Annotated in this window: 41 protein-coding genes, 2 tRNA genes and 5 pseudogenes (1 of these 48 running past the window's edge); 31 read left to right on the forward strand and 17 right to left on the reverse strand. The window is 30.7% G+C overall.

The features are described 5' to 3' along the window. Nucleotides 1-2,015: BspA family leucine-rich repeat surface protein (locus tag AABJ49_RS09150; protein ID WP_338377981.1), on the forward strand; the 2,015-nt coding region annotated here is incomplete at its 5' end. A 70-nt stretch (nt 2,016-2,085) separates the two neighbouring features. Here the strand turns inward: AABJ49_RS09150 and AABJ49_RS09155 are convergent. The 4 genes from AABJ49_RS09155 to fahA form a co-directional block, all read right to left on the reverse strand. Beyond that, a complete protein-coding gene (locus tag AABJ49_RS09155; RefSeq protein ID WP_338377982.1) occupies nt 2,086-2,838 on the reverse strand; it encodes a hypothetical protein in 753 nt (250 codons plus the stop codon). A 26-nt stretch (nt 2,839-2,864) separates the two neighbouring features. Continuing rightward, complete coding sequence (locus AABJ49_RS09160; RefSeq protein WP_338377983.1) at nt 2,865-3,581, reverse strand: hypothetical protein; 717 nt, start codon at nt 3,579-3,581, stop codon at nt 2,865-2,867. A 59-nt stretch (nt 3,582-3,640) separates the two neighbouring features. Next, nucleotides 3,641-4,822 carry a hypothetical protein gene (locus tag AABJ49_RS09165; protein ID WP_338377984.1) on the reverse strand — a complete coding sequence of 394 codons (1,182 nt, stop codon included), beginning with the start codon at nt 4,820-4,822 and terminating at the stop codon, nt 3,641-3,643. A 107-nt stretch (nt 4,823-4,929) separates the two neighbouring features. Continuing rightward, on the reverse strand, nt 4,930-6,213 hold the full coding sequence (fahA, locus tag AABJ49_RS09170) for a fumarylacetoacetase (RefSeq protein ID WP_338377985.1): 1,284 nt from the start codon (nt 6,211-6,213) through the stop codon (nt 4,930-4,932). A gap of 112 nt (nt 6,214-6,325) precedes the next feature. On the opposite strand from fahA, the gene glyA reads away from it, so the two are divergent. The 12 genes and pseudogenes from glyA (at nt 6,326) to AABJ49_RS09230 (ending at nt 21,548) form a co-directional block, all read left to right on the forward strand. Next, nucleotides 6,326-7,600, forward strand: coding sequence for a serine hydroxymethyltransferase (glyA, locus tag AABJ49_RS09175; RefSeq protein ID WP_338377986.1), 1,275 nt, complete (start codon nt 6,326-6,328; stop codon nt 7,598-7,600). A 267-nt stretch (nt 7,601-7,867) separates the two neighbouring features. Beyond that, entirely contained in the window at nt 7,868-11,029 is a 3,162-nt protein-coding gene (gene ccsA, locus AABJ49_RS09180; protein ID WP_338377987.1) for a cytochrome c biogenesis protein CcsA, read from the forward strand. A gap of 63 nt (nt 11,030-11,092) precedes the next feature. Next, a complete protein-coding gene (locus AABJ49_RS09185; RefSeq protein ID WP_338377988.1) occupies nt 11,093-11,494 on the forward strand; it encodes a hypothetical protein in 402 nt (133 codons plus the stop codon). Between the two features lie 192 nt (nt 11,495-11,686). Beyond that, entirely contained in the window at nt 11,687-12,607 is a 921-nt protein-coding gene (locus AABJ49_RS09190; RefSeq protein WP_338377989.1) for a DUF3347 domain-containing protein, read from the forward strand. 6 nt (nt 12,608-12,613) lie between these two features. After that, the gene (locus AABJ49_RS09195) at nt 12,614-13,078 is read left to right on the forward strand and encodes a TlpA disulfide reductase family protein (protein ID WP_338377990.1); all 465 of its coding nucleotides are present in this window, start codon (nt 12,614-12,616) and stop codon (nt 13,076-13,078) included. Between the two features lie 3 nt (nt 13,079-13,081). Further along, nucleotides 13,082-13,576: a heavy metal-associated domain-containing protein gene (locus AABJ49_RS09200; protein ID WP_338377991.1), complete on the forward strand. Its 495-nt coding sequence runs from the start codon at nt 13,082-13,084 to the stop codon at nt 13,574-13,576. Beyond that, nucleotides 13,576-14,385, forward strand: coding sequence for a hypothetical protein (locus AABJ49_RS09205; RefSeq protein WP_338377992.1), 810 nt, complete (start codon nt 13,576-13,578; stop codon nt 14,383-14,385). Before AABJ49_RS09200 ends, AABJ49_RS09205 begins: the two co-directional genes overlap by 1 nt. Nucleotides 14,386-14,612: 227 nt before the next feature. Next, nucleotides 14,613-15,092, forward strand: a pseudogene (locus AABJ49_RS09210) (DUF305 domain-containing protein). Between the two features lies 1 nt (nt 15,093). Then, nucleotides 15,094-15,653, forward strand: a pseudogene (locus AABJ49_RS09215) (AraC family transcriptional regulator). Nucleotides 15,654-15,729: 76 nt separating this feature from the next. Continuing rightward, nucleotides 15,730-18,252 (forward strand): heavy metal translocating P-type ATPase, encoded by a 2,523-nt coding sequence (locus AABJ49_RS09220; RefSeq protein WP_338377993.1) that lies wholly within the window; start codon nt 15,730-15,732, stop codon nt 18,250-18,252. A gap of 5 nt (nt 18,253-18,257) precedes the next feature. Then, complete coding sequence (locus tag AABJ49_RS09225; protein WP_338377994.1) at nt 18,258-19,265, forward strand: DNA topoisomerase IB; 1,008 nt, start codon at nt 18,258-18,260, stop codon at nt 19,263-19,265. Between the two features lie 30 nt (nt 19,266-19,295). Next, on the forward strand, nt 19,296-21,548 hold the full coding sequence (locus AABJ49_RS09230; protein WP_338377995.1) for a multicopper oxidase domain-containing protein: 2,253 nt from the start codon (nt 19,296-19,298) through the stop codon (nt 21,546-21,548). Here AABJ49_RS09230 and AABJ49_RS09235 read toward each other — a convergent pair. Continuing rightward, nucleotides 21,545-21,895: a potassium channel family protein gene (locus tag AABJ49_RS09235; RefSeq protein WP_338377996.1), complete on the reverse strand. Its 351-nt coding sequence runs from the start codon at nt 21,893-21,895 to the stop codon at nt 21,545-21,547. The genes AABJ49_RS09230 and AABJ49_RS09235 overlap by 4 nt on opposite strands. A 156-nt stretch (nt 21,896-22,051) precedes the next feature. On the opposite strand from AABJ49_RS09235, the gene AABJ49_RS09240 reads away from it, so the two are divergent. Beyond that, nucleotides 22,052-23,284, forward strand: a complete 1,233-nt coding sequence (locus AABJ49_RS09240) for a sodium:proton antiporter (protein ID WP_338377997.1) — start codon at nt 22,052-22,054, stop codon at nt 23,282-23,284. A 69-nt stretch (nt 23,285-23,353) separates the two neighbouring features. Here the strand turns inward: AABJ49_RS09240 and AABJ49_RS09245 are convergent, their stop codons facing one another. The 9 genes from AABJ49_RS09245 to AABJ49_RS09285 all read right to left on the reverse strand — a co-directional run bounded on the left by AABJ49_RS09245 (nt 23,354) and on the right by AABJ49_RS09285 (nt 38,202). Next, nucleotides 23,354-25,144, reverse strand: a complete 1,791-nt coding sequence (locus AABJ49_RS09245) for an acyl-CoA dehydrogenase family protein (protein ID WP_338377998.1) — start codon at nt 25,142-25,144, stop codon at nt 23,354-23,356. A gap of 100 nt (nt 25,145-25,244) precedes the next feature. After that, on the reverse strand, nt 25,245-26,432 hold the full coding sequence (locus tag AABJ49_RS09250) for an acetyl-CoA C-acyltransferase (protein ID WP_338377999.1): 1,188 nt from the start codon (nt 26,430-26,432) through the stop codon (nt 25,245-25,247). Nucleotides 26,433-26,439: 7 nt separating this feature from the next. Further along, nucleotides 26,440-28,830, reverse strand: coding sequence for a 3-hydroxyacyl-CoA dehydrogenase NAD-binding domain-containing protein (locus tag AABJ49_RS09255; protein WP_338378000.1), 2,391 nt, complete (start codon nt 28,828-28,830; stop codon nt 26,440-26,442). 11 nt (nt 28,831-28,841) lie between these two features. Then, nucleotides 28,842-29,297, reverse strand: a complete 456-nt coding sequence (locus AABJ49_RS09260) for a MarR family transcriptional regulator (protein WP_338378001.1) — start codon at nt 29,295-29,297, stop codon at nt 28,842-28,844. 97 nt (nt 29,298-29,394) lie between these two features. Next, the gene (locus tag AABJ49_RS09265; RefSeq protein ID WP_338378002.1) at nt 29,395-30,168 is read right to left on the reverse strand and encodes a DUF4382 domain-containing protein; all 774 of its coding nucleotides are present in this window, start codon (nt 30,166-30,168) and stop codon (nt 29,395-29,397) included. Between the two features lie 95 nt (nt 30,169-30,263). Beyond that, nucleotides 30,264-32,039, reverse strand: coding sequence for an AMP-binding protein (locus tag AABJ49_RS09270; RefSeq protein WP_338378003.1), 1,776 nt, complete (start codon nt 32,037-32,039; stop codon nt 30,264-30,266). A 167-nt stretch (nt 32,040-32,206) separates the two neighbouring features. After that, nucleotides 32,207-35,845, reverse strand: coding sequence for a phosphoribosylformylglycinamidine synthase (purL, locus tag AABJ49_RS09275; protein ID WP_338378004.1), 3,639 nt, complete (start codon nt 35,843-35,845; stop codon nt 32,207-32,209). Between the two features lie 133 nt (nt 35,846-35,978). Continuing rightward, nucleotides 35,979-36,623, reverse strand: a complete 645-nt coding sequence (locus AABJ49_RS09280; protein ID WP_338378005.1) for a DUF1579 domain-containing protein — start codon at nt 36,621-36,623, stop codon at nt 35,979-35,981. A 22-nt stretch (nt 36,624-36,645) separates the two neighbouring features. Next, a complete protein-coding gene (locus AABJ49_RS09285; RefSeq protein WP_338378006.1) occupies nt 36,646-38,202 on the reverse strand; it encodes a hypothetical protein in 1,557 nt (518 codons plus the stop codon). Between the two features lie 214 nt (nt 38,203-38,416). Here AABJ49_RS09285 and AABJ49_RS09290 point away from each other — a divergent pair, with 214 nt between their 5' ends. The 4 genes from AABJ49_RS09290 (at nt 38,417) to AABJ49_RS09305 (ending at nt 40,670) form a co-directional block, all read left to right on the forward strand. Next, nucleotides 38,417-38,785 carry a PaaI family thioesterase gene (locus AABJ49_RS09290; RefSeq protein ID WP_338378007.1) on the forward strand — a complete coding sequence of 123 codons (369 nt, stop codon included), beginning with the start codon at nt 38,417-38,419 and terminating at the stop codon, nt 38,783-38,785. 1 nt (nt 38,786) lies between these two features. Further along, the gene (locus tag AABJ49_RS09295) at nt 38,787-39,815 is read left to right on the forward strand and encodes an isochorismate synthase (RefSeq protein WP_338378008.1); all 1,029 of its coding nucleotides are present in this window, start codon (nt 38,787-38,789) and stop codon (nt 39,813-39,815) included. Further along, complete coding sequence (gene bshB1 / locus AABJ49_RS09300) at nt 39,815-40,531, forward strand: bacillithiol biosynthesis deacetylase BshB1 (protein ID WP_338378009.1); 717 nt, start codon at nt 39,815-39,817, stop codon at nt 40,529-40,531. Before AABJ49_RS09295 ends, bshB1 begins: the two co-directional genes overlap by 1 nt. A gap of 63 nt (nt 40,532-40,594) precedes the next feature. Continuing rightward, a tRNA-His gene (locus AABJ49_RS09305) sits at nt 40,595-40,670 on the forward strand. Nucleotides 40,671-40,704: 34 nt separating this feature from the next. Here AABJ49_RS09305 and AABJ49_RS09310 read toward each other — a convergent pair. Beyond that, nucleotides 40,705-41,436: a sulfite exporter TauE/SafE family protein gene (locus tag AABJ49_RS09310; protein ID WP_338378010.1), complete on the reverse strand. Its 732-nt coding sequence runs from the start codon at nt 41,434-41,436 to the stop codon at nt 40,705-40,707. Nucleotides 41,437-41,480: 44 nt separating this feature from the next. Then, nucleotides 41,481-42,506 (reverse strand): M28 family metallopeptidase, encoded by a 1,026-nt coding sequence (locus AABJ49_RS09315; protein WP_338378011.1) that lies wholly within the window; start codon nt 42,504-42,506, stop codon nt 41,481-41,483. Nucleotides 42,507-42,659: 153 nt separating this feature from the next. On the opposite strand from AABJ49_RS09315, the gene AABJ49_RS09320 reads away from it, so the two are divergent. After that, nucleotides 42,660-43,241, forward strand: coding sequence for a tRNA-(ms[2]io[6]A)-hydroxylase (locus tag AABJ49_RS09320; RefSeq protein ID WP_338378012.1), 582 nt, complete (start codon nt 42,660-42,662; stop codon nt 43,239-43,241). A gap of 1 nt (nt 43,242) precedes the next feature. Here AABJ49_RS09320 and AABJ49_RS09325 read toward each other — a convergent pair whose 3' ends face one another. Beyond that, nucleotides 43,243-44,499 (reverse strand): glycosyltransferase, encoded by a 1,257-nt coding sequence (locus AABJ49_RS09325; RefSeq protein ID WP_338378013.1) that lies wholly within the window; start codon nt 44,497-44,499, stop codon nt 43,243-43,245. Between the two features lie 173 nt (nt 44,500-44,672). Between AABJ49_RS09325 and AABJ49_RS09330 the strand changes: the two genes are divergently transcribed. The 12 genes and pseudogenes from AABJ49_RS09330 to AABJ49_RS09385 form a co-directional block, all read left to right on the forward strand. Then, nucleotides 44,673-44,757 (forward strand) — tRNA-Ser (locus AABJ49_RS09330). 272 nt (nt 44,758-45,029) lie between these two features. After that, a complete protein-coding gene (locus AABJ49_RS09335) occupies nt 45,030-46,271 on the forward strand; it encodes a site-specific integrase (protein ID WP_338378014.1) in 1,242 nt (413 codons plus the stop codon). Nucleotides 46,272-46,324: 53 nt separating this feature from the next. After that, nucleotides 46,325-46,651 (forward strand): DUF6660 family protein, encoded by a 327-nt coding sequence (locus tag AABJ49_RS09340; protein WP_338378015.1) that lies wholly within the window; start codon nt 46,325-46,327, stop codon nt 46,649-46,651. Nucleotides 46,652-46,752: 101 nt separating this feature from the next. Continuing rightward, on the forward strand, nt 46,753-51,069 hold the full coding sequence (locus tag AABJ49_RS09345; RefSeq protein WP_338378016.1) for a CusA/CzcA family heavy metal efflux RND transporter: 4,317 nt from the start codon (nt 46,753-46,755) through the stop codon (nt 51,067-51,069). 11 nt (nt 51,070-51,080) lie between these two features. Continuing rightward, nucleotides 51,081-52,349 carry an efflux RND transporter periplasmic adaptor subunit gene (locus AABJ49_RS09350; protein ID WP_338378017.1) on the forward strand — a complete coding sequence of 423 codons (1,269 nt, stop codon included), beginning with the start codon at nt 51,081-51,083 and terminating at the stop codon, nt 52,347-52,349. Between the two features lie 12 nt (nt 52,350-52,361). Beyond that, nucleotides 52,362-52,700: pseudogene (locus AABJ49_RS09355) on the forward strand (MerC domain-containing protein); the annotation flags it as partial. A gap of 75 nt (nt 52,701-52,775) precedes the next feature. Beyond that, nucleotides 52,776-52,970 (forward strand): annotated as a pseudogene (locus AABJ49_RS09360) (GDCCVxC domain-containing (seleno)protein); the annotation flags it as partial. A 19-nt stretch (nt 52,971-52,989) separates the two neighbouring features. Next, entirely contained in the window at nt 52,990-53,355 is a 366-nt protein-coding gene (locus AABJ49_RS09365; protein WP_338378086.1) for a DUF3703 domain-containing protein, read from the forward strand. 6 nt (nt 53,356-53,361) lie between these two features. Continuing rightward, entirely contained in the window at nt 53,362-55,353 is a 1,992-nt protein-coding gene (locus AABJ49_RS09370; protein WP_338378018.1) for a heavy metal translocating P-type ATPase, read from the forward strand. Nucleotides 55,354-55,424: 71 nt separating this feature from the next. Further along, nucleotides 55,425-55,778 (forward strand): hypothetical protein, encoded by a 354-nt coding sequence (locus AABJ49_RS09375; RefSeq protein ID WP_338378019.1) that lies wholly within the window; start codon nt 55,425-55,427, stop codon nt 55,776-55,778. Nucleotides 55,779-55,961: 183 nt separating this feature from the next. Next, nucleotides 55,962-56,297: pseudogene (locus AABJ49_RS09380) on the forward strand (heavy-metal-associated domain-containing protein); the annotation flags it as partial. 132 nt (nt 56,298-56,429) lie between these two features. After that, nucleotides 56,430-57,671: the 5' end (the start) of an efflux RND transporter permease subunit gene (locus tag AABJ49_RS09385; RefSeq protein WP_338378020.1), read on the forward strand. 2,583 nt of this gene lie beyond the right edge of the window; 1,242 of the gene's 3,825 nt are visible here — the first part of the coding sequence; the start codon lies at nt 56,430-56,432; the stop codon falls past the right edge of the window.

The raw sequence follows: 57,671 nt of genomic DNA on the forward strand, positions 1-57,671 counted from the left end.
ATGTCACAAACATGGGAGGAATGTTTAGAGACGCATCTTCATTTAACCAAAATATAAGTGGATGGCTTACTGGCAATGTAACTAACATGGCCAATATGTTTTATGGAGCTACAGCTTTTAATCAAAATATTGGAAGTTGGAATGTTGGTAATGTTGATAATATGAATAATATGTTAAGAGACTTACCTCTATTTGATCAAAATATTAGTGGATGGAATATTAGTAATGTTACAACAATGAATAATTTTCTTAGAGACTCCAAATTATCAGTTGCAAATTATGATAGTTTATTAGCTAGTTGGAGTACTTTAACACTACAACCTAATATTAGTTTTCATGCAGGAAATAGTGAATATTGTTCAAGTGTTATTCAAAGACAAAGTATAATTACTAATTTTAATTGGACTTTTAATGATGTAATCAGTGCTACTTGTAATCTATGTACAAACTTTACAACTTGGAACGGTACAGCATGGTCTAACGGAACACCTAATATCAATACATCAGCAATTTTTACTGGAGATTATAATTCTTTTAGTGATATATCTTTTTGTTCTATAACAATAGAGAATAATGCAAATGTAATTATCACAGCTGGTAATACCTTTACAGTACAAAAAAGTATATCGGTTACTTCAGGCTTATTAACTGTAGAAAACTTTGCTGCGATAGTTCAAAATGATGCATTCCCTAATTCAGGAAACATTGTAGTAAAAAGAAATTCTACGCCAATGATTCGATTGGATTATACAGCCTGGTCTGCACCAGTAACAGGACAACAACTATTAGCTTTTTCTCCTAACACAATTAGTACTCGTTTTTATGAGTATTTATTCACAGGAACAACAACTGCTACTTCCTTTCAAACTGTTGATGCTACTACTAATTTTGTACCAGGAAAAGGATATTTGATTAGAGTTGATAACACTTGGTCTGCATCTACACCTTTAGTTTATAATGGAGTATTCAGTGGTGTACCTAATAATGGAAATTATTCAACTCCAATTGGAATTGGATTTAACTTAATAGGAAACCCATATCCTTCACCAATTAATTCAGATACTTTCTTAGCAAATAATCCTGGAATATCAACCTTATATTTTTGGACACATACTGTTGCAGCAAATGCGAGTGGTATTTATCCACAAAGTAACTATGCATCTTATACTACACTTGGAGGAACAGCTGCAGCAGCAGGAGGAAATCCACCTTTAGGGTTTGTTCAAACAGGACAAGGTTTTTATGTAAATTCATCTGTATCAGGAAATGCTTTATTTAACAATAGTCAAAGAGTAGGTAATTCATCTACTAATCAATTCTTTAAAAACGCCTCTTATCAAACTGTTGATAAGCATAGAATTTGGTTGAGTTTAAAAGATGCTTCAAATAATTATAATCAAATTTTGGTAGGTTATATGGATGGAGCAACAAATGCTGTTGATGTTGCAATTGATGGAAAAGTGTTAGAAACCAATAACACAATACTTTATAATATTTTAGATAACGAAGCTTATGTTATTCAAGGTAGACAAATGCCTTTTAATGATAATGATGAAGTTTTATTAGGTTTCAAAGCATTAACTGCTGGAACATATACTATTGATATTGATGATGTAGATGGTTTATTTTTAAGTCAGGATGTTTTTATTAATGATAAGTTAACAAATACTATTCACGATTTAAAAGCATCACCTTATACATTTACTTCATCTCAAGGAGATTTTACTACACGTTTTTCTGTAGTTTATAAAAACACTTTATTAAGTAATGAAGTATTTGAAAATAATTCTTTTACTGTATTGATAAATACTGATAATGAAATTCAGTTTTTAAGTACAGAAACTGCTATTGAAAATGTAAAAATTTATGATTTATCAGGAAGATTATTAGTTGAAAAAAATAATGTTAACGATAACAACTTAACAATAAGGAATAGTTTTAATACTTCAATATTACTTGTTAAGACAACTTTGACAAATGGAAAAGTTGAAATTAAAAAGCTAATTAATAATTAGTTTTGTGTGTAAGTATATAGAAAAAAAACGCTTTCAGAGATGAAAGCGTTTTTTGTTTTTTGAAATAAATTTATATTTGACTTATAAATTTTGAATAATCATTCTTTAATTTTAAGATGGTTTCATATGCTATTTCTTGATCAGTTGGAAGAAATAGATCGTTTTTAATTAATTGAGGAACAATTTTATAATTTTGTAAAGCAATTTCATTTCTCATAATACCAACATTAGAAAGATCATCGTATTTATTCTTGTTTTCTCCAACTAAAAAACCTTCGTCTTTAGTAGTGTTATATACTTTAGAAAAATTAGTTTCACTTTTTATCTCTTTTGAAGATAGTAATTCACCTGAATTTATATCGATAAAATTTAATTTACCTTCAATTCTACAGTTTTTAGAAACTCTGTACTCAATTAAATCAACTTGGCCTGCTTCAATTGAACTAATCTTGTTTCCGTTTACTCTAGTTTCTAGGTCAAAAAGCTGTCTACTATTATAAGCATTATATTCTCTTTTATATACTTTAGGTGCTGTTTTGTTTTCTATAATATTAACATCAGTAATAATTAATTCTACTCCATAATCATAATTGATATCAGCTTGCCTCTCAGTATGGAATACTAAATTTTTATTATTTTTATTATTTTCTGTATTTATTATTTCATTCTTAACTTCATCAGAAATAGTTTTTTTAGAAAAGTTATTCATAAATACTAGAACGTATTTAGGCTCATTCGTATCGTCATTTACGATATTTAAACCTTTATTAGAACTACAGCTAACAAAGATTAATGCTAACAAAAAAAATGTAATGTTTTTCATAAAATAAATATTTAAGTTAAAGATAATTAAATTTTGCTAATGAATTTTGACAAATCTTTTTTAAGTTTTATAACTGCATCATCAATAATTACTATGTTTGATGGTAATAGTCCTACTGTATTGTGATTAATTTGTGGTGTTGTAACAGCACCAGAAGTATTAACCATATTATCACTTCTATGTCTGTTAAGTAATGAAGAATCTCCAATTGATTCAATGTAAATTTTATTAAAACTATTTGAAGAACTTAAAGGTTCATTATATAAAAGTTTTCCGTTTTTTAAATTAAATAAATTTAGCTCTGCAGAAACATAACAATTTTTAATATATTTATGTTCTATTAAAGTTGATGAAACAGGATAATTTACTTCTCTAATATCTACGCTCCCATCTTTATTATAAACTTGGGTTTCTTCATGAATATAGGAGCTTTTAGTGTTGATTTTTGGCGTTTGTTTATATTCTGCAATACTAATTTTATTAATAATTAATTCCACTCCATATTTAAAATTAATATCAGCAATATTTTCAGTATGAAACACAATGTTTTTCTTGTTTTTAAAACAATTTAGACTCAATAAATCATTTGTTACACTTTCAGAAATTTTTTGACCTGATAAATTGTTTACAAAGACTAAAACATTTATAGGATCATTCTTATCTTCAATAATGATATTTGTATTTTTACTAGAACTACAACTAATTATAAGAAAAGCTAACAAGGATAGGGTAATGTTTTTCATAATACTATGGTTTTAATATTGTATGAAAAATTAACAATTATCATGTCAGTTTTTACTTACTATTTTCTAAATCTATTTCTAGAAATAATATTTTTAAGTTGACTTTTCAAATCTTCTCCTGTGTCAAAGACCATTTGTTCATTACTTGGAAAAGCAACAGCACGTTTGTTGAAATAAGGATAATAGTCTTCTTCACAAGCCCGTTTGTCTCCATTAAAAGTTGAATAAATGTTTTCAAAAACAAATTCACTTACTAAAGGAAATGTTTCAATAGTTTGATTGTTTCTATAATCCAAATAATCAACCTTTGCAGTTACTTGACATGATTTAAATTGCCTAAATTCATAAATATTTACTCTTACAGTTTTAAAATTATCAACTTTAATTGCATTACCCAAACTGTCTTTAACTACATTTCCATTATTATCTAATAACGTTTTAGTTCCATCTTTAATTTGTTTTTCTTTAACAAATTCTTTCTCTTTAATTTGTTCAGGTGAAATATTTATTTGACGAAAATTAACTAACATCCCAAAATCATACGTAATGTCTTTTTGTTTGTTGTTGTGATAAACCGTCCACTTATCATTCAATCCATAAGTTCCAAAATTCAATAAATCTTCTTGTAAACGAGCAGGAATTATCATATTGGTTTCACTTTTAGTGTATACATGAACAAAATCTGTTCCTCTAAATTGTGCTTCATCTATTTTTTTACGAACATCTTTAAAATTGGGATTTAATTTGTCTAAATACACCAAATCATCATAAGCTTGACGCAAATCAATTTTGTTTTGTGAAGCTAATAGTTTTATAGAATTAGCATATAAATAATCAGAAAGTCCATTTTTACTTGAAATTATTTCATCAGAATAATCATCCATAATAAATGTAGCATTTGTTCCTTTGTTTAAGAGTTTCAAAGGTAAAATAGGTTTGATTTTTTCTTGACGATTGGCTAATTGATTATATAAATTAAAAACTTTCTCAAAATTAGCTGGATTAGCTTCTTTGACAAGTAAATTAATATTGTTTATGTCACGAGCTGTTGCTTTAGCATAAGCATCTTGTAAAATATAAACATAATCCTGCTTTCCTTTTGAATCTTTATTAGAAGCAAGTTTTTTGATAGACTTGTTGATAGCTTCATCATAATTTCCGTTGCTCAAAAGGGATTGTGTCTGCTTAGTACCACATGCAATAAAAAACGAAAAAGCAATAAATAGAGTAATTTTCTTCATAAAGTATAGTTTTAACAAATATATTTAATTTTTAGACGGTATAGATAACTAACCAAAAAAAATGCCATTCTTTTTGAGAATGGCATTATTAATATATTAAATTGAATTTATTTTATTTCTAAAGCAGGCAACAATTTACCAGAACATTCACCAAAACCTATTCTCATGTCATTATTTTTACAATAACCTCTCATAATAATTGTATCATTATCATTGATGAATTTACGTTCAGTTCCATCATTTAATTTAATAGGGTTTTTTCCACCCCAAGTAAGTTCTAACATTGAACCATAACTATCAGGTGTTGGGCCAGAAATAGTTCCAGAACCCATCATATCACCCGAATTAACTCTACAACCATTAACTGTATGATGAGCTAATTGTTGAGCCATTGTCCAATACATATATTTAAAGTTTGATTTACTAATTAAAGTTTCTGTGGCATTCTCTGGTTGAAGCGAAACCTCAAGATTAATATCAAAAGTATGCTTATCTTTTTGTTGTAAATAGTTCAATGGAGTAGGAGATTGCTCTGGACTTTTTGTTTTAAAAGGAGCTAAAGCATCCATAGTTACAATCCAAGGAGAAATAGTAGAAGCAAAGTTTTTAGCTAAAAATGGTCCTAATGGTACATATTCCCATTTTTGGATATCTCTAGCACTCCAGTCATTAAATAAAACCATTCCGAAGATATAGTCCTCTGCTTCATCTACAGGAATAGGTTCTCCCATTAAATTAGAATCTGTAGTAATAAAAGCCATTTCTAATTCAAAATCAACTAATTTTGAAGGGCCAAATACAGGTTCAGTGGCATCTGCTGGCATTGTTTGTCCATTTGGTCTTCTAATGCTTTTTCCACTTGGTACAATAGTAGAGCTTCTTCCATGATATCCTACAGGTATGTGCAACCAGTTTGGCAATAAAGCATTTTCTGGATCACGAAACATTTTCCCAACGTTGGTAGCATGTTCTTTTGAGCTATAAAAATCAGTATAATCACCAATTTGAACAGGTAATTGCATTTCGACATCTTTAATATCAAAAATAACAACATCTCTTTGTTTTTTGTTATCTCTTAAAGTAGGGTTGCTTTCTTCAAAAATTTCAGATAAACGATTTCGAACTAATCTCCATGTTTTTTTTCCGTCAGAAATAAAGTCGTTTAAGGTATCTTGCATGAACATATCGTCTGTTAAATCGATACCATCAAAATATCCTAATTGTTGTAGCGCTCCCATATCTATTGCAGAATCTCCAATTCGAGTTCCAATAGTTATTACGTCTTCTTTTGTGATAAAAACTCCAAAAGGAATATTTTGAATAGGAAAGTCGCTGTTTTCTGAAACTTTTATCCAAGATTTTCTTTTTGGGTCGTTTGCAATATTTGGCATATTTGTTTTGTTGATTTGTTGTTGAAAAATTAATAACCAAATATAAAGTTTACTATCAATTTAACAAACGATTTTTGTAATTTTGAATAAAATTTAACGAAAATTCATCTCAATGCAACGCGACGAACAAATCTTTGACCTAATTCTTGACGAACAAGACAGACAAATTCACGGAATTGAATTAATAGCTTCAGAAAACTTTGTAAGTGACCAAGTAATGGAAGCTGCAGGTTCAGTATTAACCAATAAATATGCAGAGGGATATCCTGGAAAACGATATTATGGAGGTTGTGAAGTTGTTGATATAGTGGAACAAATTGCTATTGATAGAGCAAAAGCTTTATTTGGTGCTGAATATGTAAATGTGCAACCTCACAGTGGTTCTCAAGCAAACACAGCAGTATTTTTTGCATGTTTAAAACCAGGAGACAAAATTTTAGGTTTTGATCTATCACATGGTGGACATTTAACACATGGTTCACCGGTAAATTTTTCAGGAAGATTATACAATCCAGTTTTTTATGGAGTAGATAAAGAAACAGGAATGTTGGATTACGACAAAATACAAGAAATAGCTACAAAAGAGCAACCAAAAATGATTATTGCAGGTGCTTCTGCTTATTCTAGAGATATGGATTTTGCAAAATTTAGAGAAATAGCTGATTCAGTTGGAGCGATTTTATTAGCAGATATTTCTCACCCGGCAGGATTAATTGCAAAAGGATTGATGAATGATCCAATTCCTCATTGTCATATTGTAACAACAACGACTCACAAAACTTTGCGTGGACCAAGAGGTGGAATGATTATGATGGGTAAAGATTTTGAAAACCCTTGGGGATTAAAAACACCAAAAGGAGATATAAGAATGATGAGTCATGTGTTAGATATGGCTGTTTTTCCTGGAAATCAAGGAGGACCATTAATGCATATTATTGCCGCTAAAGCGGTTGCTTTTGGAGAAGCCTTAACCGATGAATTCTTTAGATATACAGTACAGGTTCAAAAGAATGCCCAAGCTATGGCAGAAGCATTTGTAAAAAGAGGTTATGATATCATTTCTGGAGGAACAGATAATCACATGATGTTGATTGACTTAAGAAATAAAAATATTACAGGTAAAGAAGCTGAAAACGCATTAGTTAAAGCTGAAATTACAGTAAATAAAAATATGGTTCCCTTTGATGATAAATCACCTTTTGTAACTTCAGGAATTCGTGTTGGAACACCAGCAATTACAACTCGTGGAATGATGGAAAGTGATATGGAAACCATTGTAGCTTTAATTGACAAAGTTCTAACAAATCACACAGATGAAGATGTGTTAGAGCAAGTAGCTGAAGAAGTAAATCAATTAATGGGTGAAAGAGCGATGTTTGTTTTTTAATAAAACTGATAACCACAGATTCACTGATTTAAAAAAATTTATATAATAATCAGTTAATCTGTGGCTAAAAAACAGAAAAAGCATCTTGAAAACTAATTCAAGATGCTTTTTTTTGTTAAGAAACTTTGGAATATAATTTTAAACATTTGAATTTCATCATAAATTCTTAAATATCTATTAATAAAACACTTTTAACAGTTAATTCTTTTTACAATTAATTATCTTTGCCATCGATTAAAAAATCATTTTCACTGAATACTTCTTGTTATGAATAAATCTATATTTTCCATTCTTTTTTCAACCCGTTTAATGGCTTTCTTATTTATCCTTTTTGCTGCAGCAATGGCAGCAGGAACATTTATTGAAGATGCTTATAATACTGATGTTGCTAGAAAAATTGTTTATAATTCTTGGTGGTTTTCAACCATTATGGTGTTTTTCGTAATTAATTTTTTTGGAAATATTAAAAGATACCAATTATATAAAAAAGAAAAATGGGCTACTTTGTTATTGCATTTGTCTTTTATTTTCATTTTGATAGGAGCTTTTGTAACAAGATATATTAGTTATGAAGGAATGATGCCTATAAGAGAAGGAGAAACAGAAAATGTTTTTTATTCGGACAAAACATTTATTACAGCATTTGTTGATGGAGAATATAAAGGTGAAATGAAACGCAAAACATTTTCTAAAGATGTATTATTAACACCAATTAATTCAATTTTTGCAAATAATAACTTTTCTATTAACGACGAATTTAATGGAATACCGTTCGAAATAGAGTATAAGGATTTCGTAATGAATACCACAGAAACTTTTGAAGCTAATGAAAATGGTCCATTTTATTTAAAATTAGTTGAATCTGGTGATGGAACAAGACATGAGCACTATTTAAGAGAAGGAGAAGTTCAAAACGTTCATAACATTCTTTTTGCCTTTAATAAATTTACACAAGGAGCCATTAATATTACAAAAATTGAAGATGCTTACACAATTCAGGCACCTTTTGAAGGAGATTTTATGCGAATGGCAGATCAATTCAAAGGGTCAGTAGCAAAAGATTCGATACAACCTTTGATGCTTCGTTCATTATATAATCTTGGTGGAAGTCAATTTGTTTTACCAGAACCAGCTATCAAAGGAAATATAATTAATAAATCAAATGGTGATTTTAAAGATAAATCATCCGATGATGCTTTAACAGTAACAATAAAGGCTCAAGGAAAAGAAGAAAATGTTACACTTGTTGGATCAAAAGGAAAACAAGGAATTCCACAAAATGTAAAAGTTGGGGATTTAGATTTTACTTTGTTTTATGGAAGTAAAGTGTATGAATTACCATTTTCTATTAAGTTAGATGATTTTATTGCTGACAAAAATCCAGGAACTGAAAAAAGTTATTCTGCTTTTAAAAGTAAATTAGAAATAACTGAGCCTAGAGAAAATAAAGTCTTTAAAGACAGTGTGTTCATGAATAATATATTAGATTATGATGGATATAGATTTTTTCAAGCAGGATTTGATCCTGACGAAAAAGGAACAAATTTATCTGTAAATCACGATTTTTGGGGTACATGGATTACGTACATTGGATATTTCTTATTATACCTTGGATTAATGGCTATTTTATTTGATAAAAATACTCGTTTTGCAGACTTAAAACGTAAACTTGAAATAGTAAAAGAAAAAAGATCTAAGTTGGTAATGATTGGATTCTTGTTGTTTTCATCATTTACATTTTCTCAACACAATCATAGTGAGCATGAAACTAAGGCTCCTATGCCAGACACTTCGAAAGCATTAGAGTTTATTAAAAAATACAATGTATCACAAGAACAAGCAGATAATTTCGGAAAACTTGTAATTCAAGATGCTGGAAGATTAATTCCGGTTAATACTTTTTCATCTAAATTATTGAGAAAAGTGTCAAAAAGTGATACTTATGAAGGAATGGATGCTGATCAAGTTTTACTGTCTATGACACAATTTCCTGAATATTGGTATCAAATTCCAATCATATATTTAAAAAGAGGAAATGATAGTATTCGAAAAATTGCAGGAATTGATAAAGATGTTAAATATGCTAAATTAATTGATTTCTTTGATGCTAATGGTAACTATAAACTAGAACCTTATTTAGAAGATGCTTATTCTAATTTGATGCCAAATCAATTTCAAAAAGATTTTATTGAAACAGATAAAAAAGTAAATTTATTATATTCAGCAATAAGTGGACAAATTTTAAAAGTATTTCCTATTCCTAATGATGCCAATAACAAATGGGTTTCTTATTTAGAAGTAAATGAAAATACAGGAACTTCTCTTGATACTATTAAGAATGTTATACCTTATTATTTAAATGCCATTAATAAATCTACTCAATCTAATGATTATACATTACCAAATAGTTTATTAGCTGGTCTAACCAAATATCAAAAATTATATGGTGCAAAAGTAATGCCTTCTGAACAAAAGATTAAGTACGAGATATTATATAATAAATATGATATTTTCAAAAAATTACATTATTGGTATATGTTTGCTGGAATTCTAATGTTGATTTTCAGTATTTTTCAAATGTTTAGTACTAAAAAATGGCTTAATTACACGGTAAATGCTTTTCATATTTTAATAGGACTGTTTTTTGCTATACATACTCTTGGATTAATTGTCCGTTGGTATATTTCTGGTCATGCACCTTGGAGTGATGCTTACGAAAGTATGATTTATGTAGCTTGGGCAACCATGTTTTTTGGATTAGCATTTGATAGAAAATCTAAATTAACAGTAGCATCAGCAACTTTCGTAGTTTCAATGATATTGATGGTAGCACATTGGAATTGGATGGACCCTGAAATTGGAAATCTTCAACCAGTTTTAAATTCTTATTGGTTGATGATTCACGTTGCTGTTATTGTAGCTAGTTATGGACCGTTTACTTTAGCAATGATGCTTGGATTAGTTTCATTATTCTTAATGATTTTTACAACGCAAGAAAACAAAAAAAGAATGAAATTAAGCATTCAAGAGCTTACTTATATCAATGAATTAGCTTTAACAGTTGGATTAGTTATGTTAACTATTGGTAACTTTTTAGGAGGACAATGGGCTAATGAGAGTTGGGGAAGATATTGGGGTTGGGATCCAAAAGAAACTTGGGCTTTAATCAGTATCATGGTATATGCTTTTGTAATACACGCTCGATTTGTACCTGCTTTAAGAGGATTGTGGGTTTATAACTTCATGAGTGTTTTAGCATTTGCTTCTATATTAATGACTTATTTTGGAGTGAATTTCCACTTGAGTGGGCTGCATTCATATGCCTCTGGTGAAAAACAAAATGTGACTTATTATTTTTATATTTTAGGAGTAGTTTTAGTTATTGCTTTCTTTGCTTTAGCTAAATATCGAAAGTATTACAAGAAGTAACGAATCATTAAAATTTTCATAAAAACTTTAATTTTAATTGTTTATTTCGTAGATTTGAACTGTATGAAGAAAATACATTACATACTTTTTATCCTATTTTGCGGTTTTTTATTAAACCCAGTGGATTCTTATGCATGTAATTCTTCAAAAAAAAATACAGCTAAGAAAGCTTGTTGCGAATTAATTAAAGATTCTCAACAAGAAAATAATCAACTTGAAGAAAATAATCAACTTGAAAAATCTTGCTGTAAAAAAACAAATTCTGAAAAAAAATCTTGTGACGGAAGTTGTAATAGTGCAGATTGCAGTATTACACCATCCTTTACTAGTATAATACCTTTTTTTGTATTCAATAGTTCTGTTTCAACTGAGCTAATTACATCTAAAAAAGTTAATTTTTTCTATTTAGAAAAAAATATTTCTACACAGTATTTCAGTATTTGGGCTCCACCAAAAATAAGCTAAAAAACACTTTGTATAGCCATTCTTATGGCTTATTCTTATTAGTTTTTTAAACTAATGAGTTGCTAGTTTATTTACACTAAATTTTAAAAAAAAATCAAAATGAAATCGCTAACTAACTAATTAATTTGCGAAAGCAAATAATTATAAAAGCTATTACATATTACCTTTTTGAAAATCAATAAAATCTTAAAAATGAAATCAATAAAAAAAATATTGATGCTAACTGTTATGTTGGTATCATTCACGTCAAGTTATGCACAAATTAAAAATGCAACTAAAGTAGAAGTAAAAGTTTACGGTAATTGTGGTATGTGCGAAAAAACAATAGAAAAAGCAGGATCTCTTAAAAAAGTAGCTGAAGTAGATTGGAATAAAGATACTCAAATAGCAACCGTAACTTTTGATGCTAAAGCTACGAGTAATGATGATATCTTAAAAAAAATTGCCTTAGCTGGATATGATAATGATTCATTTCTTGCACCGGATGATGTATATAACAATCTTCACGGATGTTGTCAATACGATAGAGTGGCAAAAACTCCAGTAAAAGAAGAAATGAAAATGAAAGAGAATCATGTGGAGCACAAAGAAAAGTCAGAAGAAATTCATACTGAACATGTTGAGAAGAAACAAGATGCTCACACTGAACATATAAAAGTGGCTTCAAAAGAAGTTAAAGTATCAAATCAATTGGATGAAGTTTATGAAAATTATTTTGCCTTGAAGGAAGCTTTGGTAAAAACAGATGCTACTTCAGCTTCAGCTAAATCTAAAGCATTGCTAACTGCAATAAACGCAGTTAAAATGAACGAATTAAAAATGGATGTTCATATGGTTTGGATGAAAGTCATGAAAGAATTGATAAACGACGCAACAGCAATTTCGACTTCAAAAGATATAAAAATTCAAAGAGCTTCATTTGATACACTTTCTGAATCAATGTATAAATTGATGAAAATTTCAAAATCAGAAACGGCCGTTTACTATCAACATTGTCCAATGGCAAATGATGGAAAAGGAGCCAATTGGTTAAGTAAAGAAAAAGTTGTAAAAAACCCTTACTATGGTTCAATGATGTTGAGTTGTGGAAAAGTAGTAGAAACTATTAAATAATATAAAATGAAAAAAATAATTTTGCTTTTATTATTCGTTTCATCTGTTTTACAAGCACAAGTAAAGATTGGTGAGATTTTACCAACTTTTGCTTTAAAAAATGCAAATGATGAAGAAGTGTCAAGTAAGTCATTCGAAAACAAATTTGTTCTGATTGACTTTTGGGCTTCTTGGTGTGCTCCTTGTAGAAAAGGAAACAAAGAACTGGTGAAACTTCATAAAAAAATAGACGTTTCAAGATTTGAAATTGTTGGAATTTCAGTAGATAAAGATGCTTCTAAATGGTTGAAAGCCATTGAAAAAGATAATATCCAGTTCACACAATTAATTGATCCAAATGGATTTGATGCTCCAACAGCCATTTTGTTTGGAGTTGAAGAATTACCAAGTCAATATCTATTTGACAACAACGGAATTCTTATTGCAATTAATCCAACAGAAGAAGAGATAAACAACTTATTAAAAAAATAAAAAATGAAAAAATCAAATATATATTTAGCATTAGTTACCGTATTAATTTTAAGTTTTACCAATGCAAATGCACAAATTTCAAAAGCAGAAATTAGAGCAACAGGTTTAACGTGTTCTATGTGTTCAAATGCGATAAATAAACAATTAAAAGCTATGCCAGAAGTTGCTAATGTCGAAACTGACTTGAACACTAATACATTCACAGTAACATTAAAAGAAAACACTGCAATTAACCCAATAGTTTTCAAAGAAAGTGTTGAAAAAGCAGGTTTCTTTATCGGTTCATTGGTATTAACTTCAAAATCAAATACTCTTAAAAATGATAATTATATTTTAATAGATGACAAAAATATAGATTCAGAAGAAGTAACTTTTCAAGTTTTAGACAAAGGATATGTTACTGATAAAGAATTTAAAAAATTATCAAAATCATTAAAAAAGGTAGCAACATATGCTGTTAATAATGAAGATGATTTTCATATTAAAGTATTGAATTAATGAGAAAAGTATTTTTATTTCTCGTACTGTTTGGAGTTCAAAAAAGCTTTAGTCAAGAACTTTTTGTAGTAACTGATCCAGCAAGTAATGTGCCTTCAAACTCATTGGCTGTTAATGTCATGAATTCTTTTTTTAAAGAAAAATTTGATTCGGGTTACAATTATCATATGATGCCAGAAGCTACATATGGTTTAAATAAAAACCTAATGTTTAGAGCAACAGCTTTCCTAAGTAAAACTAATGACGGATTAATAACAGAAGGTGGAGGTTTTTATACAAAATACCGCTTTTTTTCATCGGATGATTTAAACAGTCATTTTCGAATGGCTGCTTACGGAAGATATAGTTTTAATAATTCACCAATTCATCAAGAACAGCTTGAAATTATGGGACATAATTCTGGTTTTGAAACTGGACTGATTGCCACAAAATTAATTAATAAATTAGCAATTAGTTCAACAGTAAGTTATGAAAAAGTGTCTAATAACTCATCAAAAAATCCTTTTCCAAATACTTTAGGAGATAATGCAACTAATTATACTTTGTCATTTGGTAAATTAATGTATCCAAAAATATACACGAGTTACAAACAAACCAACATCAATTTAATGGTCGAATTTGTTGGTCAGACTATAAATGAAAATGGAAAATCTTATTTAGATATTGTTCCAGCAATTCAATTTATCATTAACAGTCAAGCTCGAATTGATTTGGCTTACCGACAAGAATTGGCAAGTTCCATGTTGCGAACTGCTCCAAATGGGTTTTACTTTAATCTGTATTATACGTTTTTTAACGTAACGAAATAATAGTTTATCACATTCTAAAAATACTAAGTAGAAATAAGGTAAATTTTTCAGATGTTATTAGAATTTTTATTTAGTAACCTCTGGAAGATAAGGTAAATTTTATAATGTAAATGACTGAGTTGATATAATGTAAAAGTTCGTAAATATTATATAACGAGAACAATCTTAATAAAAGGTACTTTTAAAGCTATCAAAAAACAATTAATTAATTCTATAAAATAGCTATCATGGAACACAATGACACTAACAAAAAACACAATCCATATCCAAAATTTGCCTTAATAATGGCAGTTTCGTTTGTAATTATGTATTTAGTAATGTTTTTAAATGTTGCTGAAATAGATCATATTTACAACAGTCTTACACGTTTTTACATGACCACATTAATGATTGCGACAATGGCAATAAGTATGTTGTTGTTCATGTGGAAAATGTATCCAAATTGAAAAATTAACATGGCAATTATTGCTTTTGCAACTATTTCTTTTATTGGAACATTTTATTTATTACGAACACAAACTCCTGTGAGTGATATTCAGTATATGAAAGCGATGATTCCTCATCACTCTTCAGCAATTATGACAAGTAGCAACGTAGAATTTGAAGATGCTGAATTAAAAAAATTAGCCGAAGATATTATCATTGCTCAAGAAAAGGAAATTACACAAATGAAAGAAATGATTAACAGATTGGAAAACAATAAATAAAATGGAAAAACTTCATTTGAAGAACATGGTTTGTAACCGTTGTATTCTAGTTGTGAAATCTGAATTAGAACTGTTAGGACATACAATACATTCAGTGGAATTGGGTGAAGTTATTTTGAAAAATAAAATTTCTGAAAAGGATAAAAGTATTATTGTAAGTAAGCTTGAAACGTTTGGTTTTGAAATTCTAAATGATTCTAATAGTAAAACAATTGAAAAAATTAAAACCATTTTAATTGATTTAGTACAAAAAATAACGATATCAATAACAATTTGTCTGATTATTTGATAGAGAATCTTCATCAAGATTATAGCAAATTAAGTAACTTGTTTTCTTATGTGGAAGGAATTAGCATTGAAAAATATTTTATCAATTTAAAAATTGAGAAAGTAAAAGAACTAATTGTTTATGATGAATTATCACTTTCTGAAATTGCAAATTTTTTAAATTACAGCAGTGTATCTCATTTAAGCAATCAATTTAAAAAAGTTACAGGATTTTCTCCCAGTTATTTCAAAAAAATTAAGGAAAGCAAAAGAAAAGAATTAGACCATTTATAAATTTTGCAAAAGCTATCCATAATTATACAAACTTTTGGCTAGAGATTTTTTGAATTTTGTAGAAAGAATTTAAATTATGAAACATACTTATAAAATTATCGGAATGACTTGCTCTGGTTGTGAAGCCAAGGTTAAAAAGGATTTGTCCGCTGTAGAAAATGTCACTCAGGTTGAAGTTTCTAAAGAAAAAAATGAAGCTATAATTGAGATGTCTAAACACGTTGAATTGGCTGATTTACAAAAAGGTCTAGGAGGAAATGATAGTAAATATCAAATTTCTTTACCTAATAGTTCAACAGAAACACTGCCAAAAACCAGTTGTTGTTCAACTGACAAAAAAGAAAACAAACACGAAGATCATAAACACCAACATCAAACGGGAAAATATTATTGTCCGATGCATTGCGAAGGTGATAAAGAATATGATAAACCTGGTGACTGTCCTGTCTGTGGAATGGATTTGGTAAAACAAGCTTCTGCAATTCAAAGTACTCAATATACTTGTCCAATGCATCCTGAAATCATTCACAATGAACCAGGAAGTTGTCCTATTTGCGGAATGGATTTAGTACCGATGGAACCAACCGATTTTGAAGAAAACAAAACCTATGAGAAATTATGGCATAAAATGAAAGTTGCCATGCTTTTTAGTATTCCTGTTTTTATCATTTCTATGTCAGATATGATTCCCAATAATCCTTTATATCAATTGATGGATTTAGAGAAATGGAATTGGATTCAATTTGTTTTAACTATTCCAGTTGTTTTTTATGCTTGTTGGATGTTTTTTGAACGAGCATGGAAATCCATTGTAAATTGGAATTTAAATATGTTCACTTTAATAGGAATTGGAACTGGTGTAGCTTTCTTGTTTAGTATTGTTGCTTTACTTTTTCCTGATGTTTTTCCAGATCAATTTAAAACTTCAGAAGGAACGGTTCATCTGTATTTTGAAGCGACTGCAGTTGTGTTGACTTTAGTTTTACTAGGTCAATTGCTTGAAGCAAAAGCTCACAGTAGAACTAGTGGAGCAATTAAAGAATTATTGAAATTAGCACCAACGGAAGCAACTTTAGTAGTTGATGGTCACGAAAAAATAATTTCCATTCATTCTATTAATAGAGGAGATGTACTTCGAGTAAAACCAGGTGAAAAAATTCCAGTTGATGGAAAAATGATTGAAGGAAATAGTACAATTGATGAATCAATGATTACAGGTGAACCAATTCCTGTAGATAAAAAAACCGATGATGAAGTAAGTTCAGGAACAATAAATGGTACAAAATCATTTTTGATGGTTGCCGAAAAAGTAGGTTCAGAAACATTGCTTTCACAAATCGTTCAAATGGTTACTGATGCAAGTCGTTCACGAGCTCCTATTCAAAACTTAGTAGATAAAATCGCAAAATATTTTGTGCCAATAGTAGTTTTGATTTCGGTTATAACATTTTTCATTTGGTGGATTTTTGGACCAGAACCTAAATTGGTTTACGGATTTGTAAATGCTATTGCAGTTTTAATCATTGCTTGTCCATGTGCTTTAGGTTTAGCCACACCAATGTCAGTTATGGTTGGAGTAGGTAAAGGAGCCAAATTAGGAGTCTTAATCAAAAATGCAGAAGCCATTGAAAAAATGGATAAAATTGACGTGTTAATCACAGATAAAACGGGAACCTTAACAGAAGGAAAACCATCCGTAGAGAAAATTGTTGTAAAAGATGGAAATGAAATGGAAGTTTTAGGAAAAATTGCTTCTTTAAATCAAAATAGTGAACATCCATTGGCAACAGCTGTTGTAAATTTTGCAAAATCAAAAGAAGTTTCTTTTTCTAAAATCGAAAATTTTGAATCAATAACTGGAAAAGGAGTTGTAGGTTCCATTGGAAATGAGAAAATAAGTTTAGGAAATAAAAAAATATTGGAGCAAGATACTATTGAAGATTTTTCATCAATTGAGCAAGAAGTAATTGCGGAACAAAAGTTAGGTAAAACGGTTTCTTACATTGCAATTGATGCTAAAGTTGTTGGTTATATTACGATTACAGATGCTATTAAAAACTCAAGTTTTGAAGCTATTAATGAATTAAAACAACAAGGAGTTCAAGTCATTATGTTAACAGGTGATAACGAAAATACAGCTCAAGCAGTTGCAACTGAACTGAATTTAACCGATTTTAAAGCCAGTTGTTTGCCTCAAGACAAATTAGAATTCATCAAAAAATTACAAGAACAAGGAAAAATTGTTGCCATGGCTGGTGACGGAATCAATGATGCTCCTGCGTTAGCACAATCAGATATTGGTATTGCTATGGGAACTGGAACTGATGTTGCCATTGAAAGTGCCAAAATCACTTTAGTAAAAGGAGATTTACAAGGAATTGTAAAAGCAAAAAACTTAAGTCATGCTGTGATGAGAAACATCAAACAGAATCTATTTTTTGCATTCATTTATAATACAATTGGAATTCCTGTTGCAGCTGGAGTTTTATTTCCAGTTTTTGGATTATTATTATCTCCAATGATTGCAGCTTTGGCCATGAGCTTTAGTTCAGTTTCCGTTATTGCTAATGCTTTACGATTACGTACTCTTAAAATCTAACACTTATGAAAACGTCTAAATCAAAATCCGAAATTAAGCACGTTGACGACACAGCAATGTCCATTCATAAACGCAAATATGGAAAAGGTTTTCAATATTTTGATGAAGAAGGAAATAAGATTAAAGATCCTAAACTTTTAAGAAGATTTAAAAAATTAATTATACCTCCAATGTGGTCTGATGTTTATATCTGTAAATGGAATGATGGTCACATACAAGCCATTGGAAGAGATGCAAAAGGTAGAAAACAATATATTTATCATTCAAAATTTGAAAAAGCCAGACAAGAGGAAAAATTTGCTAAAATGAAAGATTTTGGCAAATCCTTAGAAAAATTCAGAAAAAAAGTGCTTAATGACATTGATTCTAAGGTTTGGACTAAAAGTAAAGTTGTAGCGCTATTGGTTTTATTGCTTGATGAAACAGGTATTCGAAATGGAAATAAACAATATGCCACTCAAAATGGAACTTATGGTTTAACGACTTTAAGACGAAAGCACATGACTTTGGAAGGCAATCAAATTATTTTCGAATATAAAGGTAAGAGTAATAAAACCAGACATGTAGAAATAGATGATACATATTTAACTAAATTAATTAAGAAATCGGCTCAATTACCTGGTTACGAAATTTTTAGATATCAAGATGAATCAGGAAATTTTCAAGCAATAGATAGCGAAGATGTTAATGAATATATTCATAATCACATGGGTGACGACTTTAGCAGTAAAGATTTTAGAACTTGGGTAGCTAGTCGTTTAGCAGTAGAAATGTATCCTTTTGCATTAGAGGCAATTGCAAATTCACCAAAACGTAAATTTACTAATACTCTTATACGAATGGTGGCCGATGAATTAGGAAATACACCAACAGTTTGCAAATCATACTATGTTCATCCTAATATTCTACAAAAAGTGGAAACAAAAAGTCTTCCCAACAAACAATACGAAGATGACGGATCTTTAGGTTGGAAATTGACTCCAGCAGAAAAAGAAGTTATGAAACACATATAATATCCTTTTAAAAATAAATAATCTACACAGATGAAAAAAATAAACTACATACTTTTATTATTACTTGTTACAACTAGCGTTTTTTCTCAAAAAATTGTTCGTTATGACCTACACGTTAGAGATACACTTGTAAATTTCTCAGGAAAAGAAAAAAGAGCCATTGCTGTAAACGGACAAATTCCAATGCCAACTTTGACATTTACTGAAGGTGATATTGCTGAGATTCATGTGTACAATCATTTAAAAGAAAGTACATCTTTACATTGGCACGGATTATATTTACCTAATAAAGAAGATGGTGTACCTCATTTGACACAAATGCCTATTGAACCTGATACAGAATTCGTTTATAGTTTTCCAATCATTCAATCAGGAACCCATTGGTATCATAGTCACAGCGGTTTGCAAGAACAAATAGGAATGTACGGCTCTTTAGTTTTAAAGAAAAAAGCAACTGATCCAACATTTAGAAAAGGAATTGATGATATTCCACAAGTTCCAATAATTTTAAGTGAATGGACAGATTATAAACCAGAAAACGTTCATAGAATGCTACACAATGCTTCCGATTGGTTTGCCATCAAAAAAGGAACTACTCAAAGTTATGGAGAAGCAATTCGAGAAGGACATTTTAAGACCAAGTTGACAAATGAATGGAAACGAATGTTAGCTATGGATGTAAGTGATGTTTATTACGATAAGTTTTTAATAAATGGTCAAAATGAAAGTCAATTATCACAATTTAAAGCAGGTGATAAAGTAAGATTGCGAATTTCGAATGGTGGAGCTTCATCGTATTTTTGGTTAAAATATGCTGGTGGAAAAATTACTGTTGTAGCAAACGATGGAAATGATGTAGAGCCCGTTGAAGTGGATCGTTTAATTATAGGTGTATCCGAAACTTATGATGTCATTGTGACTATTCCGGCTGAAAATACTTCGTACGAATTTTTAGCAACTCCAGAAGACAGAACAAAATCAACTTCCATTTATATTGGTCCTGGAATCAAACAATTGGTTAGTCCGATGCCAAAATTGAAGTATTTTGAAGGCATGAAAATGATGAATGATATGATGAACATGGACGGAACCATGGATGATATGGGAATGGACATGAGTTTACAAAAAATGGACATGAATACTGTGATGTATCCAGAAATTTCAGGAGAAGCAATGAAAATGGATAAGCAAGAAGATATGAAAATGAATGATGATAAAGAAATGAATATGGATCATTCGCAACATGACATGTCTGCAATGGATTCTGATATTGTGACTTTAAATTATTCGATGCTAAAATCACCTACTAAAACAACACTTCCAAAAGATGCACCAGTTCGTGAGCTTCGTTTTGAATTAACAGGAAACATGAACCGTTATGTTTGGAGTATGGATAATGTAGTACTTTCTGAAACGGATAAAATTCTAATAAAGAAAGGTGAAATCGTTCGCATTACGCTATACAACAACTCAATGATGCGTCATCCAATGCATTTGCATGGTCATGATTTTAGAGTGTTGAATGGACAAGGAGATTATGCTCCGTTAAAAAACGTGTTGGATATTATGCCAATGGAAACCGACGTTATAGAATTTGAAGCTAATGCTGATGGAGATTGGTTTTTCCATTGTCATATTTTATATCACATGATGGCTGGAATGAATAGAGTTTTTAGTTATGAAAATTCAGCTCCAAATCCATATTTGCCAAATAAAGAAAAAGCATACAAGAAATTACAAGCAGAAAGCAATCAACTTCATTTTATGGCAGAAAATGATTTCGCTACCAATGGAAATGATGGTAAAGCAATGTTGCAAAATACACGTTGGAGCTTTGAAACGGAATGGAGATTGGGTTATCACGATGATCATGGATATGAATCAGAAACGCACATTGGAAGATATATTGGAAGAAATCAATGGTTTATGCCTTTTATAGGTTTTGATGCTCGTTATAGAAAGCTAGATCATGGAGAAATTGAAGAAAACTTATTTGGACAAAAAAGCACAAAGGACAAACGTATTCAAGCAAGTATAGGTTTTGCTTATACCTTACCAATGTTAGTTGTATTTCAAGCGGAAGCTTATCATGATGGAAATGTTAGATTGCAATTGATGCGCGAAGATATTCCAGTTTTAAAGCGATTAAGAATGGCTTTTATGGTTAATACAGATAAAGAATATATGGCTGGATTCAAATATATTGTTGGAAAAAACATGGGAATCACAACACATTATGACAGTGATATGGGATTAGGTTTTGGTATTAATGTGAATTATTAATTATCCTTCTTTTTTGAAGTATATGTTTTTTTCTTGTTTATCTTTTCTTGTTCTTTCATATTTGTAAAATGATTGTAAATTGTATTGATAAAACTTAAGATCATTCCAATTCCAATAACGATGTATAAAATTGTAAATAATTTTCCAGCATCTGTTTGAGGTGTAAAATCACCAAAACCAATAGTTGTTAATGTAACAACAGAAAAATAGAGCGAATCAATATAAGACCAGCCTTCAAGATAATTGTATGTAAAAGTACCAATAATTAAAATTATTATTGTTGTAATTAGCAGTTCTCTGTACTGTTCATCCTTCAAGAAGGAAATTAAAGTTCGGATGAAAAACATAAAAAATAGTTATGGGTTTTAATAATTGTAAATTTAAGAATTTTTTAAGAAACTTAGCTTCAATTAACGATTGTTAATATAATTTATAAAAAAGGGTATTGCAAATGGCTTATAATTCCAAAACAATTTTTATATTGCTTAAAACATTTTTGATTTATGAATTATGTAGTTATAATTACTATTTGTGCATTACTTTTATTAGCTTATGCATTTACAGTATCATCAAATAAAACGCAGATACCTTCTGTTATTTTATTAATTTTTATGGGTTGGCTCGTTAAACAAGGAACCGTTTTTTTAAATATTGATATTCCAGATTTAAATCCTTTATTGCCCTTTTTTGGTACTGTTGGATTAATATTAATCGTTTTAGAAGGTTCGTTAGAGTTACAATTTAATAAACAAAAATTACCTTTTATTGGTAAAACTTTTGTAACTGCTATTGTACCATTATTTATTACTGCTTTTGTAATTGGTCATTTCTTTTATTATTTTTTAGATGCAGATTATAAACAAGGTTTAATTAATGCTATTCCCTTATGTATCATTAGTAGCGCAATTGCAATATCGAGTGTTGGTAATTTAAGTTCTTTTAACAAAGAGTTTGCTATTTATGAGAGTAGTTTGTCTGATATTATAGGAGTTTTATTCTTTAATTTTTTAGTTTTAAATGAAGTAATTAATGTAGAAACTATTGGTAATTTTGGGTTACAAATCTTAATAATGTTGGTAATTTCATTTATTGCAACAGCTTTCTTGGCTTTTTTATTAAGTCGAATAGATCATCATGTTAAATTTGCACCTATCGTACTTTTAATAATATTGATTTATGCCGTTTCCGAAATTTATCATTTACCAGCTTTAATCTTTATTATGATTTTTGGTTTAATTATGGGGAATTTCGATGAATTAGATCGATTCAAATGGATACATTATTTGAAACCTAGAACTTTAGATAAAGAAGTTGTTAAGTTTAAAGAATTGACAATTGAAGCTGCTTTCTTAGTGAGATCATTGTTTTTTATATTATTTGGTTTTTTAATTAAAACGGAAGATGTTATAAATCCTCAAACTTTTGAATTAGCATTAGGTATAGTTCTATTAATTTATTTAGTAAGAGCAATACAATTAAGGATTTACAAAATGAAGCTAATGCCTCTTTTATTTGTAGCACCAAGAGGTTTAATAACAATATTATTATTTATTGGAATACCAACAGCGATAAAAATTGACTTAGTAAATAAAGCTTTAATTATCCAAGTTATTGTATTAACAGCACTTATTATGATGTTGGGGTTAATGTTTAATAAAAATTCAAGAGAGGAGAATGCTAAGATAAAAGAACAAGAAGATTCCAATCTAAAAATTGATATTGATATTCCACTTTAAAAAAATAAACCGTCAAGTAACCAACTTGACGGTTTATACAAACTAAATTAAACCAAACTTTGCTGTTAGTTAGAATGCGTATTTATTTTTCGCAATCAACTTAGCAGCAATTTTTTCACGTAAGCCAATTACATTTGGCATATTTGAGTATTTTGTAAAACGTTTTAATCCCATTAGCATCATACGTTGCTCATCACCTTCAGCAAAAGAGACAATTCCTTCTTTTCCTTTTTGGTTAACAATATCAACAGCTTTGTATAAATAAAGTTGAGCCATAGCAATCTGCTCTTGAACTTTATCTGCTCCTTCTTTCTTTGCAAGTTTTTCAACTCTTAGAACTGTACTTTCTGCCATGTATATTTCAATTAAAATATCAGCAGCAGCCATCAATAATTGTTGATGAGATTCTAATTCTGGTCCAAATTTTTGAACGGCAGCACCTGCAACCATTAAGAAAACTTTTTTCAGTTTGGCAATCATTTCTTTTTCTTCAGCAAATAATTCAGAATAATCTGGAACATCAAACGAAGGAATTCCCATTAATTCTTCTGCAACAGCCATTGCTGGTCCTAATAGGTCAACATGACCTTTCATGGCTTTCTTAACCAACATTCCTACAGATAGCATTCTGTTGATTTCGTTAGTACCTTCGTATATTCTTGCGATACGTGCATCTCTCCATGCGCTTTCCATTGGAGCATCTTCAGAGAATCCCATTCCACCAAAAATTTGAATTCCTTCATCAGTACAATTTTGTACATCTTCCGAAACGGCTACTTTTAAGATAGAACATTCGATAGCAAATTCTTCAACACCTTTTAATTCAGCTTCTTGATGAGAATTTCCTTCTTCAACTCTAATGTTAATTCTAGTTTCAATATCATGAGCAGCTCTATAAGTTGCACTTTCACCAGCATAAGCATTAGTTGCCATTTCGGCAATTTTTGATTGAATAGCTCCAAAACTTGAAATAGGCACATTGAATTGCATTCTTTCATTAGCATATTGAACACCTGTTGTAATTGTTCTACGCTGAGCTTCTAAACAAGCAGCTGCTAATTTGATACGTCCAACATTTAAAGCATTCATAGCAATTTTAAATCCTTCTCCACGACCAGCTAACATATTCTCTACAGGAACTTTTGTTTCGTTAAAGAAAACCTGACGAGTAGAAGAGGAGCGAATTCCTAATTTATGTTCTTCATCACCTAAAGAAATTCCGTTGGAAGGATCATTTTCAACAATGAAACCTGTAATATTTTTATCATCACCAATTCTTGCGAAAACGATAAACACTTGACAGAAACCTGCGTTTGAAATCCACATTTTTCCACCTGTAATACTATAATATTTTCCGTCATCAGATAAAACGGCTTTAGTTTTTCCTGAATTTGCATCAGATCCAGCTCCAGGTTCTGTTAAACAATAAGCTCCAAACCATTCTCCCGAAGCTAATTTTGGTACGTATTTTTGTTTTTGTTCTTCTGTTCCATATAAAGTTATTGGCATAGTACCAATTCCTGTATGAGCACCAAAAGCCGTTGAAAAAGAACCTGTTGCACCAGAAATATAATCACAAACTAAAACAGTATTTGTAAAACCCATTCCCATTCCACCATAGGCTTCAGGCACAGCTATACTTAGGTAACCTAATTCACCTGCTTTTTTCATTACTTCTTCAGTAAGTGCGTAATCTTTCTTTTCAAATCTTTCTTTGTTTGGCCAAAGTTCTTTGTCTACGAATTCGATAACCGAATCACGCATCATGATTTGTTCTTCATTGAAATCTTCTGGTGTGAAGATGTCTTCACATTTTGTTTCTTTTACAAGGAATTGTCCTCCTCTGATAATATCTGCCATGACTTATAGTTTGTTATATTATTATTTGGAACACAGATTTAAGAAATTGATAAAATTTTAAAAATTTCTCTGATTTCTTAACTCTGCGTTCCTTTATTTTTTATTTTAAAAATTCATAAATACCTGCTGTACCTTGTCCTGTTCCAACACACATAGTTACCATTCCGTATTTTGCATTTCCACGCTTGCGCATTTCATCAAATAATTGTACTGATAATTTTGCACCTGTACAACCAAGTGGGTGACCTAACGCAATTGCTCCACCATTTACATTTACAATATCTGGATTTAAACCTAATTCACGAACAACGGCTAATGATTGTGATGCAAAAGCTTCGTTTAATTCAATTAAATCAATATCCGATTGTTTTAAACCTGCTTGTTTTAATACTTTTGGAATTGCTTTTACAGGTCCGATACCCATAATTCTAGGTTCAACACCTGCAGATGCAAAGTTTACTAATCTTGCAATTGGTTCTAGATTTAATTCTTTAACCATTTCTTCGCTCATTACTAATACAAAAGCAGCACCATCACTCATTTGCGATGAGTTTCCAGCCGTTACACTTCCATCAGCAGCAAATACTGGCCGTAATTTTGCTAATGCTTCAACTGAAGTTCCAACTCTTGGTCCTTCATCTTTATTTACAACGTATGAACGTGTTTCTTTTTTACCATTTTCATTTACGAAAGTTTCTTCCACTGTAATAGGAACAATTTGAGCATCAAATCTACCTTCAGCTTGAGCTTTTAGGGCTTTCATATGTGAATTATAAGCAAATTCATCCTGATCTTCTCGAGAAACTTTGAATTGGTTTGCAACAGCTTCTGCCGTTAAACCCATTCCCCAATAATAATCTTCGTGACCTGCTTTTGATACTTTATAATCTGGAGTGGGCTTGTAACCACCCATTGGAATATAACTCATGCTTTCTGCACCACCAGCGATGATACAATCTGCCATTCCGGATTGAATTTTTGCTGTAGCCATTCCAATAGTTTCAATTCCAGAAGCACAATATCTGTTTACTGTTACACCCGGAACGTCTTCAACTTTTAATCCCATTAATGAAATTAAACGTGCTACGTTCAATCCCTGTTCTGCTTCTGGCATTGCGTTACCAACCATGACATCATCAATACGAGTTTTGTCGAAGTTTGGTAATTCTGCCATCATGTATTCAATTGTTTCAGCAGCCAATTCATCTGGTCTTTTGAAACGAAAAACTCCTTTTGGTGCTTTACCAACTGCCGTTCTGAATGCTTTTACTATATATGCTGTTTTCATAATTTTTTTAGTTTCTTAATGGTTTCCCTTTAGTTAACATGTGTTGAATTCTTTCTAACGATTTTCTTTCACCTGTTAGTGATAAAAAGGCTTCTCTTTCTAAATCTAATAAATACTGTTCTGATACTAAAGTTGGTTCAGATAAATCACCACCAGCCATAACATAAGCTAATTTATTTGCGATTTTTTTGTCATGTTCTGATATATATTTACCAGCTTCCATACTGTCAGTTCCAACCAAGAACATACCTAAAGCTTGTTTACCAAGTACTTTTACGTCTTTTCTTCTTGGTGCTTGTGTGTATCCTTGTTCTGCCATTTGCATAGCTACTTGTTTTGCCGTAGCAATTTGACGGTCTTTGTTCACAACAACGATATCTCTACCTTTTATAAGAACTCCGTTATCGAAACCTTCATAAGCTGATGTTGCTACTTTTGCCATTCCTACAGTTAGGAAATATTCTTGTAAAACATTTAATTCGACATCGTTTTTACGGAAAAGGTCTGAAGCTCTCAAAGCCATTTCTTTAGAACCACCACCACCAGGAATAACACCAACTCCAAACTCTACTAAACCTATGTAAGTTTCTGCAGCGGCAACAGCTCTATCAGCGTGCATGGTTAATTCACAACCACCACCAAGCGTCATTCCGTGAGGAGCAGCAATAACTGGAATAGCGGAATAACGACAACGCATCATAGTGTCTTGGAACATTTTGATGGCCATATTTAATTCGTCATATTCTTGCTCAACAGCCATCATGAAAATCATTCCTAAATTTGCTCCAACAGAGAAATTGGCACCTTGATTTCCAATTACTAATCCTTTGTATTCTTTTTCAGCTATGTCAATTGCTTTATTGATTCCTTGTAAAACTCCAGCACCAATAGAATTCATTTTTGAAGTAAATTCTAAATTGATAATTCCATCACCTAAATCTGTGATAATAGAATCGCTGTTGTTCCATATTTTTTTGCTTTCGCGAATGTTATTTAAGATAATGAAAGCATCTTGTCCAGGAATTTTTTCTACTTTTTTATTAATAGTAGAGTAGTAGTAAGTTGCACCCTCTTTTATAGTGTAGAAAGAAGTAATGCCTGCAGCTACCATTTCGTTAACCCAAGCAGCGGGTTCATAACCTTCCGCTTTCATTAATTCTATTCCTTTTTCTACTCCGATAGCATCCCAAATTTCGAAAGGTCCATTTTCCCAACCGAAACCTGCTTTCATGGCATCGTCAATTTTGTATAAATCTTCTGTGATTTCTGGAATTCTATTAGATACGTATTGAAACATTGAAGTGAAATTTTTTCTGTAGAAATCACCTGCTTTGTCTTTTCCTTTTACTAAAACTTTAAATCTATCAATTGGTTTGTCGATAGTTTTTGTTGATTCTAATGTAGCGAATGAAGCTTTTTTATTAGCTCTATATTCTAAAGTATCTAAATCTAAAGTTAGAATTTCTTTTCCTACTTTTTTGTAAAAACCTTGACCTGTTTTACTACCTAACCATTTGTTTTCCATCATTTTGTTGACAAATTCAGGAAGTTTGAATAATTCATGAGATTCGTCGTTTGGACAATTTTCATAAATTCCGTTTGCGACATGAACTAAAGTATCTAAGCCAACAACATCAACAGTTCTGAAAGTAGCTGATTTTGGACGACCAATAACTGGTCCAGTTAATTTATCGACTTCTTCTACAGTTAATCCCATTTCTTTTACTTGGTGGAATAAACTTTGGATTCCGAAGATTCCAATTCTATTTCCAATAAAAGCTGGTGTATCTTTAGCAACAACAGAAGTTTTTCCTAAGAACTTTTCACCATAACCATTTAAGAAATCAAGAACTTCTTGAGAGGTTTTTGGACCTGGAATAATTTCAAATAATTTCAAGTAACGTGCTGGATTGAAGAAATGGGTTCCACAGAAATGCTTCTGAAAATCTTCGCTTCTTCCTTCACTCATGAACTGAATTGGAATTCCCGATGTATTTGAAGTAATTAATGTACCAGGTTTTCTGTATTTTTCAACTTGTTCAAAAACTAATTTTTTGATGTCTAATCTTTCTACAACTACTTCAATAATCCAATCAACATCCGCTATCTTTTTCATATCATCAGTAGTGTTTCCCGTTGTAATTCGGTTGGCAAAACTTGGATGGTAAATAGGAGAGGGTTTTGATTTTAAGGCATTTGTAAGATGTTCGTTTACTAATCTGTTTCTTACAACTTTACTTTCTAATGTTAATCCTTTTTTTTGTTCAGCATCTGTTAGTTCTCTTGGAATAATGTCTAATAATAGGACTTCGACACCAATATTGGCAAAATGACAAGCAATTCCGCTTCCCATAATTCCTGAACCAATTACAGCTACTTTTTTAATATTACGTTTCATATATATAAATATTATTTTTTTTGTAATTCTTCTTCTAAAAATATTTTCTTATCAGAAATTAGATCATTTATAATTTCCGAAACTTCCATAAAATTTTGTAGTTTTTCTGATGAAACAACATCTTTAATTGTTTCATTAAACTTAACTACTGTAGACTTTGATAATTCTCTTTTTTCTTGACCTAAATCAGTTAATTGAATTATAATTCCTCTTCCGTCTTCTGGATTTTTTTTTCTTACAATTAATCCTTTTTCTTCCATTGATTTTAAAGTTCTAGTCAAACTTGTAGCTTCCATTCCCATTTTAGGACCTAATGCAGTTGAAGATGTTCCTTTTTCTTTATCAATACTTAATAAAGCAAAACCTGTTGCCATCGTAGCACCATATTTTGAGGCTTCTTCATTATACATTCTTGCAACTGCTTGCCATGTTGCTCGAAGTACATAATCTATAGTTTTATCTTTCATATAAATTAGTATTGAAACTCAAAGATAAAAAAAAATACTATGCACGCATAGTATTTTTTAATTTTTTTATGATAAATGTTTAAATAAATTCAATTATCTATTGAATTGTAAGTATACCAACATCAGTTGTTACTCCAGTTTGAACTGTAACATTACTTTCAACAACTGGTAAAAAAGGTAAAATAGGTGTAATTGTAACGGTATAAGTACCTGCAGTTAAACCTAAAACTTTAAAAGTACCATCTGTTTTAACATTGGTGTAAACTTCATCACCTGTTGAAGAAACAACCTGAACAGAAGCTAATGTTCCTGGAATTGAAATACTTCCTTCAATTGTTCCTGTTGTACTTAAATCAATAGTTCTTAAAACTGGTTTTAATGAATAAGTTCCGTTTCCATTTACAACAATAGATTTATTGGCATCAAAATCAATAAGAATACTATTTTGTGTATTTGCATCTAATGTTTGATTAACTTGTAATTTTAAACCCGATTGCTGAGCACTTGGTGTATCTAAAGGGTAACTAACTCCGTCAACTACTACTGAATTTTCAGTTCCTAAAATTAATCTTACTTGATTTACTCTAGAAGAAGTTATTACATCATTAGATAATGTTGTTTCTACACCACTTGATAATTCAAGTAAATCATAAATTCCAGTTTGAGTCTCTAAATTAACAGTAACTCCATCATTACCTATAACTTCTACACCTTGTACATCTATGTAAACAGCATCATATGGTCCTGGTGCATCAGTTAATCTAACGCTGTAAGCATAGCTTTCTGCATTTGAATTGTCATCATCACTACATGAAATCATAATCCCAAGTGAACTAAAAACTAGAGCTAAAAATAAAAATGTCTTTTTCATAATATGTTTTATTTAATGTTATGGTACAAATATCAAACATATTAGATGAAAACAATTTACATCATTTTTGGTTAATTTTATAGGTTTCCAATTTTTTAATGTTGGTAAATTTTATCGTATAAATCTTGATAGATTTCTTTTATAATTTTACGTTTTAATTTCATTGTAGGTGTTAAATGACCTCCTTCAATGCTCCAAATATCTGGTGTAAGTTCGAAGCGTTTGATTTTTTCCCAATTTCCGAAATGTTCATTAGCTGAATCTATTTCTTCCTGAATTCTTGCAATAACATCTTTATTTGAAGCAATGTCTTTATGAGAAGAACCGATATTTATTTTTTTGCGATCTGCCCATTCTTTTATAAAATCAAAATTAGGTTGGATAAAAGCGGCTGGCATTTTTTCACCATCACCGATAACCATTATTTGTTCAATAAAACGAGATTGTTTAAAAGCATTTTCAAGAATTTGTGGAGCTACATATTTTCCACCAGAAGTTTTAAACATTTCTTTTTTACGATCTGTGATTTTTAAGAAACCATCTGCATCTATTTCACCAATGTCTCCAGTATGAAAATAGCCACCTTGAAGAACTTCATTGGTTTTCTCTTCTTCTTTAAAATAACCAATCATTACGTTTGGTCCTTTGCATAGAATTTCACCGTCTTCAGCAATTTTGACTTCTACACCTTCTAATACTTTACCGACAGTTCCTACTCTAAAACCACGATTTCTCATATCATTTACTGATATAACAGGAGAAGTTTCAGTCAAACCATATCCTTCCATTACAGGAATATTAGCAGCACAGAATACTTTTGACAATCGTGTTTGCAAAGCAGCACTTCCACAAACTAGTAGTTCTAGTTCTCCACCAAGACCTTCTTGCCATTTAGAGAAAATAAGTTTTCGAGCTATTTTCAATTTGAATTCATACCATGCACCATTTTCACCATAAGGTTTGTAATCCATACCTAAATCCAAAGCCCAAAAAAATAATTTTTTCTTAATTCCAGTAAGAGCATCACCTTTTGCATATATTTTGTCATACACTTTTTCCAACAAACGTGGTACTACTGACATAACATGTGGATGAACTTCTTTTAAATTGTCACTAATTTTTTCAATACTTTCTGCAAAGTAGATTGAAATACCATAATATTGGTATAAATAAGTAAGCATTCTTTCAAAAATATGACAAATAGGTAAGAAGCTTAAAGCTCTAGTGTCTCCTGGTCTTAAAGGGACTCTTGGAGCACTCATCAACACATCTGAAACAATATTTTGATGGGTTAACATCACACCTTTTGGTCTTCCTGTGGTTCCTGAAGTATATATGATTGTTGCTAAATCTGTTGTTGCAATAGCATTTTTTCTAGCTTCAACTTCATTTTGATTGTCCTTATTTTCACCTAAGGCTAAAATTTCTTTCCAGTTTTTACATCCTTCAATTTCATTAAAAGAATATACTTCTTTAAGTTTTGGAACATTCTTTTGAATGGCTTTAACTTTTTGATATACTTCATCATCAGAGACAAAGCAATAAATTGATTCTGAATGATTTAATATATATTCATAATCTTCTTCAGAAATTGTTGGATATATTGGAACATTTTGTGCTCCAGTTTGCAATATACCAATATCACAAATATGCCATTCAGTTCTGTTCGAAGATGAAATAACGGCAATTTTATCATTCACACTTATTCCCATTCTTAAAAAAGCTCTTGAAACAGCATTGGCTTTATCTAAGTATTCTTGTGTTGAAGTTTTAACCCAATCATTACCATATTTAGTAACTAATGAATCAGATAAATTGTATTTTTCTAATTGGTGATAAGGAAAGTCAAACAATCTAGTAATTGTATTCATATATTTTCATAGTTTAGTGAATGCAAATTATGAAATTTTAATTAATTAACCAATTTTTTAAGAATATGATAGCTAGTTAATTATATCTTGTTGAATATAAGAATATTATGCATGCATAATAAATTAAAAAGCCCTTTAAATTAATTTTTTAAAGGGCTTTTTCTGTATTATTTATTATCAATCCAATTTTTTGCATTCACAAAAGCTTCTAACCAAGGAGAAACTTTATCGTTTCTATCTTTTGGATAATGAGCCCAGTTCCAAGGAAACGTAGAACGTTCAATATGAGGCATCATTACCAAGTGTCTTCCTGTTGGATCACACATCATGGCTGTGTTGAAATCAGAACCGTTTGGATTGGCTGGATAACCTTCATAAGCATATTTTGCAACAATATTATATTGTTCTTCTGGATAAGGTAAGTTGAATTTTCCTTCACCATGCGAAATCCAAACTCCTAATGTGCTACCTGTAAGCGTTTTTAGCATCACAGAATTATTTTCTTGAATGGTTACAGAAGTAAAACCACTTTCATGTTTATGAGAATCATTGTGTTTCATTTTTCCATGCACTTCATGCTCTGGATTGATTACTTCTAATTCCATAAACAATTGACAACCGTTACAAATTCCAACAGAAAGTGTGTCTTCTCTTTTGAAGAAGTTTTTTAAGGCTGTGTTTGCTTTTTCGTTGTATAAAAATGCTCCAGCCCAACCTTTGGCACTTCCTAAAACATCTGAATTTGAAAATCCTCCAACAGCTCCAATAAACTGAACATCTTCCAAGTTTTCTCTTCCAGAAATCAAATCGGTCATGTGAATATCTTTCACATCAAATCCGGCTAAATACATAGCATTTGCCATTTCTCTTTCAGAATTACTTCCTTTTTCACGAATAATGGCTGCTCTTGGTCTTGGTTTTGAATTATCAATTTCTGGCTTTTTCCCAGTAAATTGAGATGGGAACTTAAATTTTAATTCTTGTTTATCAAAGTTGTCAAAACGTTCTTTTGCTTTATTGTTTAAAGTCTGTTTGTCATCTAATAAGTAAGAAGTTTCAAACCAAAGTTTTCTATAATTTTCAATATTTAAATTCCAATTTCCAAAATCTAAACTATCTGAAGTTGTAGCATTTCCTAATTTGTAAATCTCTAAACCTTCAAATGCTTTTTCAAATGTTGCATCATCTTTAGCTTGAAGAACTAAACCAATATTTTCAGAGAATAAGATCTTTACTAAATCTTTTTCAGCAAAAGCATCAAATGAAATTTTTGCACCTAAATTAGTATCAGCAAAACACATTTCTAGTAAAGTTGTGATTAAACCACCACTTCCAATATCATGACCAGCTAAAATTTGGTTATCTTTTATTAATTCTTGAACTGTGTTAAATGCTTTTTTAAAGAAATTTGAGTCTTTAATTGTTGGTACTTCATTTCCAATTTTATTCAAGGTTTGAGCAAATGAACTTCCACCTAATTTGAATGCATCTTGTGATAAATTGATATAATAAATTGAACCACCATCTTTTTGAAGAACTGGTTCAACAACTTTAGTTATATCGTTACAATTTCCTGCAGCTGAAATAATTACTGTTCCTGGAGCAATTACTTCTTCATTTGGATATTTTTGCTTCATGGAAAGCGAATCTTTTCCTGTTGGAATGTTGATTCCCAATTCGATAGCAAAATCAGAACAAGCTTGAACGGCTTCGAATAATCTAGCATCTTCACCTTCATTTTTGCAAGCCCACATCCAATTGGCAGAAAGCGAAACCGATTTCAAATTATCTTTTAAAGGAGCAAAAACAATATTGGATAAAGCCTCAGCAATTGCAGTTCGACTACCAGCAGCTGGATTTACTAAAGCTGAAATAGGAGAGTGCCCAATGGAAGTTGCAATCCCTTCTTTACCATTATAATCTAAAGCCATTACACCTACATTATTTAAAGGCAATTGCAAAGGTCCAACACATTGTTGTTTAGCTACTTTTCCGCCAACACAACGGTCAACCTTATTGGTTAGCCAATCTTTACAGGCAACAGCTTCTAGTTGTAAAACTTCTTTTAAATAGGTTTCTAAATTTTCTTGCGAGTATTTTAAATCTGAATATTTTCTATCGATTTTTGAATCAGTCATTATGGTTTTTGGTGAACTTCCAAAGAAATCTTCCAAAGCATAATCCATTGGTTTTAAACCAGTAGATTTTGATTCAAATGTAAAACGATGATCATTGGTTACATCACCAACTTCATACATTGGAGAGCGTTCTCTGTCAGCAATTCGTTGTAAAATATCCATGTCTTTTTGACCAATAACCAATCCCATTCTTTCTTGCGACTCGTTACCAATGATTTCTTTGGCTGAAAGCGTTGGATCTCCAACAGGTAAATTATCTAAGTTGATTAATCCACCAGTATCTTCAACCAATTCTGATAAACAATTTAAATGTCCTCCAGCACCATGATCGTGAATAGAAACGATTGGATTTTCATCACTTTCTACTAAACCACGAATAGCATTTGCAGCACGTTTTTGCATTTCTGGATTAGAACGTTGGATAGCATTTAATTCAATTCCTGAACTAAATTCTCCTGTATCTGCTGAAGAAACAGCAGCTCCACCCATTCCAATTCTGTAGTTTTCACCACCTAGAATTACAATTTTATCACCTTCACTTGGTTTTTTCTTGATGGCTTGGTCTAATTTTCCATAACCAATTCCACCAGCTTGCATAATTACTTTGTCGTATCCTAATTTTCTACCTTCTTCTTCATGTTCGAAAGTTAATAGTGAACCTGTAATTAAAGGTTGACCGAATTTGTTTCCAAAATCAGAAGCTCCGTTGGAAGCTTTAATTAAAATATCAATAGGTGTTTGATACAACCATTTTCTTTCTTGAAAACCTAATTTATTTTCTTTCAAACGAGAATAAGAAGTCATGTAAACAGCTGTACCAGCTAATGGTAACGAACCTTGTCCACCAGCTAATCTATCACGAATTTCTCCACCAGAACCTGTTGCTGCACCGTTGAAAGGTTCAACCGTTGTTGGGAAATTATGCGTTTCTGCTTTTAATGAAATTACTGAATCGAATTCTTTTTCAGCGTAAAAATCAGCTTTATCTGCACTTTTTGGTGCAAACTGAGTCACTTTTGGACCTTTTAAAAAAGCCACATTATCTTTATAAGCCGAAACGATATCGTTTGGATTTTCAGCTGATGTTTTCTTAATTAACTTGAATAAAGAAGTTTCTTTTTCAACACCATCAATAACAAATGTTCCGTTGAATATTTTATGACGACAATGTTCTGAATTCGCTTGTGAGAAAGCAAAAATTTCAGAATCCGTTAATTTTCTATTTATCTTGCTAGAAACTTGGTGTAAATATTCTACTTCTTCATCGCTTAAAGCTAAACCTTCTTTTTTATTGTAAGAAGCAATATCTTCAATCTCTAAAATAGGTTCAGGTTGGATATTTATGGTAAAAATTTCTTGATTAAGTTCCTTGTACTTTTGCGAAAGCATAGGGTCAAAATCATTGAAGTCAGTAGTTACTTTAAGAAATTCTTCAATTCGAATTATTCCAGAAATACCCATATTTTGAGTGATTTCTACAGCATTTGTACTCCAAGGAGTTATCATTGTTGCTCTTGGTCCAACAAAAAAATCCGCAAGAACGGATTTTTCAATTTTATGTGCGTTACCAAATAGCCAATTTAATTTTGAAATTGTTTCTGCCGAAAGTTCGTTTTGCGCTTGAACGGCAAAAACTATGTTACTCTCGTTTCCGAAGAAATGAATCATTGTACTTTAAGTTAGTTGTTGTTGTAAGTGCAAATTTATTCTAAAAACTTATAATTTCAAAAGCATTAATAATAAAGTTTATAACAAAAAAAACTGCCATTTGTTAATGACAGTTTTGATTTTTTTTGGAAGTTTATTTTCTTCTTTTAGAAAGAATTTCCATGTTTTTAAATTCTTTACCATTTGCATCAATATCAAACATCTCTAATTTTTGGGTATTGTCATCAATGTAAGTAATGATTTCTTTAACTTTTTTCTCTTTTCCAGTTACTGGATCAACCATATTTCCTTTAAATGTAATAGATTTTGAAGCTTCATCATATTGACCTCGAGATACTAACATTCCGGTTCCCATATTATCAATCCAAGTTGCAATAAACTCTTTGGATGCATTGTCATACGCAGTTATTCCACGACCTTCGAAAGCCATTCCCCACATATCACCTTTAAAAACTCCTTCTTGATATTTGCCATCCAGTATCATTTTGTAAGTTGCTACAGAAGTTGCTTTCATAGGTTCTGGACTTTCAGGCATCCAAAATGTCATTTCAGCATCCCATGTTCCGGTATCTTTTGCTAACATTTCGTGTGCTTTTGATGGAGTTGCATAATCAGCCCAAGCTTTTGCTACGGTTGCAGAATCTGGAGTTACTTCAACTGTTTCTTCCACTTTAACTTCTGTAGTTGTTTCAGTTGGTACTTCTTTTTCTTCTTCCACTTTTTTACAAGATGTAAATCCTATTGAAAAAGCTAGTAACGGTAAAATAATTTTTTTCATGATTTTATAATTTATTGGTTAGTTAGTCAAAGATAATAAAATTATAAGCACCCATGTCTGTAAGTCCTATTCTAGGATTATTTAATATGTCATTAAAGATTGAAAAACTTGTTTCTGCTGTTCCTTTTGCAGCAGAATTTTCACCGATTATCAATTCATTTTTATTTGGATCTTTAAAATCGGGTTTGTTTTGTGTTGAATTATTAGCTCGTATACAATTTTCAAAAATAGAAGTATTCGCAAAATTATATTCAGCAACATTTATAAATTGATTATTGGTGTCAATAAATTTAATTAGACAATTGGTGTATTTGAAACTGAAAGTACCTCCTTCATTTTTATGTGAAATACCTAAATTACTTGAGCCATAAATAATACAATTATTAAAATTTGCTTTTATAAGTGGAGTAGGAGTACCATTTATTTTATCATTACTTAAAGATACACAAGTTTGGTTTGGAGTTGGCCAATAATTAGCAAAAGTACAATGAGTAAATTCGTAACTTCCACCAAAACTTCCTATAAATGAAGCTTCTCCACAATTATTAATCACTACATTTTTCCCATCGATAAAACCTGTTGTTGCATATAAACCAATATTTGAACAGTTATAAATCTGTACGTTATTTAAGGTTGCGTTTACCGAATTAGTACCATCGTTTCCATTTACATATAAGCCTACAACTGCATTTTTGATAGTTAAATTATTCAAGACGTTTGAATGACTTCCATTGGTCAACCAAATTGTTCCCCATTGACCAGGTACTTCTGAAAAATCAGGTTCTAAACGATCACCTTCAAAAATCACTTCGTTTTCTAAAGCATCTGTTGTTGAGGGTTTGCCATCAACAAAAAGAGATGCATCATTGGCCACAATTATTCCTGAATCAGCATGAAAATGTATGCGAGCTCCTTCTTCGATTGTTAAAGTCTTTGTAGGTGGTACAAAAGCATAACCATATATTACATAAGGTTTTGAATTATTCCAAAATAATTCATTGCCGTTTATTGGATCATTCTCATCTAAATAGCTTACATTAATTTTTACAGGTTCACCTTGTTCATTAGTACCTAAGGTCAAATCTTCATAATCAAATCCACCGTTGCTGTTAGGAGTTCGTTGTGGATAAATGAAATAAGCATCTTGAATTAAGGTAACTAAATCCACTTTTTGCATTCCAGATGAAGAATTAAATTCAATAAAATCAGTATATAAAAAATCGGCTGGATTAACATTAGCAACATCTTCAGTTACTTCAATAAAAACAAACATACTGTCTTTGGCAAGCATTTCTATGTTGTTGAATTCTTTACCAGGCATTCCATCAACCATTAAACGGTATTTAGAACTTTGACCTTTGTTTAATCGAATACTTGGAATAGAAATGTTTTTATTACTTCTGTTGTAAACTTTTAAAGTATAGGTACTGGAACCGATATTAGTAAAAACAGTATCTAAATAAACAGTGTCTTTAGAAAATTCTAATCCTCCAGAACTGGTTTCAAAATCAAAATCGTTTCTACATGATGTTAATGAAGCTATTAATACAACAAAAAGTAATCCTAAATAATGACGCATAAATAATTTGAATTTTCGTAAAAGTAATTATTAATTTCAAAACGCTATTTATGGAAACGAAAAAAAATCAATTTTAGTCTCAATTAACAATCTATTATAAAAAGATATTAGGCTTAAGATTTAAAAAATGAGTAATTTTGTAATAAATAAGTAAACCATGTTTGATAAAGATAAGATGCTTCAATTGTGTAATGATTGGTCAAAAAACACATTGATGGAAACGTTAGAAATAGAATACATAGATGCTGGTGAAGATTTTTTAACAGCAAAGATGCCAGTAAACCCAAGAGTTCATCAACCCATGGGATTATTACATGGAGGTGCTAGTGTTGCTTTAGCTGAAAGTGTTGGAAGTGCAGCTTCAATTATGTTTGTAAATCCAGAGAAATCAGAAGTAAGAGGAATAGAAATTTCTGCTAACCATTTGAAAGCTAAACGTGATGGAATGGTTTATTGTACTGCAAAAATCGTTCACAAAGGAAGAAGCATTCACTTATGGGAAATTAGAATTACAGATGAAAGCGATAATTTGGTTTGTTTATGTAAGTTGACCAATATGATTTTACCTCGAAAAGAACGCTAAAATGAAGATTTTTGAAATAGCAAAAGTTCATTTTCAATCCAATTTACCTTTTGTTTTATTTGCTGAACCTAATGAATCTCATTTGAAAGTCTATTTTCAGAATGATGACGAATTGCATCAATTTGAAAATCAAAGTGGATTTGTTTTTGTTTCTTTTGATGGTAAAAATAAAGTTGTTATTCCTAAAGAAAATTCAGAATATTATAGTGAAGAAATTAATTATGAATTAGATTTCGATATTCAATCAATTGACATTAAAACTTCAAGTGAGGAAAAAAACAAGTTTAAAGAGTTAGTTGAAACATCCGTAAAGGAAATTCTATCAGGAAAATTTGATAAATTAGTTGTTTCAAGAAAAATTAATTTTCAAAATAAAATTGATGTATTTCAAACCTATATAAATATATTAAAAACGTATCCAACAGCTTTTCGCTATTTATTTTTTCATCCAAAAGTTGGGCTATGGATGGGAGCGACACCGGAACAATTACTTAAAATTGAAGCTAATCATTTTGAAACTGTTGCATTAGCTGGAACCCAATTATTTTCAGAGCAAGTTGAATGGACAGAAAAAGAAATACAAGAACAACTATTTGTCACTGATTATATTGTTGAAAATTGTAAAGATTTGGCTTTGGATATTGAGGTTTCACCACCATTTACGGTACAAGCCGGAAAATTGGCACATATAAAAACCAAAATTTCTGGAAGTATTTCTAAAGAAAATGAAGCGAAATTAATTTCAAAATTACATCCAACACCTGCAGTTTGTGGTTTGCCTAAAGAAAAAGCGAAAGAATTTATTATAGAAAATGAAAATTATGACAGAAAATTTTATGCTGGATTTTTAGGAGAATGGAATGTGAATGAAACAACCAATTTATTTGTTAACTTGCGTTGTATGGAAATTGACGCTGTGAATACAATTTATGTAGGTTGTGGAATTACAAAAAACAGTATTGCTGAAAATGAATTTATAGAAACTCAAAATAAGTCAGAAACCATTAAGAATATTATAATTATAAAATAATGAAGTTAGATATATTAGCCTTTGGAGCTCATCCAGATGATGTTGAATTAGGAGCAGCAGGAACGATTGCCAAAGAAGTTTCACTAGGAAAGAAAGTCGGAATTATCGATTTAACTCGAGGTGAATTAGGCTCAAGAGGTTCAGCTGAAATTAGAGATGAAGAGGGTAGGAAAGGAGCTGAAATTTTAGGAGTTGCTGTTCGTGAAAATTTGCGTTTTAGAGATGGATTTTTTGTAAATGATGAAAAACATCAAATGGAAATCATTAAAATGATTCGAAAATATAGACCTGAGATTGTTTTATGTAACGCTATTGAAGACCGACACATTGACCATGCAAAAGGAAGTAATTTAGTTAGTGATGCTTGCTTTCTATCGGGTTTAATAAAAATAGAAACTTTTTTAGATGGCCAAAAACAAGAACATTGGAGACCAAAGCAAGTGTATCATTACATGCAATGGAAAAACCTTGAACCAGATTTTGTAGTTGATATCACAGGTTTTATGGATAAGAAAATGGATTCTGTTTTGGCTTACAGTTCGCAATTTTATGATCCTAATTCTAAAGAACCTATAACACCAATTACCTCAAAAAACTTCTTAGATTCTATAAAATACCGAGCTCAAGATTTGGGAAGAATTGTTGGTGTAGATTTTGCTGAAGGTTTTACAGCAGAAAGATATTTGGCAATCAATAGTTTAAGTGATTTGAAGTAAATTTATGTTTTTTTTATTTGTAGAATAGAAAAACAGTAGTATATTTGCACTCGTTAAACAAATGGTGATTGTAGCTCAGTTGGTTAGAGCATCGGTTTGTGGTACCGAGGGTCGTGGGTTCGAGCCCCATCATTCACCCTTATAAAGCTTCAAGGAAACTTGGAGCTTTTTTTTTATGTCAAGCTATTCCATAAAGAGAATATTCCAATTCCTAAAATTAAAAATAAAGACAATTTTTTGAATTTATTTTGTGGAATTTTATTTAATATTTTCTGGCCAACCCATGTTCCTAAAAATCCAATTATAAATAGAAAAGGTATATAGATTAATATTTCTTTGGTTATATATCCATTAAAAAAATACACAAAACTTCTTGTAAAATCGATTCCAAAATCAATAGTGGCTGATGTGGCTACAAATACACTTTTTTCTAAATTAAAAGCGACCATTGTAATTCCTCTAATGGCTCCACCTGTTCCAAGAAAACCTGCAGTAAATCCAGATAAAGAACCACCAATAATACTTTCTTTAAGTCTAGCAGGAATAACTAATTTATCTTTGATTAAAAACAGTAAACTCAATAGAATTAAAAATATGCCTAGACCAATTTCTAATAATTTTGAATCAAAATAGCTACTTAATATTCCACCAATAATTACAAACAATACGGAAGGAATTCCTATTTGAAGCAATAGCTTTTTATCTAAACCTTTTCTAAAAAGATAAATTTTACTGATATTACTGGATAAATGAAAAATAGCTGTAATACCTAAAACGGTATGGAAATCAAAAAACAAATTAGAAAAAGGCACAAAAAAGACTGAAGAACCAAATCCTCCTATTGTTCCAATGATTTCAGCTACTAATGCCAAAAATAAAAAAAGAATACTTTTATCTAATGTCATATAAATAAAGCACTCCTAAGAGTGCTTAATAGTAATGGATTTTCTTATTCACCGTTTCTATCGGCAATTATTCTTTTGTCTCTGTTAGCAATTTCCCATGCATCAGCAAACGCAAGTTGTGCTCTTTTTGTCATTAATTCATAATTAATTTTATCAGGTGTATCAGTTGGTTTGTGGTAGTCAGCATGCACACCATTGAAAAAGAAAATTGCTGGAACACCGTTTTTAGCAAAATTATAATGGTCTGAACGGAAATAAATTCTTTCAGGATCATTTCTGTCATTGTATTTGTAATCTAAATTTAGTCCAACATATTTCGTATTCATTTCTTCATTAATTTGATATAATTCTGTACTTAATCTATCAGAACCAATCACATATATATAGTTTGGTTTTTCTTCATGTGCTGGATCAACTCTTCCAATCATATCAATGTTGATATCTACAACTGTGTTTTTTAAAGGAAACAATGGATTTTCAGAATAATATCTTGAACCGTGTAATCCTTTTTCTTCAGCGGTTACGTGTAAAAATAAAATAGAACGTCTTGGTCCATGGCCTTCTTTTTTAGCTTGAGCAAAAGCTTGAGCCATTTCTAATAGTGCAACTGTTCCAGAACCATCATCATCAGCTCCGTTATAAATTTCATCATTTTTTGTACCTACATGGTCATAATGAGCAGAGATAACAACAATTTCATCAGGAAATTCACTTCCAGGAATAAAAGCCCATATATTTTCAGAATCAACTCCTTTATTACCAAATTTTTGTGTCATAAAAGCGGCTGGAACTTTTTGATAATAACTACTAGCACCTTTTGGATAATTTATTCCAAGACTTTTGTAATAATTGATAAGATATTCTCCCGCTCTTTTTTGTCCAGCAGAACCCGTATCTCTTCCTTCCATTTCATCTCCAGCTACAATATATAGATGTTTGCTTAAATCAGTTTTATCAATCAGATTAATATAAGTTCCTGCATTTACTTCCGTTTTTTTGCTTAACGATGAACTTGATCCACAACTATATAAAACTAAACCAATAATGCTACAAGCAATTATTCTTTTCATACTCTAATTATTTAAATGATATTATATTTTCAAAAATATGTTTTTTATTTAGAAAAAACTCAATTTTTATTTAATTAGTATTGAGATAGATTAAAAAATTTCAATATTATAAGTTTAAATTTAAAAGTTTATTTTTGCAAAAAAGAATTTACCATGTTCAAATTAAAATTACCAACAGACCCAAGATGGGCAAAAATAGCAGAATCAAACATTGAAGAGGTGTTAAGTGATCACGCTTGGTGCGAACAAAAAGCTGTAACCAATTGTATCACACTAATTACAATGTTACCAGAACATACACATATCATCACTGAATTAATCAAAATTGCCCAAGAAGAAATGGAACATTTTGAGCAAGTGCATGAGTTGATAAAAGCTAACGGTTGGGTTTTAGGACGAGAACGCAAAGATCATTATGTGAATGAGCTCTATAAATTCATGCAAAAGGGTGGAAGCAGACAATCGCATTTGGTAGAACGTTTGTTGTTTTCGGCTATGATTGAAGCTAGAAGTTGTGAGCGTTTTAAAGTACTTTCAGATACTATTGAAGACCAAGAAATGGCTAAATTTTACCGAGATTTAATGATAAGTGAAGCCAATCATTACACTGTTTTTCTTGGTTTTGCCAATGAAATTGGAAAAGGGTTGGATGTAAAAAAACGTTGGGAAGAATGGTTGGCTTATGAAGCTGAAATCATTAAAAGTTACGGAAATTCTGAAGCAATTCACGGATAATTTATTCTTTGGAATTTGGAATTTTCTTATTGGAATTTTTCTCTTCAATCCATTTACTCAGGTACATCGTACTTTTTAAAGTGTGATGATTTAAAACCTGTCCCATAAAATTTTGGGTGCGATGACTTTTAATATTGAAAATTAAATATTCAATTAGTTTTGCAAAATCTTTTTCAAAATTCTTTTTATTGAAAGTTGTATTAATGATGTTTAAACCATTGATTTGAGATTTATTCCAGATGTCTTTATTGGTATAAAGTGTAACTGCTATTTCAGCAAATTCAATAGGATTATCTTCAATGAACCCATTCCAAATTATGTTATTTTGCATGCCCTCAGCTCCAATTTTGGTTGTAACATTTGGACTTCCAAATAACATCGATTCCAATAATTTGCCTTTAATGCCAGCACCATAAGGCAAAGGAGCAAGTAGGACTCTGTGTTTTTTAAATACATCAGAACTATTTTCAGCTCTTCCTTTAATCATAAAACCTTCTTTTTCATTATGCAATTGTTTGGCTTTTTCAGGAAGATAAGCACCATAAATATGCAATTCAGATTTAGGTAATTGTTTCCTAATTAAAGGCCAAAATGTATTTTTCAATTGCAAAACAGCATCCCAATTGGGTTGATGATAAAAATTTCCAATAGAGAAAAAATGATTCCTATCTTCAAATTTAGGAAAATTTTCAAAATTACTTTCATCCATTTCATCATACATCATTGGAATATAATGCAATAATTCAATTGGAATAGAAAAAGTATTTACCAATAAATCATATTCAAATTTAGAAATGATCAAAGTCAAATCACATCTATAAATTGAAGCTATTTCGCGTTTAGCAATATCGTTTTGTAAATGTTTTGTTTCGCAACTTATTTGTTGTTTGAAACATTGCAATCTGGCTTCACGCAAAAAGTGTAAATCTTCAGAATCTAAAATCTTAATTGCGTTTGGACAATTTTCAGTAACGCGCCAACCAAATTGTTCTTCCGTCATAAAACGATCAAAAAGAACTACTGTTGGATTTTCTGATTTAATAAAACTATCAAAAGAATTGTTGTTTAATTCAATTTCAACAGTTTTAATGTTAAGCTTACTCAAATCAACCGAAAATTCAGAAAAAGAAGCAATTGAAGTAAAGGTAATTTGAAAATCTTGTTTTTTAAAAAATGCTATTAGTTGCATCATTCGTTGCCCAGCAGCGGTTGAATTTGGTTCTGGCCATACAGAGCCAATGATAACAATTTTTTTCATAAATATTAACTTAATACAAAGGTATAAAATAAAATGTTGTACTCTAAAAATATGATTTTTAAAGAGATATATTTTGTAGCTAAAAAATATTTAAAATTATATTAAAAAAGGTTTGTAGAAATAAAAAATGATACTATATTTGCACTCGCAATACGGAAGTAGTGCAGTTTATTGGAGAAATGGCAGAGCGGTCGAATGCGGCAGTCTTGAAAACTGTTGACTGTAACAGGTCCGGGGGTTCGAATCCCTCTTTCTCCGCGAGCTGAAAAGCAAATTGAATTAAAACCCTTAAAATCGTATGATTTTAAGGGTTTTTTTATTTTCACAACCTTCAAAACATTCATTAATTCGTGAACCTAAAGGGATAAATTCGGTTACCCTAAAAAACTCAAATTTTGGGTAACCGATTTTTAACTTAACCTAATGTTCATAGGATGTTACAGCCAGTTCAATAACCAGTTTAAAACTTGTACATCTTGTGAACCTTGAATATTAAAATTAAATTTAATACTAATAAAAAGGTCACCATTATGAAAGCAAAAGTTTCTATTCTTTTTTATGCTAAAAAAGCAAAAGCCAATGTTAACGGTTTAGTTCCAATCTACACAAGAATTACAGTCAATGGAAAAAGGATTGAGTTAAGTACCAATAGATTTATAGAAATATCTAAATGGTGCACTAAATCTAACAAAATTAAAGGTAATTCAGAAGAGGCTCGTTCAATAAATAGCCATCTGGATATGTTGAAAATTCAAATAATTGATACCCAAATGGAATTAGTCCATAAAAAAATTCCAATTACTGCCGAGAGTTTTAAAAGTTTGTTACTTGGAGTTGATGAAAGAGCTCGAATGTTAGTTCCTATATTCCAAGATCACAACAACAAAATTAAAGAATTGGTAGGTAAAGAATATGCTCCAGGAACATTAGAACGCTATACAACCTCTTTGAAACATACTATTGAGTTTATGCAATGGAAATATAATATTTCTGATATTGATATTACCAAGATTGATCACGCTTTTATAACCGATTATGAATTCTGGTTAAGAAGTGTTAGAAATTGTGCGAATAACACAGCTGTAAAATACATCAAGAACTTCAATAAAATTATCAAGATATGTTTGGCCAATGACTGGCTTGACAAAAATCCTTTTGCAAACTACAAATCCAAAGTAAAAGAAGTTGAAAGAGTTTATTTATCTGAAGAAGAAATTCAAAGTATTATTGAAAAAGAATTTAAAACAGAAAGGTTATCTATTGTTCGCGATATATTCCTTTTTAGCTGCTTTACTGGTTTGGCGTACATTGATGTCAAAAACTTAACAAAGTCGCATATAAGCTTCGGTATTGATGGCGAGAAATGGATATTTACACATAGACAGAAAACAGAATCAGCTTCTAAAATTCCAATCCTTCCAGTTACTCAAATGATTATCGATAAATACGAGAATCATCCACAAAGTAACAATCAGGAAAAATTACTTCCTATTCTGTCTAATCAAAAAATGAATGCCTATTTAAAAGAAATAGCAGCTGTTTGCGAGATTGAAAAAGAATTAACCTTCCATATTGCTCGACATACATTTGCGACAACTGTAACACTTACAAATGGTGTACCTATTGAAAGTGTAAGTAAAATGCTTGGACATAAAAATTTGAGAACTACGCAACATTACGCAAAAGTTTTGGATAGAAAAGTTAGTGAGGATATGCGTATTTTGAAAGATAAATTTAGTTATAGTTTTAAGTTGAATACTAAAGAAGCGTAAAAAAACGTAAAAAAACGTAAAAACTAAAAAATAATTTTACTACTTTTACAGCTGTGAAATTTTTAAGCTACATATTATCAATCTATTTAGTAATACTTTCATGTTTGCCATGTGCAGATGTGGAAACATCTAATTTTACACATACTGCAAGTAAAATAGGCGCAAAACACGATAATCATTCACACGATCAAGAAAATGATGCATGTTCTCCTTTTTGTGTTTGTAATTGTTGTGGACAAAGTGTATTGTCTTATGTACCTAAAGTAGTTTTTAATTTTCATACCTCAATTGAAGAAATTGAAACGCTAAACTCTTTTTATAAATCTAATTTGTATGCCAATTTCTTTGGGAGTATTTGGCAACCACCTCAAATAGTATAATGAAGCCCCGCCCATTTTGGCGGGGTTAGAAACTTGTGTTCATAGCACAAATTATGGCAAATTTTTAATTTGCTAATTTCTAATTCATTATAATATTTTCAATGTTAGACAAAATCATACAATTCAGTATAAAGAACAAATTCATTATACTACTTTTTACACTTGTGTTAATAGCTTGGGGAAGCTACTCTTTAAAAAACCTACCACTTGACGCATTACCAGATGTTACTAATAACCAAGTGCAAATTATTACAAATGCACCTACTTTAGCCAGTCAAGAAATTGAGCAACTCATTACATATCCATTAGAGCAATCTTTAAAAACAATTCCAAAAGTTATAGAACTGCGAAGTATTTCTCGTTTCGGACTTTCGGTTGTTACAGTAGTTTTTAAAGATGATGTAGATATTTATTGGGCAAGGAATCAAATTTTTCAACGAATAAGCCAAGCCAAAGAAAATATCCCAGCTTATGCAGGTTCTCCTGAAATGGCGCCCATTTCAACAGGATTAGGAGAAATTTATCAATACGATGTATATGCTAAAAAAGGATATGAAGATAAATACGATGCTGTCAAATTGCGAACCATTCAAGATTGGATTATCATTCCACAATTACAAGGAATTGAAGGTGTTGCAGAAGTTGCTACTTGGGGTGGTAAATTAAAACAGTTTGAAATTGCCGTTAAACCAAATACTTTAAAGAGTTTAGATGTAACCATAACTGAAATTTTTGAAGCTTTAGAAAAAAACAACCAAAATACTGGAGGTGCGTATATTGAAAAAGACCAAATGACCTACTTTATTCGTGGTGTAGGTATGGCTACCGGAAGTAAGGATTTAGAAAATGTTGTTGTAAAGAACAGAAACGGTGCACCTGTTTTAATTCGTGATGTAGCTTCAGTTAATGAAGGATATGCTATGCGATATGGAGCAGCTACAAAAGATGGGAAAGGTGAAATAGTGGCAGGTATGGCATTAATGCTTAAAGGAGAAAATTCTAAAGCAGTTGTTGATAGAGTTAAAGAAAAAATGGATCAAATCAACAAAACACTTCCTGAAGGTGTCGTTGCTGAAGCATTTATTGATAGAGGTAAATTAGTTGATAGTGCAGTAGGAACTGTTACTAAAAATTTATTAGAAGGTGCGTTAATCGTAATTTTTGTATTGATTTTATTTCTAGGAAACCTTCGCGCAGGACTAATTGTGGCTTCGGTAATTCCGTTGTCAATGCTTTTTGCTGTTATTCTAATGAATCATTTTGGTGTAAGTGGAAATTTAATGAGTTTAGGAGCTATCGATTTTGGAATTATTGTCGATGGTGCAGTAATTATTGTAGAAGCCACAATGCATCATTTGCAAAAGCTCAAAAGACAAAAGAACTTAACCCAATTAGAAATGGATAGCGAAGTGTATAAATCTGCTTCCAAAATTCGTAATAGTGCAGCATTTGGAGAAATAATAATTTTAATTGTGTATTTGCCAATATTAGCATTAGTTGGAACCGAAGGTAAAATGTTTAAACCAATGGCAATGACTGTAGGATTTGCAGTAATTGGAGCTTTCGTACTTTCTTTAACTTATGTACCTATGATGAGTGCAATGTTCTTATCTAAAAACACAGAGCATAAAGAAAACTTTAGCGATAAAATGATGGCATGGTTTGAAAAAATATACACTCCATTTTTAGACAAAGCATTACAAATCAAAAAAGTAGTTTTAGGAATTGCTGTCGGATTATTTGTAATGGCATTGGTAGTTTTCCAAAATATGGGTGGTGAATTTATACCTACAATTGAAGAAGGGGATTTAGCCATTAATGCAACGATAATGACAGGAAGCTCTTTAACGCAGATGATTGAAACAACCACTAAATACGAAAAAATTCTAAAAGACAAATTTCCAGAAATTAAAACCATTGTTACAAAAATTGGTAGTGGTGAAATTCCAACAGATCCAATGCCTATTGAAAGTGGTGATTTAATTATTGTTTTAAAAGATAAATCAGAATGGACTTCTGCTGATAATTGGGAAGATTTAGCCAACCTAATGAAAGAAGAAATGGAAGTTATTCCTGGAGCAAACATTGAAGTTTCCCAACCCATTCAAATGCGTTTTAACGAATTAATGACGGGTAGTAGAAGTGATATTGCTATAAAGATTTTTGGGGATGATTTAGAAATACTAGATGTAAAAGCAAAAGAATTAATTTCAAAAATTAATAAAATTGAAGGTATTGGTGATTTAAAAGCAGATAAAGTAACAGGGTTACCTCAAATTACCATTAAATACGATTACGATAAAATTGCATTATACGGATTAAACATTACGGATGTAAATAAGATTGTCAGAGCTTCTTTTGCTGGTGAAAGTGCAGGTAAAATTTATGAAGAAAGTAAACGTTTTGATGTAGTGGTAAGAATGAATGCAGAAAATCGTAGTGATATTTCAGATGTTTCTAATCTATTTATCCCTTTACCAAGCGGACAACAAGTGCCTCTCTATCAAGTAGCTTCTGTGGAATACGAACAAGGACCTGTTCAAGTTTCTCGTGAAAACGGAAAACGAAGAATTACAGTGGGTTTAAATGTTCGTGGTCGTGATGTAAAAAGTGTAGTCGAAGAAATTCAACAAAAATTAGAAACCAATTATAAACTTCCAGCAGGATATTATATTACTTATGGTGGACAATTTGAAAATTTAGTAGAAGCAAATAAAAGACTTTCTGTTGCTTTACCAATAGCATTAGCATTAATTATGGTATTGTTGTTTTTTACATTCCATAGTGTTAAGCAAGCACTTTTAATATTCACAGCAATTCCATTATCTGCCATTGGTGGTGTTTTTGCTTTATGGATGAGAGGAATGCCATTTAGTATATCAGCAGGTATTGGTTTTATTGCTTTATTTGGTATTGCAGTTCTAAATGGAATTGTATTGATTTCTTATTTCAATCAATTAAAATCAGAAGGAATAACAGACCCATTACAACGCGTTTTAATTGGAACAAAAACAAGATTACGTCCGGTTTTAATGACAGCTGCGGTTGCTTCATTAGGATTTTTACCAATGGCTTTATCAACTAGTGGTGGTGCTGAAGTGCAAAAACCATTAGCAACGGTTGTTATTGGCGGCTTATTTTCAGCAACATTACTAACCTTAATTGTATTACCAATTTTATATTTACTTTTTGAGAAGGGTATTAAAAAAAGAAAAAAAATGTCAAATTCAATTATAACAATAATCATACTATTTATTAGTACATTTTCATTTGGTCAAAATAGTCAACCTATAACTTTAGAACAAGCTATTACAATGGCTAAAAAGAATAATCTAGATTTGAAAATTGCCGATAAGGAAATTGAAAAACAAACAGTGCTTAAGAAAACAGCTTTTCAAGCAGATCCTTTGCAAATTGAATACATGGGTGGACAATACAATAGTTTGGATTATGATAATAGTGTAAGTATCCAACAATATTTCCCAATTGGTGGAAGTACGAAAGCAAATAGACAGCTTCAGGAAGAACTAGCAAAACTGGCTGAAAAACGAAAAGCATTATCGGAATATGAAATCGAAAAAGCGGTAACTATTGCCTATTATCAATATTTATATGGTATTTCAATTCAAAAGTTGAATGATGAATTGTATGAGGTGTATTCAAAATTTCTTAAAAATGCTGAACTGCGATTTAAAACTGGTGAGAGCGGTAGTATTGAAGCTATTAGTGCTAAAGCTAAAATAAAGGAAATTGAAACCTTAAAAGCACAAATTCTACTTGATTTGGTAATTTATCAAAAGCAGTTGCAATATTTTATCCAGACAAATGAAAATATAATTCCAGAAGCTTCAACTTCTTTAAAATATGCTAGTTCATCGGTTTTAGAAGAATCCAAAGTAGAAACATTAGTAAGTGATTATTATAGCCAACAAGCTATGGTTTATGAAAAAGAAGCAAATACTTTCAAAAAAATGCGAGCACCAAAATTAGGCTTAGGTTACTTTGGTCAAACGTTAAACAAAGAATCTTATTTTCAAGGATTTACAGTTGGTTTACAAATTCCTTTGTTTAGTGGTGCAAATACAGCTCGTGCTAAAGCTTCTGAAATAAGTAAGTCACAATCGCAATTAGAATTCGATAAAACAAAATTGACTCTAAAATTGCAAAAAGAAGAATTAGTAAACCAATTTGCAAAACAACAAAAAGCAATACAATATTTTGAAAACGAAGGTTTAAAATATGCAGAACAGATCATCTCTACAGCACAAAAAAGTTATGCCAATGGCGATATGAGTTACTGGTCTTACATCAGTTTTCTTAATCAAGCCATTGACATTAAAAAGCAAAACATCGAAGCAGTAAACGCTTACAATCAAAGTGCTATTCAAATGCAATTTCCATCTTTCAATAACAATTAATACTCACGATAATGATAAATATATTTTTAAAATCAAATTATAAAATAAGCTCATTTTTTAAAATCTTTCTTCTTTCTTCTTTGCTCTTGATTCTAAATTCATGTGGAGAAAAGAAAACAGAAGAAGCTCACGAAGAAGAAAAATCGGAAACAGAAGTAGCATTGACTAAAACGCAATTTGAAACAGTTGGAATTGAAACAGGTAGTATTGAAATGAAAAACCTAAATACAATCATCAAAGCTAATGGTTACACAACTGTTCCTCCACAAAGTATGGCAAATGTTTCTACATTAATTGGTGGAGTTGTTAAAGAGATATATGTGTTAGAAGGGACTTATGTAGCAAAAGGGAAAACATTGGCTACACTTCAAAACCTTGAAGTTGCTGAAATGCAAGAAGATTACAATTCTGCTGTAGCGAATATTGAATACTTGCAACTGGAATACAACCGTCAAAAAACATTAAGTGAAGAAGATGTAAATCCTCGTAAAGTATTTCAAGAAGTAAAAGCAAAATTGGCAGTGGAAAGAGCAAGAGCACAAGCCGCTAAAAACAAATTACAAGCATTAAATGTAAGTTTATCAGGAAACTCATCTTTAATTCCAATTATTGCTCCAATAAGTGGTTACGTTGGTAAAATAGGCATTACAAAAGGAACTTTTGCAGATACAGGAATAAGTCTTTTTGAAGTAATTGACAACACACAAATGCATCTTGATTTAAATGTTTTTGAAAAAGATTTAGGTAAAATTTCTATTGGTCAAGAAGTTGATTTCGTGTTAACCAATCAATCTAATAAATCTATTAAAGGAAAAATATTTGGTATTAATAAATCCTTTTCAAACGAAAGTAAATCGGTTACAGTACATGCCAAGATTAATGAAAGTGATACAAAAGATTTAATTTCTGGAATGTATGTTGCAGCTAATATTAATATTACTAATCAAACGGTTCAAGCATTGCCTAAAGACGCCATTGTGAGAAACGGAGATAAATATTATATTTATATACAAGAAGAACATGTAGAAGAAACTACAAAAGTTAAGAAAGAAGCACACGTTCATAAAGAAGGAGAATCACATGATCATGAGGAAGAAACTGTCGAAAAAGAACACGACGAAGTACACTTTAAAGCAATTGAAGTAGTTCCAGGAACAACCGATTTAGGTTATACGGAAATTAAATTAGTAGAAGAAATTCCAGCAAATGCAAAAATTGTTGTAAAAGGAGCATTCTATTTATTGGCAGCTTCAAAAGGTGGTGGAGAACATGAACATTAAAATAATCATAAAATGAAAATTTCAATTTTAAAATCAAACATAGATAAATTAGGAACAATAGGGCTTTTTATTACAGCCCTATTCTCACCTTGTTGTTTTCCATTATTTGCTTTTGGAGCATCTGCACTTGGATTAGGAAGTTTTGAACTTTTTGGTGGTTGGACAATGTGGATATTTATGGTAATGGTATTTATTTCTGTAATAGGATTTTACATTTCTTATACAAAACATAACAGTATGTATCCTTTAATTATTGCAATTCTAAGTGCAGGTTTAATTTTCTACGGCTTCTTTGCTAATAATTACATATCACTTATTTATATAGGAATGTTAGGAATTTTAATAGCAACCATAGTAAATTATTATCAAAATAAATTACAAGGTAATTGTAAAAATTGCACTACTTATGAAGGGAAAACAGTCGAATTAAAATCAACTTTAACTTGTCCAAATTGTGGTCATAAAAAAGATGAGTTAATGCCAACAGATGCTTGTCAGTACTTTTACGAATGTGAAAATTGCAATAAAATGCTAAAGCCATTAGTAGGTGATTGTTGTGTTTATTGTAGTTATGGTTCTATAAAATGTCCACCTATTCAAGCGGATGAAAAGTGTTGTTAATTAAATTTTAACCCAAATGATAAAATTTTATACTAAAATGCCAAGTAAGCTGATTCCTTTTTATCAAAAAGAGTTAGGAATGGTTAAGGATAATTTAAAACAAGGTAATTTACAAAAGTCTTGGCTTCATTTAGAAAGAGCACACATAATAGGACAAAAATATCCGTATGAACATACATTCGTACATTGGAAAATGTTACAATTTGGAATTAAAATAAAAAGTTCAAAAGAAATTGTTGGTCAAATACCAAGATTATTGGTAGGCGGTGTAAAATCATTTGTTGGACACATTCCTGTGGGTAATACTGGTGGTGCAAATGTTCCACCATTAAAAGCAATGGATATTCCGGAAGACATTCAAAAAATACTAAACGTAAACACATAAATTATTATGACTGATAATAAATCACAAAAAACAGAAGACGAAGCAGAATGCTGTAGAATAGAGGAAAAAATCAATAAAGCAGAAGAACAACATTCAGACGATGATGGACATGATCATGACCATTCAATAAAAGAAAAATCCACATTCCAATTATTTTTACCAGCAATAATAAGTTTCGGCTTATTAATGTTGGCAATTGGGTTAGATAATTATTTTACCCAATCTTGGTTTACGGGTTGGGTTAGAATAGTTTGGTATGTTGCAGCTTATTTGCCAGTAGGACTTCCAGTTATAATAGAAGCCATACAAAGCATTCGTAAAAGTGATGTATTCTCTGAATTTTTACTAATGTCAATAGCAACAATTGGTGCTTTTGCTATTGGTGAATATCCTGAAGGCGTTGCAGTGATGTTGTTTTATGCTATTGGAGAAATCTTTCAATCATTAGCAGTACAAAGAGCCAAAAGAAACATAAAATCCTTACTCGACCAACGACCAGATGAAGTTACTATTATAGAAAATAATGTAACTAAAATAATCAAAGCTTCAACGGCTAAAATTGGAGATATTATCCAACTTAAAGCTGGAGACAAATTAGGTTTAGATGGAGAATTACTATCAGATAAAGCTTCCTTCAATACAGCAGCACTTACTGGAGAAAGTAAACCCGATTCAAAAATAAAAGGAGAAACAGTTTTAGCAGGAATGATAAACTTGAATTCTGTTTCGCAAGTTAAAGTTACAACTGCTTATACAGATAGCAAATTATCTAAAATTCTGGAAATGGTACAAGAAGCAACTTCTAAAAAAGCACCAACAGAATTGTTTATCAGAAAATTTGCTAAAATCTACACACCTATTGTTGTGTTTTTAGCAATCGGAATATGTTTAGTGCCAATGCTTTTTGTGGAAAATTATGTTTTTAACGACTGGTTGTATAGAGCGTTGATATTCTTGGTAATTTCATGTCCTTGTGCATTAGTGATAAGTATTCCATTAGGATATTTTGGAGGAATAGGTGCAGCTTCTAAAAACGGAATACTTTTTAAAGGAAGTAATTTTTTAGACGTAATGGCTTCTATTCAAAACGTGGTGATGGACAAAACAGGAACAATGACCGAAGGTGTTTTTAAAGTACAAGAAGTCGTTTTTAAAGCTGATTTTGACCAAAATGAAATACTTCAATTAGTAAATGCTTTAGAAAGTCAAAGTACGCATCCAGTAGCAACTGCAATACATGATTTTGTTGGAGAAATAGATAGTAAAATCAGTCTTAAGGAAGTAGAAGAAATTGCAGGACACGGTTTAAAAGCAAATGCAAACGGAAAAGAAGTATTAGTTGGTAATTTCAAACTAATGGATAAATTTTCAATTAAATATGATATTGATCCATCAAGTATTGTCTATACGCTAATTGCTGTTGCTTACGATAAAAAATTCGTTGGTTATCTTACCATTGCAGATAGTATAAAAGAAGATGCACAAATAACAATTGATAAATTAAAAGCATTAGGAATCAAAACTACTATGTTAAGTGGAGATAAAAATAATGTGGTACAATTTGTGGCTCAAAAATTAGGAATTACAAATGCGTTTGGTGATTTATTACCAGAAGATAAAGTAAATAAAGTCAAAGAAATTATAGCCAAAAACGAAACGGTTGCTTTTGTGGGTGATGGTGTTAATGATGCTCCAGTAGTTGCTTTAAGTAATGTGGGTATTGCAATGGGAGGTTTAGGAAGTGATGCAACAATAGAAACTGCTGATGTAGTAATTCAAGACGATAAACCTTCAAAAATTCCAATGGCAATAAATATTGGAAAACAAACCAAGAAAATTGTTTGGCAAAATATCACTTTAGCTTTTACAGTTAAGGCAGTTGTTTTAGTTTTAGGAGCTGGTGGTTTAGCAACGATGTGGGAAGCCGTTTTTGCTGATGTTGGAGTCGCTTTATTAGCAATATTAAACGCAGTAAGAATCCAAAGGATGAAGTTTTGAGCTTGATTTTAACATTTTTTTTAAAATATTTAATTTGTTTTGATTAACTTTGGTATGTTTTAGAACAATAAATGAAAAAATCATACATCATAATAATTTTGTTTTTAGGAATATTTTTTATTCCTAATGGCTCTTTTGCGTGTGGTAATGAAAAGGATTCTTGTGAAAAGGAAGTTATCACTACTAAAGAAAAAGAAAAAAGCTGTTGTGATAATAACAATGATGATAAAGAATGTAATGGAAGTTGTGGTCACTCAAACTGTACTACTGTCTCTTCTGTTGGTTTTAGTTTATTTATTTATAATGAAATAGAATTTACAAATAATAATTTTGATTTTTCTACAAGTAAATCAAAATTTTACCATTCTGAAAATTTACTTTCAGATGGCTTTCCTTCTATATGGCTTATACCTAAAATAAGCTAAATTTAAAATTTGACAGCCATACTTATGTCAAATTTATAGCATTTGCTATTTTTTTATAACAGTTTTGAATCTTAAATTATACATGTTTAACATGCGTATTTAATTCATTATAGCTGCTATTCAATTTAAATTTATTTCAAAAATTAATTCAAAAAATCTTTTTGAACACTAAAATCATATAAAATGAAAAAATCATTATTAAAAATAATGATAGCAATCACTGTATTGTTATCAACCACAATGAACGCACAAACAAAAAACACAAAAACAGAGGAAGTGAAAGTTTCAGGTAATTGTGGAATGTGTAAAAAAACGATAGAAAAAGCAGGAAACATCAAAGATATTGCTACAGTAGTATGGAACAAAGAAACTAAAATAGCAACAGTAACTTATGATGAATCTAAAACAAATAAAGAAGAAATAGCAAAGCGTATAGCTTTAGCTGGATATGATTCAGAGCTTGTTAAAGCAAAAGATGAAGATTACGACAACCTTCCGGGATGTTGTCAGTATGACCGCGAGTAATTGTACTTTAATAAATTGTAATTAACCTATTCCTCTAAAGTATTTTCTACTTTAGAGGAATATTCAACAAATATTCATCAAAAACCTTGATAAATATTTTTTGTTGGTTGTAAATATTATATTCAGATGTTAAATAAAATAATAAAATATTTCCTAGAAAATAGATTAGTAACTGTACTTATTCTAATGGTGCTAATTTTATGGGGTATTGCTACAGCTCCATTTAACTGGAAAATACCTTTCCTGCCTTCTGATTCAGTTGCGGTAGATGCTATTCCTGATATTGGTGAAAACCAACAAATTGTTTTTACACAATGGCAAGGCAGGTCACCTCAAGATATTGAAGACCAAATCTCTTATCCTTTAACTACTTATTTATTAGGTATTCCAGGGGTAAAATCAATTAGGAGTAATTCTATTTTTGGTTTTTCAAGTATTTATATAATCTTCGATGATGATATTGAATTTTACTGGTCTAGATCCAGAATACTTGAAAAATTGAATTCATTACCTAATAGTTTATTACCCGAAAATGTAAAACCATCACTTGGTCCAGATGCAACAGCATTAGGGCAAGTATATTGGTACACAGTTGAAGGAAGAGATAAAGATGGAAACCCTACAGGTGGTTGGGATTTACAAGAAATAAGAACAGCACAAGACTTCTATATTAAGTACGGTTTAAATGCTGTGCAAGGAGTTTCAGAAGTAGCATCTATTGGTGGATTTGTCAAAGAATATCAAATTGATGTCAATCCAGACGCATTGAAAGCTTACAATATTAGTTTGATGCAGGTAATGACTGCAGTACAAAAATCAAACAAAGATGTTGGTGCAAAAACCATAGAAATCAACCAGGCCGAATATTTAGTTAGAGGTCTTGGTTATGTGAAAAAAGTGGAAGATATTGAATTAGCAGTTGTTGCTGTTAAAGATAATGTACCTATTCGTGTAAAAGATATTGGTGTAGTCGCTTTAGGTCCAGAAACTAGAAGGGGTATTTTAGATAAAGGTGGTGCTGAAGCTGTTGGTGGTGTTGTCATTGCCCGCTATGGTTCTAATCCATTAGAAGTCATTAACGGAGTAAAGGCTAAAATTAGTGAAATTGCATCTGGTTTACCCAAAAAGACATTAGCTAATGGTGTAGAAAGTCAATTAACCATTATTCCTTTTTATGACCGTACAGAATTAATCCAAGAAACAATAGGAACATTAGAAACAGCTCTTTCTCATGAAGTGTTAATTAGTATTATTGTCGTCTTACTTCTAGTTTTTAATTTAAGAGCGTCGTTAATCATTTCAAGTTTATTACCAGTTGGAGTATTAATGACTTTTATCGTCATGCGTTATTCTGGAGTAGATGCAAAT

Source organism: uncultured Flavobacterium sp. (assembly GCF_963922255.1).
In the GTDB taxonomy this organism is placed as follows: domain Bacteria; phylum Bacteroidota; class Bacteroidia; order Flavobacteriales; family Flavobacteriaceae; genus Flavobacterium.

What these genes read in the sequence shown, in the direction of transcription:
- AABJ49_RS09280 (WP_338378005.1), bottom strand. Translation starts at nt 36,623, where the DNA reads ATGAAAAAAATTATTTTACCGTTACTAGCTTTTTCAATAGGATTTACA.
- AABJ49_RS09315 (WP_338378011.1), bottom strand. Translation starts at nt 42,506, where the DNA reads ATGAAAAGAATAATTGCTTGTAGCATTATTGGTTTAGTTTTATATAGT.
- AABJ49_RS09235 (WP_338377996.1), bottom strand. Translation starts at nt 21,895, where the DNA reads ATGTTTTTCATCCGAACTTTAATTTCCTTCTTGAAGGATGAACAGTAC.
- AABJ49_RS09260 (WP_338378001.1), bottom strand. Translation starts at nt 29,297, where the DNA reads ATGAAAGATAAAACTATAGATTATGTACTTCGAGCAACATGGCAAGCA.
- AABJ49_RS09295 (WP_338378008.1), top strand. Translation starts at nt 38,787, where the DNA reads ATGAAGATTTTTGAAATAGCAAAAGTTCATTTTCAATCCAATTTACCT.
- AABJ49_RS09205 (WP_338377992.1), top strand. Translation starts at nt 13,576, where the DNA reads ATGAGAAAAGTATTTTTATTTCTCGTACTGTTTGGAGTTCAAAAAAGC.
- AABJ49_RS09350 (WP_338378017.1), top strand. Translation starts at nt 51,081, where the DNA reads ATGATAAATATATTTTTAAAATCAAATTATAAAATAAGCTCATTTTTT.
- bshB1 (WP_338378009.1), top strand. Translation starts at nt 39,815, where the DNA reads ATGAAGTTAGATATATTAGCCTTTGGAGCTCATCCAGATGATGTTGAA.
- AABJ49_RS09250 (WP_338377999.1), bottom strand. Translation starts at nt 26,432, where the DNA reads ATGAAAACAGCATATATAGTAAAAGCATTCAGAACGGCAGTTGGTAAA.
- AABJ49_RS09185 (WP_338377988.1), top strand. Translation starts at nt 11,093, where the DNA reads ATGAAGAAAATACATTACATACTTTTTATCCTATTTTGCGGTTTTTTA.
- AABJ49_RS09225 (WP_338377994.1), top strand. Translation starts at nt 18,258, where the DNA reads ATGAAAACGTCTAAATCAAAATCCGAAATTAAGCACGTTGACGACACA.
- AABJ49_RS09375 (WP_338378019.1), top strand. Translation starts at nt 55,425, where the DNA reads ATGAAAAAATCATACATCATAATAATTTTGTTTTTAGGAATATTTTTT.
- AABJ49_RS09200 (WP_338377991.1), top strand. Translation starts at nt 13,082, where the DNA reads ATGAAAAAATCAAATATATATTTAGCATTAGTTACCGTATTAATTTTA.
- AABJ49_RS09270 (WP_338378003.1), bottom strand. Translation starts at nt 32,039, where the DNA reads ATGAATACAATTACTAGATTGTTTGACTTTCCTTATCACCAATTAGAA.
- ccsA (WP_338377987.1), top strand. Translation starts at nt 7,868, where the DNA reads ATGAATAAATCTATATTTTCCATTCTTTTTTCAACCCGTTTAATGGCT.
- glyA (WP_338377986.1), top strand. Translation starts at nt 6,326, where the DNA reads ATGCAACGCGACGAACAAATCTTTGACCTAATTCTTGACGAACAAGAC.
- AABJ49_RS09245 (WP_338377998.1), bottom strand. Translation starts at nt 25,144, where the DNA reads ATGGCAGATATTATCAGAGGAGGACAATTCCTTGTAAAAGAAACAAAA.
- AABJ49_RS09220 (WP_338377993.1), top strand. Translation starts at nt 15,730, where the DNA reads ATGAAACATACTTATAAAATTATCGGAATGACTTGCTCTGGTTGTGAA.
- AABJ49_RS09190 (WP_338377989.1), top strand. Translation starts at nt 11,687, where the DNA reads ATGAAATCAATAAAAAAAATATTGATGCTAACTGTTATGTTGGTATCA.
- AABJ49_RS09240 (WP_338377997.1), top strand. Translation starts at nt 22,052, where the DNA reads ATGAATTATGTAGTTATAATTACTATTTGTGCATTACTTTTATTAGCT.
- AABJ49_RS09230 (WP_338377995.1), top strand. Translation starts at nt 19,296, where the DNA reads ATGAAAAAAATAAACTACATACTTTTATTATTACTTGTTACAACTAGC.
- AABJ49_RS09255 (WP_338378000.1), bottom strand. Translation starts at nt 28,830, where the DNA reads ATGAAACGTAATATTAAAAAAGTAGCTGTAATTGGTTCAGGAATTATG.
- AABJ49_RS09195 (WP_338377990.1), top strand. Translation starts at nt 12,614, where the DNA reads ATGAAAAAAATAATTTTGCTTTTATTATTCGTTTCATCTGTTTTACAA.
- AABJ49_RS09345 (WP_338378016.1), top strand. Translation starts at nt 46,753, where the DNA reads ATGTTAGACAAAATCATACAATTCAGTATAAAGAACAAATTCATTATA.
- AABJ49_RS09290 (WP_338378007.1), top strand. Translation starts at nt 38,417, where the DNA reads ATGGAAACGTTAGAAATAGAATACATAGATGCTGGTGAAGATTTTTTA.
- AABJ49_RS09155 (WP_338377982.1), bottom strand. Translation starts at nt 2,838, where the DNA reads ATGAAAAACATTACATTTTTTTTGTTAGCATTAATCTTTGTTAGCTGT.
- AABJ49_RS09310 (WP_338378010.1), bottom strand. Translation starts at nt 41,436, where the DNA reads ATGACATTAGATAAAAGTATTCTTTTTTTATTTTTGGCATTAGTAGCT.
- AABJ49_RS09160 (WP_338377983.1), bottom strand. Translation starts at nt 3,581, where the DNA reads ATGAAAAACATTACCCTATCCTTGTTAGCTTTTCTTATAATTAGTTGT.
- fahA (WP_338377985.1), bottom strand. Translation starts at nt 6,213, where the DNA reads ATGCCAAATATTGCAAACGACCCAAAAAGAAAATCTTGGATAAAAGTT.
- AABJ49_RS09285 (WP_338378006.1), bottom strand. Translation starts at nt 38,202, where the DNA reads ATGCGTCATTATTTAGGATTACTTTTTGTTGTATTAATAGCTTCATTA.
- AABJ49_RS09325 (WP_338378013.1), bottom strand. Translation starts at nt 44,499, where the DNA reads ATGAAAAAAATTGTTATCATTGGCTCTGTATGGCCAGAACCAAATTCA.
- AABJ49_RS09370 (WP_338378018.1), top strand. Translation starts at nt 53,362, where the DNA reads ATGACTGATAATAAATCACAAAAAACAGAAGACGAAGCAGAATGCTGT.
- AABJ49_RS09335 (WP_338378014.1), top strand. Translation starts at nt 45,030, where the DNA reads ATGAAAGCAAAAGTTTCTATTCTTTTTTATGCTAAAAAAGCAAAAGCC.
- purL (WP_338378004.1), bottom strand. Translation starts at nt 35,845, where the DNA reads ATGATTCATTTCTTCGGAAACGAGAGTAACATAGTTTTTGCCGTTCAA.
- AABJ49_RS09165 (WP_338377984.1), bottom strand. Translation starts at nt 4,822, where the DNA reads ATGAAGAAAATTACTCTATTTATTGCTTTTTCGTTTTTTATTGCATGT.
- AABJ49_RS09265 (WP_338378002.1), bottom strand. Translation starts at nt 30,168, where the DNA reads ATGAAAAAGACATTTTTATTTTTAGCTCTAGTTTTTAGTTCACTTGGG.
- AABJ49_RS09320 (WP_338378012.1), top strand. Translation starts at nt 42,660, where the DNA reads ATGTTCAAATTAAAATTACCAACAGACCCAAGATGGGCAAAAATAGCA.